At 76.0% G+C, this 54,916-nt stretch carries 61 protein-coding genes and 1 pseudogene (2 of these 62 cut by a window edge); 28 read left to right on the top strand and 34 right to left on the bottom strand.

Features of this window, described 5'->3' with window-relative positions; all coding sequences use genetic code 11:
- Together JOF54_RS16605 and JOF54_RS16600 are read left to right on the top strand one after the other, a co-directional pair.
- Nucleotides 1–1,158 carry the 3' portion of a phytoene desaturase family protein gene (locus JOF54_RS16605; protein ID WP_210057831.1) on the top strand. Its footprint begins 192 nt before the window's first position, so the window shows 1,158 of its 1,350 coding nt (coding positions 193–1,350); its start codon lies beyond the left edge, outside the window; it ends in the stop codon at nucleotides 1,156–1,158.
- Between the two features lie 141 nt (nucleotides 1,159–1,299).
- Nucleotides 1,300–3,462, top strand: a complete 2,163-nt coding sequence (locus tag JOF54_RS16600; protein WP_377455632.1) for a HelD family protein — start codon at nucleotides 1,300–1,302, stop codon at nucleotides 3,460–3,462.
- On the opposite strand, the gene metF is transcribed toward JOF54_RS16600, so the two are convergent.
- On the bottom strand, nucleotides 3,407–4,336 hold the full coding sequence (gene metF / locus JOF54_RS16595) for a methylenetetrahydrofolate reductase [NAD(P)H] (RefSeq protein WP_210057827.1): 930 nt from the start codon (nucleotides 4,334–4,336) through the stop codon (nucleotides 3,407–3,409). The genes JOF54_RS16600 and metF overlap by 56 nt on opposite strands.
- Before the next feature lie 111 nt (nucleotides 4,337–4,447).
- Here metF and JOF54_RS16590 point away from each other — a divergent pair, with 111 nt between their 5' ends.
- Complete coding sequence (locus JOF54_RS16590) at nucleotides 4,448–5,545, top strand: polyprenyl synthetase family protein (RefSeq protein WP_210059646.1); 1,098 nt, start codon at nucleotides 4,448–4,450, stop codon at nucleotides 5,543–5,545.
- A gap of 26 nt (nucleotides 5,546–5,571) precedes the next feature.
- Here JOF54_RS16590 and JOF54_RS21205 read toward each other — a convergent pair whose 3' ends face one another.
- The 4 genes from JOF54_RS21205 to JOF54_RS16570 are packed head-to-tail and all read right to left on the bottom strand — an operon-like array spanning nucleotide 5,572 to nucleotide 8,152.
- Nucleotides 5,572–5,928, bottom strand: a complete 357-nt coding sequence (locus JOF54_RS21205; protein WP_210057825.1) for a barstar family protein — start codon at nucleotides 5,926–5,928, stop codon at nucleotides 5,572–5,574.
- Nucleotides 5,925–6,392 (bottom strand): guanyl-specific ribonuclease, encoded by a 468-nt coding sequence (locus tag JOF54_RS16580; protein ID WP_307804288.1) that lies wholly within the window; start codon nucleotides 6,390–6,392, stop codon nucleotides 5,925–5,927. The genes JOF54_RS21205 and JOF54_RS16580 overlap by 4 nt, the downstream gene beginning before the upstream one ends.
- On the bottom strand, nucleotides 6,389–7,075 hold the full coding sequence (locus JOF54_RS16575) for a thiamine phosphate synthase (protein ID WP_210057823.1): 687 nt from the start codon (nucleotides 7,073–7,075) through the stop codon (nucleotides 6,389–6,391). The genes JOF54_RS16580 and JOF54_RS16575 overlap by 4 nt, the downstream gene beginning before the upstream one ends.
- Nucleotides 7,076–7,126: 51 nt before the next feature.
- A complete protein-coding gene (locus tag JOF54_RS16570) occupies nucleotides 7,127–8,152 on the bottom strand; it encodes an LLM class flavin-dependent oxidoreductase (RefSeq protein WP_210057821.1) in 1,026 nt (341 codons plus the stop codon).
- 104 nt (nucleotides 8,153–8,256) lie between these two features.
- Between JOF54_RS16570 and JOF54_RS16565 the strand changes: the two genes are divergently transcribed.
- The 6 genes and pseudogenes from JOF54_RS16565 (at nucleotide 8,257) to JOF54_RS16545 (ending at nucleotide 14,378) form a co-directional block, all read left to right on the top strand.
- Entirely contained in the window at nucleotides 8,257–9,120 is an 864-nt protein-coding gene (locus JOF54_RS16565) for an NAD(P)-dependent oxidoreductase (RefSeq protein WP_210057819.1), read from the top strand.
- 227 nt (nucleotides 9,121–9,347) lie between these two features.
- Nucleotides 9,348–11,162, top strand: a pseudogene (gene pknB / locus JOF54_RS16560) (Stk1 family PASTA domain-containing Ser/Thr kinase); the annotation flags it as partial.
- Between the two features lie 33 nt (nucleotides 11,163–11,195).
- Nucleotides 11,196–11,384, top strand: coding sequence for a PASTA domain-containing protein (locus JOF54_RS22170; protein ID WP_425560657.1), 189 nt, complete (start codon nucleotides 11,196–11,198; stop codon nucleotides 11,382–11,384).
- 32 nt (nucleotides 11,385–11,416) lie between these two features.
- Complete coding sequence (locus tag JOF54_RS16555) at nucleotides 11,417–12,355, top strand: DMT family transporter (RefSeq protein WP_307804287.1); 939 nt, start codon at nucleotides 11,417–11,419, stop codon at nucleotides 12,353–12,355.
- Entirely contained in the window at nucleotides 12,352–13,650 is a 1,299-nt protein-coding gene (locus JOF54_RS16550) for a hypothetical protein (protein ID WP_210057816.1), read from the top strand. Before JOF54_RS16555 ends, JOF54_RS16550 begins: the two co-directional genes overlap by 4 nt.
- Nucleotides 13,647–14,378, top strand: coding sequence for a VOC family protein (locus JOF54_RS16545; RefSeq protein ID WP_210057813.1), 732 nt, complete (start codon nucleotides 13,647–13,649; stop codon nucleotides 14,376–14,378). The genes JOF54_RS16550 and JOF54_RS16545 overlap by 4 nt, the downstream gene beginning before the upstream one ends.
- Nucleotides 14,379–14,384: 6 nt before the next feature.
- Here JOF54_RS16545 and JOF54_RS16540 read toward each other — a convergent pair whose 3' ends face one another.
- Both JOF54_RS16540 and JOF54_RS16535 read right to left on the bottom strand, forming a co-directional pair.
- The gene (locus JOF54_RS16540; RefSeq protein ID WP_210057811.1) at nucleotides 14,385–15,032 is read right to left on the bottom strand and encodes an SDR family oxidoreductase; all 648 of its coding nucleotides are present in this window, start codon (nucleotides 15,030–15,032) and stop codon (nucleotides 14,385–14,387) included.
- Nucleotides 15,033–15,042: 10 nt separating this feature from the next.
- Entirely contained in the window at nucleotides 15,043–15,699 is a 657-nt protein-coding gene (locus JOF54_RS16535; RefSeq protein WP_210057809.1) for an MBL fold metallo-hydrolase, read from the bottom strand.
- 74 nt (nucleotides 15,700–15,773) lie between these two features.
- Between JOF54_RS16535 and JOF54_RS22010 the strand changes: the two genes are divergently transcribed.
- The gene (locus JOF54_RS22010) at nucleotides 15,774–16,355 is read left to right on the top strand and encodes a DUF2087 domain-containing protein (protein ID WP_210057806.1); all 582 of its coding nucleotides are present in this window, start codon (nucleotides 15,774–15,776) and stop codon (nucleotides 16,353–16,355) included.
- A 10-nt stretch (nucleotides 16,356–16,365) separates the two neighbouring features.
- On the opposite strand, the gene JOF54_RS16525 is transcribed toward JOF54_RS22010, so the two are convergent.
- The 12 genes from JOF54_RS16525 to JOF54_RS16470 form a co-directional block, all read right to left on the bottom strand.
- A complete protein-coding gene (locus tag JOF54_RS16525; protein ID WP_210057803.1) occupies nucleotides 16,366–17,391 on the bottom strand; it encodes a threonine aldolase family protein in 1,026 nt (341 codons plus the stop codon).
- 63 nt (nucleotides 17,392–17,454) lie between these two features.
- Complete coding sequence (locus JOF54_RS16520; RefSeq protein ID WP_210057802.1) at nucleotides 17,455–18,303, bottom strand: hypothetical protein; 849 nt, start codon at nucleotides 18,301–18,303, stop codon at nucleotides 17,455–17,457.
- Nucleotides 18,296–18,751 (bottom strand): hypothetical protein, encoded by a 456-nt coding sequence (locus JOF54_RS16515; protein ID WP_210057800.1) that lies wholly within the window; start codon nucleotides 18,749–18,751, stop codon nucleotides 18,296–18,298. Before JOF54_RS16515 ends, JOF54_RS16520 begins: the two co-directional genes overlap by 8 nt.
- Before the next feature lie 99 nt (nucleotides 18,752–18,850).
- Complete coding sequence (locus JOF54_RS16510; protein ID WP_210057798.1) at nucleotides 18,851–20,245, bottom strand: class II 3-deoxy-7-phosphoheptulonate synthase; 1,395 nt, start codon at nucleotides 20,243–20,245, stop codon at nucleotides 18,851–18,853.
- Between the two features lie 42 nt (nucleotides 20,246–20,287).
- Entirely contained in the window at nucleotides 20,288–20,644 is a 357-nt protein-coding gene (locus JOF54_RS16505) for a hypothetical protein (RefSeq protein WP_210057796.1), read from the bottom strand.
- A complete protein-coding gene (locus JOF54_RS16500) occupies nucleotides 20,637–21,491 on the bottom strand; it encodes a nuclear transport factor 2-like protein (protein WP_210057794.1) in 855 nt (284 codons plus the stop codon). The genes JOF54_RS16505 and JOF54_RS16500 overlap by 8 nt, the downstream gene beginning before the upstream one ends.
- 359 nt (nucleotides 21,492–21,850) lie before the next feature.
- A complete protein-coding gene (locus JOF54_RS16495) occupies nucleotides 21,851–22,141 on the bottom strand; it encodes a phosphatase RsbU N-terminal domain-containing protein (RefSeq protein WP_210057792.1) in 291 nt (96 codons plus the stop codon).
- The gene (locus tag JOF54_RS16490) at nucleotides 22,138–22,551 is read right to left on the bottom strand and encodes an STAS domain-containing protein (RefSeq protein WP_210057789.1); all 414 of its coding nucleotides are present in this window, start codon (nucleotides 22,549–22,551) and stop codon (nucleotides 22,138–22,140) included. Before JOF54_RS16490 ends, JOF54_RS16495 begins: the two co-directional genes overlap by 4 nt.
- On the bottom strand, nucleotides 22,548–23,438 hold the full coding sequence (locus JOF54_RS16485) for an STAS domain-containing protein (RefSeq protein ID WP_210057787.1): 891 nt from the start codon (nucleotides 23,436–23,438) through the stop codon (nucleotides 22,548–22,550). The genes JOF54_RS16490 and JOF54_RS16485 overlap by 4 nt, the downstream gene beginning before the upstream one ends.
- Nucleotides 23,435–24,520 carry a sigma-70 family RNA polymerase sigma factor gene (locus JOF54_RS16480; RefSeq protein WP_210057785.1) on the bottom strand — a complete coding sequence of 362 codons (1,086 nt, stop codon included), beginning with the start codon at nucleotides 24,518–24,520 and terminating at the stop codon, nucleotides 23,435–23,437. The genes JOF54_RS16485 and JOF54_RS16480 overlap by 4 nt, the downstream gene beginning before the upstream one ends.
- Nucleotides 24,521–24,574: 54 nt before the next feature.
- Nucleotides 24,575–25,330, bottom strand: coding sequence for a lysophospholipid acyltransferase family protein (locus tag JOF54_RS16475; RefSeq protein ID WP_372443526.1), 756 nt, complete (start codon nucleotides 25,328–25,330; stop codon nucleotides 24,575–24,577).
- 118 nt (nucleotides 25,331–25,448) lie between these two features.
- A complete protein-coding gene (locus JOF54_RS16470) occupies nucleotides 25,449–26,231 on the bottom strand; it encodes a lysophospholipid acyltransferase family protein (RefSeq protein WP_210057783.1) in 783 nt (260 codons plus the stop codon).
- A gap of 195 nt (nucleotides 26,232–26,426) precedes the next feature.
- On the opposite strand from JOF54_RS16470, the gene JOF54_RS16465 reads away from it, so the two are divergent.
- Complete coding sequence (locus tag JOF54_RS16465; protein WP_307804285.1) at nucleotides 26,427–27,311, top strand: alpha/beta hydrolase; 885 nt, start codon at nucleotides 26,427–26,429, stop codon at nucleotides 27,309–27,311.
- Nucleotides 27,308–27,805: a hypothetical protein gene (locus tag JOF54_RS16460; RefSeq protein WP_210057781.1), complete on the top strand. Its 498-nt coding sequence runs from the start codon at nucleotides 27,308–27,310 to the stop codon at nucleotides 27,803–27,805. The genes JOF54_RS16465 and JOF54_RS16460 overlap by 4 nt, the downstream gene beginning before the upstream one ends.
- A 37-nt stretch (nucleotides 27,806–27,842) precedes the next feature.
- Here the strand turns inward: JOF54_RS16460 and JOF54_RS16455 are convergent, their stop codons facing one another.
- The 6 genes from JOF54_RS16455 to JOF54_RS16430 all read right to left on the bottom strand — a co-directional run bounded on the left by JOF54_RS16455 (nucleotide 27,843) and on the right by JOF54_RS16430 (nucleotide 33,489).
- Nucleotides 27,843–28,889 (bottom strand): ROK family glucokinase, encoded by a 1,047-nt coding sequence (locus JOF54_RS16455; RefSeq protein WP_210057778.1) that lies wholly within the window; start codon nucleotides 28,887–28,889, stop codon nucleotides 27,843–27,845.
- Nucleotides 28,890–28,942: 53 nt separating this feature from the next.
- Entirely contained in the window at nucleotides 28,943–29,368 is a 426-nt protein-coding gene (locus tag JOF54_RS16450; protein ID WP_210057769.1) for an SRPBCC family protein, read from the bottom strand.
- Between the two features lie 121 nt (nucleotides 29,369–29,489).
- Nucleotides 29,490–30,608, bottom strand: coding sequence for a glycosyltransferase family 4 protein (locus JOF54_RS16445; RefSeq protein WP_210057767.1), 1,119 nt, complete (start codon nucleotides 30,606–30,608; stop codon nucleotides 29,490–29,492).
- Nucleotide 30,609: 1 nt separating this feature from the next.
- Nucleotides 30,610–31,920 carry a gluzincin family metallopeptidase gene (locus tag JOF54_RS22005; protein WP_210057764.1) on the bottom strand — a complete coding sequence of 437 codons (1,311 nt, stop codon included), beginning with the start codon at nucleotides 31,918–31,920 and terminating at the stop codon, nucleotides 30,610–30,612.
- Entirely contained in the window at nucleotides 31,893–33,047 is a 1,155-nt protein-coding gene (locus JOF54_RS16435) for a C40 family peptidase (RefSeq protein ID WP_210057762.1), read from the bottom strand. Before JOF54_RS16435 ends, JOF54_RS22005 begins: the two co-directional genes overlap by 28 nt.
- Nucleotides 33,048–33,249: 202 nt before the next feature.
- Complete coding sequence (locus JOF54_RS16430; RefSeq protein WP_344018994.1) at nucleotides 33,250–33,489, bottom strand: hypothetical protein; 240 nt, start codon at nucleotides 33,487–33,489, stop codon at nucleotides 33,250–33,252.
- Between the two features lie 115 nt (nucleotides 33,490–33,604).
- Here JOF54_RS16430 and JOF54_RS16425 point away from each other — a divergent pair, with 115 nt between their 5' ends.
- The 6 genes from JOF54_RS16425 to JOF54_RS16400 all read left to right on the top strand — a co-directional run bounded on the left by JOF54_RS16425 (nucleotide 33,605) and on the right by JOF54_RS16400 (nucleotide 38,406).
- On the top strand, nucleotides 33,605–34,426 hold the full coding sequence (locus JOF54_RS16425) for a methyltransferase domain-containing protein (protein WP_307804281.1): 822 nt from the start codon (nucleotides 33,605–33,607) through the stop codon (nucleotides 34,424–34,426).
- Nucleotides 34,427–34,600: 174 nt separating this feature from the next.
- Complete coding sequence (locus tag JOF54_RS16420) at nucleotides 34,601–35,302, top strand: hypothetical protein (RefSeq protein WP_210057758.1); 702 nt, start codon at nucleotides 34,601–34,603, stop codon at nucleotides 35,300–35,302.
- A gap of 75 nt (nucleotides 35,303–35,377) precedes the next feature.
- The gene (locus JOF54_RS16415) at nucleotides 35,378–37,114 is read left to right on the top strand and encodes a DEDD exonuclease domain-containing protein (protein ID WP_210057756.1); all 1,737 of its coding nucleotides are present in this window, start codon (nucleotides 35,378–35,380) and stop codon (nucleotides 37,112–37,114) included.
- A 4-nt stretch (nucleotides 37,115–37,118) separates the two neighbouring features.
- Nucleotides 37,119–37,910, top strand: coding sequence for a maleylpyruvate isomerase family mycothiol-dependent enzyme (locus tag JOF54_RS16410; protein WP_210057754.1), 792 nt, complete (start codon nucleotides 37,119–37,121; stop codon nucleotides 37,908–37,910).
- 42 nt (nucleotides 37,911–37,952) lie between these two features.
- The gene (locus tag JOF54_RS16405; RefSeq protein ID WP_091410713.1) at nucleotides 37,953–38,228 is read left to right on the top strand and encodes an Lrp/AsnC family transcriptional regulator; all 276 of its coding nucleotides are present in this window, start codon (nucleotides 37,953–37,955) and stop codon (nucleotides 38,226–38,228) included.
- Between the two features lie 7 nt (nucleotides 38,229–38,235).
- A complete protein-coding gene (locus tag JOF54_RS16400) occupies nucleotides 38,236–38,406 on the top strand; it encodes a hypothetical protein (protein WP_210057752.1) in 171 nt (56 codons plus the stop codon).
- A 21-nt stretch (nucleotides 38,407–38,427) separates the two neighbouring features.
- Here the strand turns inward: JOF54_RS16400 and JOF54_RS16395 are convergent, their stop codons facing one another.
- Together JOF54_RS16395 and JOF54_RS16390 are read right to left on the bottom strand one after the other, a co-directional pair.
- Nucleotides 38,428–39,276 (bottom strand): rhomboid family intramembrane serine protease, encoded by an 849-nt coding sequence (locus JOF54_RS16395; protein WP_210057750.1) that lies wholly within the window; start codon nucleotides 39,274–39,276, stop codon nucleotides 38,428–38,430.
- Nucleotides 39,273–39,788, bottom strand: a complete 516-nt coding sequence (locus JOF54_RS16390) for a peptidylprolyl isomerase (RefSeq protein ID WP_210057747.1) — start codon at nucleotides 39,786–39,788, stop codon at nucleotides 39,273–39,275. Before JOF54_RS16390 ends, JOF54_RS16395 begins: the two co-directional genes overlap by 4 nt.
- 172 nt (nucleotides 39,789–39,960) lie before the next feature.
- On the opposite strand from JOF54_RS16390, the gene JOF54_RS16385 reads away from it, so the two are divergent.
- From JOF54_RS16385 to JOF54_RS21195, 3 genes are all read left to right on the top strand, one after another.
- A complete protein-coding gene (locus JOF54_RS16385; protein ID WP_210059763.1) occupies nucleotides 39,961–41,073 on the top strand; it encodes a sunset domain-containing protein in 1,113 nt (370 codons plus the stop codon).
- Between the two features lie 175 nt (nucleotides 41,074–41,248).
- Complete coding sequence (locus JOF54_RS16380; RefSeq protein ID WP_210057745.1) at nucleotides 41,249–41,722, top strand: hypothetical protein; 474 nt, start codon at nucleotides 41,249–41,251, stop codon at nucleotides 41,720–41,722.
- A gap of 55 nt (nucleotides 41,723–41,777) precedes the next feature.
- The gene (locus JOF54_RS21195; protein WP_210057743.1) at nucleotides 41,778–42,440 is read left to right on the top strand and encodes a prepilin peptidase; all 663 of its coding nucleotides are present in this window, start codon (nucleotides 41,778–41,780) and stop codon (nucleotides 42,438–42,440) included.
- Nucleotides 42,441–42,444: 4 nt separating this feature from the next.
- Here the strand turns inward: JOF54_RS21195 and JOF54_RS16370 are convergent, their stop codons facing one another.
- Nucleotides 42,445–42,861 carry a pilus assembly protein CpaE gene (locus JOF54_RS16370; protein ID WP_210057740.1) on the bottom strand — a complete coding sequence of 139 codons (417 nt, stop codon included), beginning with the start codon at nucleotides 42,859–42,861 and terminating at the stop codon, nucleotides 42,445–42,447.
- Nucleotides 42,862–42,939: 78 nt separating this feature from the next.
- Here JOF54_RS16370 and JOF54_RS16365 point away from each other — a divergent pair, with 78 nt between their 5' ends.
- On the top strand, nucleotides 42,940–43,812 hold the full coding sequence (locus tag JOF54_RS16365; RefSeq protein WP_210057738.1) for a DUF2510 domain-containing protein: 873 nt from the start codon (nucleotides 42,940–42,942) through the stop codon (nucleotides 43,810–43,812).
- Here JOF54_RS16365 and trpD read toward each other — a convergent pair.
- Complete coding sequence (gene trpD, locus JOF54_RS16360; RefSeq protein ID WP_307804278.1) at nucleotides 43,805–44,887, bottom strand: anthranilate phosphoribosyltransferase; 1,083 nt, start codon at nucleotides 44,885–44,887, stop codon at nucleotides 43,805–43,807. The genes JOF54_RS16365 and trpD overlap by 8 nt on opposite strands.
- 1 nt (nucleotide 44,888) lies before the next feature.
- Entirely contained in the window at nucleotides 44,889–45,320 is a 432-nt protein-coding gene (locus tag JOF54_RS16355; RefSeq protein ID WP_210057736.1) for a response regulator, read from the bottom strand.
- A gap of 121 nt (nucleotides 45,321–45,441) precedes the next feature.
- Between JOF54_RS16355 and JOF54_RS16350 the strand changes: the two genes are divergently transcribed.
- The 6 genes from JOF54_RS16350 (at nucleotide 45,442) to JOF54_RS16325 (ending at nucleotide 51,558) form a co-directional block, all read left to right on the top strand.
- A complete protein-coding gene (locus JOF54_RS16350; protein WP_210057735.1) occupies nucleotides 45,442–45,969 on the top strand; it encodes a hypothetical protein in 528 nt (175 codons plus the stop codon).
- 86 nt (nucleotides 45,970–46,055) lie between these two features.
- Entirely contained in the window at nucleotides 46,056–46,766 is a 711-nt protein-coding gene (gene ctaE, locus JOF54_RS16345) for an aa3-type cytochrome oxidase subunit III (protein ID WP_443673989.1), read from the top strand.
- Between the two features lie 102 nt (nucleotides 46,767–46,868).
- Complete coding sequence (gene qcrC / locus JOF54_RS16340; protein ID WP_210057733.1) at nucleotides 46,869–47,684, top strand: cytochrome bc1 complex diheme cytochrome c subunit; 816 nt, start codon at nucleotides 46,869–46,871, stop codon at nucleotides 47,682–47,684.
- A gap of 5 nt (nucleotides 47,685–47,689) precedes the next feature.
- Nucleotides 47,690–48,778, top strand: a complete 1,089-nt coding sequence (gene qcrA / locus JOF54_RS16335) for a cytochrome bc1 complex Rieske iron-sulfur subunit (protein WP_210059637.1) — start codon at nucleotides 47,690–47,692, stop codon at nucleotides 48,776–48,778.
- Nucleotides 48,779–48,784: 6 nt separating this feature from the next.
- Nucleotides 48,785–50,539 carry a cytochrome bc1 complex cytochrome b subunit gene (gene qcrB, locus JOF54_RS16330; protein WP_210057731.1) on the top strand — a complete coding sequence of 585 codons (1,755 nt, stop codon included), beginning with the start codon at nucleotides 48,785–48,787 and terminating at the stop codon, nucleotides 50,537–50,539.
- Nucleotides 50,540–50,754: 215 nt separating this feature from the next.
- Nucleotides 50,755–51,558 carry a hypothetical protein gene (locus JOF54_RS16325; protein WP_210057729.1) on the top strand — a complete coding sequence of 268 codons (804 nt, stop codon included), beginning with the start codon at nucleotides 50,755–50,757 and terminating at the stop codon, nucleotides 51,556–51,558.
- On the opposite strand, the gene JOF54_RS16320 is transcribed toward JOF54_RS16325, so the two are convergent.
- The 4 genes in view from JOF54_RS16320 to JOF54_RS16305 are tightly spaced (at most 13 nt apart) and all read right to left on the bottom strand, a layout consistent with a single transcriptional unit that may run on beyond the window.
- The gene (locus tag JOF54_RS16320) at nucleotides 51,555–52,301 is read right to left on the bottom strand and encodes an urease accessory protein UreD (RefSeq protein WP_210057726.1); all 747 of its coding nucleotides are present in this window, start codon (nucleotides 52,299–52,301) and stop codon (nucleotides 51,555–51,557) included. The genes JOF54_RS16325 and JOF54_RS16320 overlap by 4 nt on opposite strands.
- Nucleotides 52,301–53,059 (bottom strand): urease accessory protein UreG, encoded by a 759-nt coding sequence (ureG, locus tag JOF54_RS16315; protein WP_307804277.1) that lies wholly within the window; start codon nucleotides 53,057–53,059, stop codon nucleotides 52,301–52,303. The genes JOF54_RS16320 and ureG overlap by 1 nt, the downstream gene beginning before the upstream one ends.
- Complete coding sequence (locus JOF54_RS16310) at nucleotides 53,052–53,720, bottom strand: urease accessory protein UreF (protein ID WP_210057724.1); 669 nt, start codon at nucleotides 53,718–53,720, stop codon at nucleotides 53,052–53,054. The genes ureG and JOF54_RS16310 overlap by 8 nt, the downstream gene beginning before the upstream one ends.
- Before the next feature lie 13 nt (nucleotides 53,721–53,733).
- A protein-coding gene (locus JOF54_RS16305; RefSeq protein WP_210057722.1) for an urease subunit alpha crosses the window boundary here: on the bottom strand, nucleotides 53,734–54,916 show its 3' portion. The gene runs 521 nt beyond the window's last position; the window shows 1,183 of its 1,704 coding nt (coding positions 522–1,704); its start codon lies off the right edge, out of view; its stop codon occupies nucleotides 53,734–53,736.

The following is a 54,916-nucleotide window of genomic DNA, read 5'->3' as shown; positions in this document are numbered from 1 at the left end:
CCGGCCCCGTGGCGCGACCTGTTCCGCAAGAGCGGTCGGCCCCTGGAGGCCGAGCTGGCCCGGTCCGGGCACGCCCTGGTGCCCGCGCCGCCGGTCCGTTACCGCTTCGCCGACGGGACGGCGCTGAGCCTGCCCACCGAGCGCGGCGCCCAGCAGGCCGCCCTGCGGCCCGTCGTCGGGGCCGCGGCGGCGGCCCGCTGGCAGCACCTGCTCGACGAGCTGGACGAGGTCTGGCTGGCCCTGCGGCCTCTGGGCCTGGAGTACCCGCTGCTGGGCCGCCGGCAGCTCACCCGTCCGGTGCTGGCCCGGCTGCACGCCCGCCGCAGCCTCGCCTGGCTGGCCGCCCGCCTCGACGAGCCGCGGCTGGAGGCCCTGGTCCGCAGCCTGGCCCACCGGCACGGCTCGCACCCGGAGCGGACGCCCGCCTTCGTCGCCGTCGACCTCAGCGTCAGCCGCCGGTTCGGCCACTGGCACCTGGCCGCGGCCGACCCGGCCGCCCGTCCCGCCGACACCGGGCGCTCGTCGGTGCTGGCCGAGGCGCTGGCCGGCCGGCTGGCCACCCGCCGGGTCGCGGTCCACCTCGGCTCGGCCGTCACCGGCCTCGAGGTCGTCGACGGCCGGGTGGTCGGCGTCGTGACGGCGGACGGCCCCCGCCGGGCGGCGGCCGTCGTCGTCACCACCGACCCGTGGCAGCTGGTCGACGCGCTGCTCCCCCGCGACGCGGACCCGGCCCTGCGCCGCCGCACCCACCGGCTCCGGCCCGCGGCGGCGCCCGCCGTCGAGCACACCGCCCTGGACCGGCCCGCCCTCGCCGTCACCGAGACCGTCGAGCTCGCGGCCGACGGCACGCCGGTGGTCAGCTGGGCGCGCCCCGTCGGCGAGCGGACGGTGGTGAGCCGGCACGACCACGGCCGGAGCCGGCCCGACCCGGGGGCGGGAGCGGCCTGGCGCGGCTGGCGCAGCTGGCTGCTGCGCCCGCCGGTGACGCCGGGACCGGCCGGGCTCCACCTGGCCAGCGCCGCGTCCGCCGGCGGGGACGGGCCCTCCCAGGTCGTGCTCTCCGGCGCCCTCGCCTCCTACGCCTGCCACGACGCGCTCGACCGGGCGCCCGACGCCTCCCGCGGAGACGCCTCCGGGGCCGCCCCGGCCCCCGTATAGTGAGTCGTTCGCTTTCTGACCGAGGGACGAGACTCTTTGACTTCCGCGCACCGGGTGACCGCTCCCGACGAGCCCGACGACGACGGCACGCCCGCCGACCAGCCGGGCGGCCCCGCCACCCCGGACCTCGTCGAGCGTGAGATCGCCGTCGAGCAGGCCCACGTCGACCTCGTCTACGGGCGGCTGGCCGAGGCCACCCGCACCGCGCAGGAGGTCGCGACGGCCGGCCGCTCGCTCTTCCAGTCCGACCGCGGCTCCTACGTCCGCGAGGAGGACGGCACCGGGCTCTACGAGCGCGACGTCTTCGCCTTCCAGGCCGCGAAGCGGCTGGCCGTGCTGGACGCCGAGCACGAGGGCCTGGTCTTCGGCCGGCTGGACCGCACCGACGGCGAGGTCCGCTACGTCGGCCGGATCGGCGTCCGCGACGCCGACTACGAGCCGCTGGTGATCGACTGGCGCGCCCGGGCGGCCGAGCCCTTCTACCGGGCCACCCCGCACGACCCCATGCAGGTGGTCCGCCGCCGGGTGCTGCGCTGCCAGGGCCAGCAGGTGATCGGCATCGAGGACGACCTGCTGGACGGCGAGCACGCGCGCGACGACCTGGCCGTCGTCGGCGAGGGCGCGCTGATGGCCGCGCTCACCCGGGCCCGCGGGCACACGATGCGCGACATCGTCGCCACCATCCAGGGCGAGCAGGACGAGGCGATCCGCGCGCCGTACCAGGGCTTCACCCTGATCTCCGGCGGGCCGGGCACCGGCAAGACCGTCGTCGCCCTGCACCGCGCGGCCTACCTGCTCTACTCCAACCGGCGGCGCTTCACCTCCGGCGGCGTCCTCGTCGTCGGCCCCAGCCGGGTGTTCATGAACTACATCGAGCGGGTGCTGCCCTCCCTCGGCGAGGAGTCGGTGACGCTGCGGCCCGTCGGCACGGTCGCCGGCGACGTCGTCCGGCTGGCCGGCGAGCGGGTGGACGACGCCCCGACCGCGGCCGTCAAGGGCAGCCTGCGGATGGTGCGCGTGCTGCGCCGGCTGGTCCAGGAGCCGCCGCAGGCGGTGCCGCTGGAGCTCCGGCTCACCCTGCGCGGCCACGTGCTGGTGCTGCGGGTCGAGGCCCTGGAGCGGATCCGCGCCGAGGTGCTGGCCCACCACAAGCTCAACGCCGGCCGCGAGGCCGCCGAGAAGGCGCTGCTGCAGGCGCTGTGGCGCGGCCGCCCGGCCGCCGAGCTGGACATGGAGCGCGACGAGTTCGACGACGCCGTCACCGACACCGCCGCCTTCACGATGTTCCTGCTGGCCTGGTGGCCCGGCGTCAGCGCCCCGACGGCGCTGGCCCGGCTCGGGGACCGCGGGCTGCTGGCCCGGCTCGCCGGGTCGACGCTGAGCAGCGCCGAGCAGGACCTGCTGGCCGCCTCCTACCCCCGGACCGCCGACCTGCCGCGGACCGCCGACTGGACCGTCGCCGACGGCGCCCTGCTGGACGAGCTGGTCAGCCTGCTGGGACCGGTGCCCGAGAGCGAGGAGCGCGACGAGCCGCTGTTCCTGCCCGACGACGCCGAGTACGCCGAGGTGGTGACCACGGCCGACCGGCTGACCCCCACCCGTGAGGTCGACCCCTTCGCCGAGCCGCACCAGACCTACAGCCACGTGCTGGTCGACGAGGCGCAGGACATCACCCCGATGCAGTGGCGGATGCTCCGCCGGCGCGGCGCGGGGGCGTCCTGGACGATCGTCGGCGACCCGGCGCAGAGCTCCTGGCCCGACGCCGCCGAGACCGACCGCGCGCTCAAGGAGCTCGTCGGCACCGCGCCCGTGCGGCGGTTCCGGATGAGCACCAACTACCGCAGCCCGGCCGAGGTGTTCGACCTGGCCGCCTCCGTCGTCGTCCGGGCCTACCCCGAGGCCGACCTGCCCCGCGCCGTCCGCTCGACCGGCGTCGAGCCGCTGCTGCTCGTCGCCGACGAGCGCGGCGTCGCGGCCGGGGCCGTGGACGCGGTCGTCGACCTGCTGGGCGAGGTCGAGGGCACCGTCGGCGTCATCTGCGCCCCGACCGGCCGGGACGAGGTGCGCGCCGCCCTCGACGCGGCCGCGCTGCCCGGCGCCGAGCGGCTGGCCGTGGTGACCTCGCTGGAGTCCAAGGGCCTGGAGTACGACGGGGTGCTGGTCGTCGACCCCGACCGCATCGTCGCCGAGTCCCCGGGCGGGGTGCGCTCGCTCTACGTGGCGCTGACGCGCCCGACGCAGCGGCTGGTCACCCTCGACGCGGCAGGAGACGGCTCCGCAGGTTGGCGTAGATCTCGCGGGTAGCCCGCGAGCGGTTCTGGGTGTAGAAGTGCAGGCCGGGCGCGCCGCCGTCGAGCAGCGCCTCGGAGAGCTCGGTGCCGATCGCGGTGCCCACCCGGCGGACGGCATCCTCGTCGCCGGCCACCGCCTGCACGCGGTCGACGACGGCGTCGGGCAGGGCGGCGCCGGACAGCTCGGCGAACCGGGTGACCTGGCGGACGTTCGTGATGGGCATGATGCCCGGGATGACCGGGAGGTCGCAGCCCAGCGCGCGGACGCGGGCGACCAGCGCGAAGTAGTCCTCGGGCCGGAAGAACAGCTGGGTGATCGCGTAGCTCGCCCCGGCCCGGGCCTTGGCGACGAGGATGCGCGCGTCGAGGTCGGCGTCGAGGGAGGACGGGTGCGGGTCGGGGAAGGCACCGACGCCGACGCAGAAGTCCCCCAGCTCGCGGACCAGCGCGACCAGCTCGGTGGCGTTGTCGAGGCCGTCCGGGTGGCGGACCCAGGGCTCCCGCGGACCGCCGGGCATGTCGCCGCGGATGGCCAGCACGTGCTTGACGCCGGCGGCCGCGTAGGCGCCGACGACCCGGCGCAGCTGCTCGCGGCTCTGGCTGGCGCAGGTCAGGTGGGCCACGGTGCGCAGCGTGGTGGTGAGGGCGATCTGCTCGGTCGCGCCGATGGTGCGCTCGCGGGTCGAGCCGCTGGCGCCGTAGGTGACCGAGACGAAGTCGGCGCCCAGGGCCTCGAGCTCGCGGACCGTCTGCCACAGCTGCCGCGAGCCCGCCTCGTCGCGCGGGGGGAACAGCTCGAAGGAGAACAGGGGCCGCCCGGCGGTGGCGAGCAGCTCGGGGATGGTGGGGGTCCGCGGACGCGGCGGTGACGCAGTCCGGCCCGGCATGCGAACACTGTATGTGGGGCCCCCGCAGCCCCTCCGTAGGCTCAGCATGTGGTCACCCGTCCCCTGCCCCGGTCCGCCGTCCCCGCGCCCGAGCGATCGGGCCCGGCGCCGGTGCTGGACCCCGACGCCCCGCTCGGCCCCGGCTTCCGGGACGCCGTCGGCGCCACGGTGACCGCGTTCCTCGACTCCCAGCAGCCCGTGCTGGCCGCGCTGGGGCCTGAGCTCGAGCCGCTCAGCGTCCTGGCGGCCGAGCTGCTGGACGGCGGCAAGCGGCTGCGCCCGGCCTTCTGCGTCTGGGGCTACGTGGCCGCCGCCGGGATGCCGGACGCCGCCGCCCTGGCGCCGCTGCTGCGCGCCGCGGCCAGCCTGGACCTGCTGCACGTCTCGGCGCTCGTGCACGACGACGTCATGGACTCCTCCGACCTGCGCCGCGGCCGGCCCGCGGCGCACCGCCAGCTCGAGGCCCAGCACGTCGTCGCCGGCCGGCTGGGCGACGCGGCGGCCTTCGGCCGTGCGGGGGCCATCCTGCTGGGCGACCTGCTGCTCATGTGGTCGGCCGAGCTGCTGCTGCGCTCGGGGATGGAGCCCGCGGCGCTGGCCCGGGCGACGCCGGTGGCCGAGACGATGCGCACCGAGGTCACCGGCGGGCAGTTCCTCGACATCGTGGCCCAGGCCCGGCCGCTGGGCGGCGACGCCGGCGTCGCGCTGGCCGAGGCCGGCCGCGTCGTGGAGTTCAAGAGCGCGCGGTACACGGTCCAGCGGCCCTGCCAGCTGGGGGCGGCCCTCGGCGGCGACGACCCGGACCTGCAGACGGCGCTGGCCGCCTTCGGCTCCCCGGCCGGGCGGGCCTTCCAGTTCCGCGACGACGTCCTCGGCGTGTTCGGCGACAGCGCCGTGACCGGCAAGCCGGCCGGGGACGACCTCCGCGAGGGCAAGCGGACGGTGCTGGTGGCCCACGCGCACGCGGGGACCGACGACGCGGGCCGGGCGCTGCTGGAGGCCCGGCTGGGCGACCCCGACCTGGACGCCGACGGCGTGGCGGCCCTGCAGGACGTCATCGTCAGCTCGGGCGCGGTCGACGCCGTCGAGGCGATGATCGCGGAGGGGCACGCGCAGGCGCTCGCCGCGCTGGACGCCGCGCCGGTCACCGACGAGGGCCGGCGCGGGCTCACCGCGCTGGCCGAGGCCGCCGTCCGCCGGCAGTTCTGAGCCCGCCCGCGCGGTCCTCCCGCAGGTCAGCCGCGGACGAGGACGGCGACGAGGGGCGGGTCCTCGCGGGCCCGCTCGGCGAGCAGGTCCGCGACCCGGCGCGCGTCGACGGGCTCGGCCCGGGCGAAGGCGTCCCAGCCCGCCAGCACCAGCGCCGTCGGCGCCCGGAGCTCGGCGAGGCAGTCCCAGAGGGCGTCGAGGTTGGCGCCGAACCAGTCCGGCAGGTCCAGCGCGGCGGCGAGCGCGGCGTAGAGGTCCGGCGTCGAGCGGGCCGGGGCGACCACCCGCGCGTCCCAGCCGGACCCGCGCAGGGCGGCCGCCGTCGGGCCGGCGCCGCCGGCGCGGTAGACGCCCGGGGTGAGCGGCGGGCGGCCCGCGCTCACCGCTGGACCCGGGCGAACGAGGCGTAGTGGTCGTCGGTCCAGAACAGCTCGCGGTCGTCGTCGCCGGTGACGATGCGCCGCGCGCCGCGGTCGTCCTCGCCCGGCGTGCGGACGGTGTACTCGCGGTAGTAGCCGCCGGGCCGGGCGGGCAGCAGCCGCTCGCGGTTGCCGAAGGTGACGCCGTCGCGGTCGTAGGGGAAGGGACCGCCACGCTCGATCAGCCGCACGGTCTGCTGCGCCTCGCGCGGCAGCGAGGCCAGGGCGACCAGCGGCAGCCCCGACTCCGGGTCGGTGCCGCCGTCGGCGGTGGTGCTGCGACCGCCCGCGCCCGCGGGGGCGCTCGTGGACGCCCCGGGGGCCGCGGGCGGCGCGGCGGTGTCGGTGCCCGTCCCGCCCCACAGGGCGAGCAGCCCGAGGACCAGCAGCGCGGCGACCGCCGCGACGGCCTTGAGCCGCGCGCTCACCGGGCCCGGCCGGGGGTGGCCGCGGCGGCGAAGCGGTAGCGCTCGGCGCCGGGGTCGGCGCGCCAGGCGTCGGCCAGGGAGCGGGTGAGCCGGGCGGCCGCGTCCTGCGGGTCGTCGGCGTCGGCCAGCGCGCTGCCGACCAGCACCCGGCGCGCGCCGGCCGCCAGCAGGTCGTCGAGGGTGGCAGCGCCGACCCCGCCGCCGACGAACCAGGGGGTGCTGGCCACGGCGAACACGGGGGCGGTGCGGGCGGCGCGCGCGACCAGGCCCGGGCCGACGGCGACGAAGTCGAGCGCCTCGTCGGCCAGGGCGGCGTCGAGCTGGTCGCCGTCGTGGGCCGAGCGGCCGAGCAGGGCGTCGGGGTGCAGCGCCGCACGGGCCGCGGACGCGTCGTCGCCCGGGCGCAGGTGCAGCAGGTCGGCCCCGACGGCGCCGGCCCAGGCCGGGTCACCCGCGACGCCGACGACGGCCCCGGAGGTCGCGGCGACGGCGCGGACCTCCTCGAGCACCGCGCGTCCGGTGGCGGCGTCGAGGTCGTCCTGGCGCACCTGCACCACGTCGACACCGCCGGCCAGGGCCGCGGTGAGGAAGGCGGCCAGGTCGCCCTGCCGACGGCGGGCGTCGGTGCGCAGGACCAGCCGGGCCAGCCGCAGGCGGGCCGCCAGGCCCATGAGTGCCGTCACGCGCTCACCCTAGCGACCGGTGGGCCGGCGGGCGGCCCGTCGCGGGACCGCTCAGACGGTCGCGGGCTCCGCGGCCAGCCGCTCGCGGACCAGCGGGGCGACCTCGGTGGCGAAGAGCTCGATCGAGTGCATCGTCCGGGCGTGGTCGACGTGGCTGACGTGCATCTCGAACCGGTCGACGCCCAGCAGCCCGTGCAGGGCGACGATCTTGTCCGCGACCCGCTCGGGGTGGCCGAAGAACAGCGCGCCCTCGGCGCCGATCAGGCCCTCGATCTGCGCCCGCGACATCGGCGCCCAGCCCCGCTCGCGGCCGAGCTTGTCGAAGGTGGCCTTGTAGCGGGGCAGGAAGTCCGCGCGGGCAGCCCCCTCGTCGGTGGCGACGTAGCCGTGCGCGTGCACCGCCAGCGGGGTGCTGACCGGGTGCCCGCCGTGCTCCAGCGCCCGGCGGTAGAGGTCGGCGTGCGGCGCGAACGCGGCCGGCTGCCCGCCGATGACCGCCAGGGCCAGCGGCAGCCCGAGGGTGCCGGCGCGGACGATCGAGCTCGGGGTCCCGCCGACGGCGACCCAGACCGGCAGCGGCCGGCCCTCGGGCCGGGGGTGGACGACGACGCCGTCCAGCGGCGCGCGGAACCGGCCGGACCAGGTGGTCGGGCCCTCCTCGCGCAGGGCCAGCAGCAGGTCGAGCTTCTCGGCGAACAGCTCGTCGTAGTCGCCCAGGGAGTAGCCGAAGAGCGGGAAGGACTCGGTGAACGAGCCCCGGCCGGCCATCAGCTCCGCGCGGCCGCTGGAGAGCAGGTCGAGGGTGGCGAAGTTCTGGAAGGCACGCACCGGGTCCGCCGAGCTCAGCACGGTGACGGCGCTGCTCAGGTGGATGTCCTGGGTGCGGCCGGCGATGGTGGCCAGCACGACCTCGGGGGCTGACACCGCCATGTCGGGGCGGTGGTGCTCGCCGATGCCGTAGACGTCCAGGCCCAGCTGGTCGGCCAGCACGGCCTCCTCGACGACCTGCCGCAGCCGCTCGCCGGGGCTGACCGCCGGGTCGTCGATCTCGGCGAAGGTGGTGAGTCCGAACTCCATGTCTGTCTCCTCGGGGTTGGTCGCCCCAACGACGATTGAGGATTCAATTATTCCGGCACCGGCCCCGTGCCGGGCACCGCTGCGGGCCGGGTAGAACAGACACCATGACAGACGTGGCCGTGCTGGGGACCGGGACGATGGGCGGCCCGATGGCCGCGAACCTGCTGGCGGCGGGGCACGCCGTCCGGGTCTGGAACCGTTCGCCGGGCCGGACCGGAGCGCTCGTCGAGGCCGGCGCGGTGGACGCCTCCTCCCCCGCCGAGGCGGTCGCGGGGGCCGACGTCGTCCTGACCATGCTCTTCGACCTCGACGCCGCCCGGGAGGTGGCCACGGCCGCGCTCGGCAGCGCGGGGCCCGGCGCCGTCTGGCTGCAGACCGGCACCGTCGGGCCGGTCGGCACGGCCGAGCTCGCCGCCCTGGCCGCGGAGCACGGCACGGGGTTCCTCGACGCCCCGGTGCTGGGCACCCGCAAGCCGGCCGAGGACGGCACCCTGGTGGCCCTGCTCAGCGGTGACCCCGCCCTGCGGCCGCGCGTGCAGCCGGTGCTGGACGCGGTGGCCGCCCGGGTGGTCTGGGCCGGGGACACCGCCGGCGCCGCCTCCGCGCTGAAGCTGGCGGCCAACAGCTGGGTGCTGAGCCTGACGGCCGCGACGGCGCAGGCCCTCGTGCTCGCCCAGGCCCAGGGCGTCGACCCCACCCTCTTCCTGGAGGCCATCGCGGGCACCGCCACCGACAGCGCCTACGCCCAGACGAAGGGTCCGGCGATGCTGCAGGGCGCGTTCGCCCCCGCCTTCGGCCTGGACGGCGGGCTCAAGGACCTCGAGCTGATCCTGGCGGCGGTCCGGACGCAGGGCCTGCCCGACCGGCTGCTGACCGCGGTCCGCGACTGCTACGCCACGGCGTCGGCCGGCGGTCACGGCGGGGAGGACATCGCCGCCGTCGTCACCGCGCTGCGCGGGGAGGGCTGAGCGGGGACGTCGGAGCGGGCCCGGCCTCCGGGAGGACCCGGGTGCGCCCCCGGCCGGTCCCCGGGATCCCGGGCGCGCACAGGCGCGTCGGGCATCCTCGACCGGTGGACGGCGACGGGTGGAGGACGGACGGCGTGCCCTCCCCGGTCGAGCCCCCGGACCGGCCTAGGGTGGCCGCCGAGGCCCACACGGCCATCGTCCCCACCGTGTCTGGAGCAGGCGTGACCATGACGAGCGTCGGCGACCCCCTGGTCGGCCAGGTCCTCGACGGTCGCTACCAGATCACCTCCCGCCTCGCCCGCGGCGGGATGGCCACCGTCTACGAGGCCGTCGACACCCGGCTCACCCGCACCGTCGCCGTCAAGGTGATGCACGTCGGGCTGGGCGACGACGCCGAGTTCGCCCGCAAGTTCGACCGCGAGGCGCGGGCGGCGGCCCGGCTCTCCCACCCCTGCGTGGTCTCGGTCTTCGACCAGGGCCAGGCCGTCCTCGACGGCCACACGGTCCGGCCCTACATCGTCATGGAGCACGTCGGCGGCCCGACCCTGCGCGACGTCATCCTGCGCGAGGCGCCGATGGCCCCGGCCCGGGCGCTGGAGATCTTCGAGCCGGTGCTCTCCGCGCTGGCCGCCGCGCACGACGCCGGGCTGGTGCACCGCGACGTCAAGCCCGAGAACGTCCTGTTCAGCGACCGCGGCCAGGTCAAGGTCGCCGACTTCGGGCTGGCCAAGGCGGTGTCGTCGCAGACGTCGACGGCGACGCAGGGCCTGCTGATCGGGACCGTCTCCTACCTGCCCCCCGAGCTCGTCCTCTCGGGCCGCGCCGACGCCCGCTCCGACGTCTACAGCGCGGGCGTGGTGCTCTTCGAGCTGCTCACCGGCCGCAAGCCGCACACCGGCGAGACGCCCATCCAGGTCGCCTACGCCCACGTCCACAACGACGTGCCGGCGCCCTCGACGGTGAACCGCTCCGGCCGCATCCCGCCCTACCTCGACGCCCTGGTCACCGGGGCCACCGCCCGCGACGCCGACCACCGGCCGCACGACGCCCGGGTGCTGCTGACCCAGGTGCGCCGGGTCCGCGCCGCGCTGCGGGACGGCGTCGTCGACGACCCGGAGCTCACCCAGGACCTCAGCGTGCTGCGGACGCAGCCCGTGGACGCCGACGCCGAGCCGACCCAGCTCGTCAGCGCCCCGGCGCTCCCGCGCCCGGACGAGACGCTCCCCCGGGCCGACGCGCCGGCCACGGCCGGTCCGGGACCGGCCCATGCCGAGCCGGTCCGCCCCACCGCCGCCTTCGCCCCGCCGCCGGTCGTGCCGGTCGCCCCCCGCCCCTCGGCCGCCGAGCGCGCGGCGGTGCAGCGGGAGCGGCAGGCCCGCAAGCGGCGGCGCGGCTGGCTTGCCGTCCTGCTGGTGCTGCTGCTGACGACGCTGGCGCTGCTGGCCGGCTGGTACCTCACCGAGGGCCGGTTCACCACGGCGCCCGCGCTGACCCGGATGAGCCGCGCCGACGCCGAGCGGGTGGCGTCCCAGGCGGGGCTGGACCTGCGCGTCGACGAGGCCTACAGCGAGTCGGTGCCCTCGGGCGCCGTCATCTCCACCCAGCCCGGGCCCGGGGCCAAGGTCGTCGACGGCGGGCAGATCGACGCCGTCGTCTCCCGCGGTCCCGAGCGCTACCCGGTGCCCACGCTGGTCGGGCTGTCCCGCGCCGCCGCCGTGGCCGCGCTGACGAACGCCCGGCTCAGCCCCGGCGAGGTCACCGAGGAGTGGAGCGCGTCCGTCCCGGTGGGCACGGTGACCGCGGCGTCGAGCGAGCCCGGCGCCCGGGTGAAGGCCGAGACCGTCGTGGCGCTCACCGTCTCCAAGGGCCCGAAGCCGGTGAAGATCGCCGACTGGACCGGCAAGCCGGCCGACGACGCCGTGGCCGCGCTGCGCAAGGCCGGCTTCGCCGTGGCGGTCAGCACGGCGAACTCCGACGAGGTCCCCGCGGACCGGGTGCTCAGCCAGTCCCCGGCGAAGGGCAGCGGGCAGAAGGGGGACGAGGTCGAGGTCGTCCGCTCGCTCGGGCCCGTCCTGGTGACCGTGCCCAACGTCCGGGCGATGGGGGTCCGGGCGGCCGAGAAGGTCATGCGGGAGGCCGGGTTCCGGACCCGCGTGCAGGCGGCGGCCGTCAACTACATCGGCGTCGGCTTCGTCGTCTCCACCGGGCCGAAGATCCGCTCGCAGGCCCCCAAGGGCTCGACGATCACCCTCTACGTCGTCTGAGCCGACGGCGCCGCCGGGCCTAGGCTGAGCCGGTGCCGCCCCCGTCCCGGACCCGCTCCGACCTCGCCCCGCTGCTGGCCCTGCTGGCGATGACGGCGGCCTGGGGGTCCACCTTCTTCCTCATCAAGGACCTGCTGGTCCGGCTGCCCGTGGCGGACATGCTGGCGCTGCGCTTCGGGATCGGCAGCCTCGCGCTCGTGCTGCTCGCGGGCCGGCGGCTGCGGATGAGCCGCTCGACGCTGCGCTCGGGCGTCCTGCTGGGCCTGCTCTACGGCGTCGCCCAGATCCTGCAGACGGCGGGGCTGGCCCACACCTCGGCCAGCGTGTCCGGCTTCATCACCGGCCTCTACGTGGTGGCGACCCCGCTGCTGGCCGCCCTGCTGCTGCGCACCCGGGTCAGCGGCACCACCTGGGCCGCCGCGTCGCTCGCCACCGTCGGGCTCGGGGTGCTGAGCCTGAACGGCTTCGCCCTCGGCGCCGGCGAGCTGCTCACGCTGGCCTCCGCCCTGGTCTACGCGGGCCACATCATCGCCATGGGGCGGCTCTCCACCCCCGGCGAGGCGCTCCCGCTGAGCCTGGTCCAGATGGTCGTCATCACCGTGGTCTGCACGGTGGCCGCCGTCTGGCCCGGTGCCGGCGGCGCCGGCCTGCAGCTGCCGGCCACGAGCGGGGACTGGCTGGCCGTGCTCTACCTCGCCGTCGTCGCCGGGGCGCTCACGATGGTCCTGCAGACCTGGGCGCAGGCCCGGGTCGAGGCGGCCCGCGCCGCGGTGGTGATGGCCATGGAGCCGGTGTGGGCCGCGGCCTTCGCCGTCGCCCTCGGCGGGGAGCGGCTGACGCTCCGGATGGTGGCCGGGGGGATCGCTATCCTCGCCGCCATGTACCTCGTGGAGCTCGCCCCGCGGCGCCGCCGCCGGGTCCCGGTGGCCGGGCCGGCCGCCCCCGTCGACGCCGTCCGGGACCAGCCGTGAACGGGCAGGTGCTGGGCTGGGTCGTCCTCGCGGTCGTGCTCGTCGGCGTCGCCGTCGGCGTGGCGCTCCTGGTCCGCCGGCACCGCTACGTGACGAGCCTGCGCGAGCGCGGCTGGAGCTTCGAGTCGGCGCCCCGGCTCGAGTGGGTGCTCGACCACCACGCGCCGCCGTTCGGCCTCGGCCTCGAGCGCGCCGTCGACGAGGGGATCGCCGGCACCACCGCCGGCGGTGTGCCCTTCCGGGTGTTCGAGTACGCGGTGAAGGGCGGCGGACCCCGGTCCGACGCCCGGCTGGCCAGCCTGCGGCTGCCCCTGACCCTGCCCGACCTCTTCGTCAGCGCGGGGCCGGTGCGGCCCGGGGTCCGGCTGCCGGCCCTGCCCCTCGAGCCGGCGCTGCAGGTGCACGCGGCCGACCCCGGCTACGCCCGTGCGCTGCTGAGCCCCGCGGTGCTGGCCGCGCTGGCGGCGTTCGGCCAGGCCGGGTACCCGGTCGACGTCAGCGTCGACGGGGCCCAGCTGGTCGCCGTCGGCGCGCCGAAGGACCCCGACCAGCTCGCCGGCTACCTGGAGGCGCTCGCCGCCGTCGTGCTGGCCGTCGACGCGACGGCCCTCGCCCCGTGGTCCCAGCCGCCCGTGGCGCCCGGCTTCACGTTCCACGGCCGGCCCTCATGGGTGCTCGTGGGCTCCGACGACTCCGCGATCGCCCGGTTCGGGCTGACGACGGCCGGCTTCGGGCACAGCACCGAGCAGGTCGTCCGCGGCGAGGACCACGGGCTGGTGGTCGAGGGGCTGGTGCACCGCTGGAAGACCACGCGCACGGAGACCACGACCGACGGCGAGGGCCGGACCCGGACGCGGACGGTCACCGACCACCACGACGAGGTCGTCGCCGGGGTCTGGCTGCCCTTCGTCCTCCCGCAGCTGAGCATCGACGGCGGCTGGGGCGGCGAGCGGGTCAGGTTCGAGAGCGAGGAGTTCAACGACCGGTTCAAGGTCCGCTCCGCGAGTCCCAAGCTGGCCTACGACGTGATCCACCCGCGCACGATGGAGTTCCTGATGGCGGTCCGGCCGCCGGGGATCCAGTTCGAGGGCGACCTCGTGCGGTTCCTCGTCTCCTCCCACGACACCGAGACGCTCGGCTTCTGCGCCGACTTCGCCCAGGACTTCCTGGCCCGGGTGCCCTCGTTCGTGTGGGCTGACCTGGGGGTGACGCCGCCGGCCTTCCGCGCGGGGGCGTTGTCCGCCCCGGTCGCGCCGCCGCTGCCGGCCGGCCAGCCGGTGCAGGAGCTGCGGTGAGCGCCGGCTGGCTGCACGTCGTGCTGGACACGCCGGCGGTGGAGCCGACCGGCGCCTTCTGGTCGGCGGTGCTGGGCTGGCCGCTGGGTGCGCCGTGGCCCGACCACCCGGAGCTGCGCAGCTTCGTGCCGCCGGACGGCGACGCCTACGTGCACCTGCAGCAGGTGGACGGCCCGGTCGGCGCCCACCTCGACCTGGAGGTCGACGACGTCGACGCCGAGGCCGACCGGCTGGTGGGCCTGGGCGCGGCACGGGTGCGCCGGACCGCGGACTGGCTGACCCTGCGCTCCCCCGGCGGGCTGCCGCTCTGCCTGCTCACCGCCCGGCCGCGCACCCGTCCCGGGCCGGTGACCGGGCCGACCGGGACCGCGCGCCGGCTCGAGCAGGTGTGCCTGGACCTGCCGCCGCGGCTCGTCGACGCCGAGGCCGCCTTCTGGCGCGCGGTGCTGCCCTGGGACGAGGTCGTCATCGACGACCCCGAGTTCCTCGGCCGCCGGGTCCCCCCGGCCGGTCATCCGCTCCAGGTCCTGCTGCAGCGCCTCGGCGACGACGGCGACGGACCCGCGCGGGTGCACCTCGACCTCGGCGCCGACGCGCTGGCCGACGGCGTCGCGCTGGTGCAGGACCTCGGCGCCGTCCCCGTGCACGAGGGCGGCGGCTTCGTCGCCCACCGCGACCCGGCGGGTCGCCTCTTCTGCGTCACCGCCAACCGGGCCGACGTCCCCTGACCCGGCTCAGAGGCCGGCGACGGCCTCCGCGACCGGGGTGTCGCCGCTGACCAGCTCGAACTGCGCGCCGACCCCGGCGCCGGTGACCAGCAGCTCGGCGAGGACGGCGGCCACGTCCGCGCGCGGCACGGTGCCGCGGCCGGTCTCGGTCGCCACCCGCACCCGGCCGCTCGGCGGGTCGTCGGTCAGCCCGCCCGGGCGGACGACGGTCCAGTCGAGGTCGCGGCGGCGCAGGTCGGCGTCGGCCTCGCTCTTGGCGCGCTGGTAGACCTGGAAGACGTCCTCGGAGCCGGCGTCGAACTGGTCGGCGCCCATCGAGGAGACCATCACGTAGCGCCGCACCCCGGCCCGCTCGGCGGCGTCGGCCAGCAGGACGGCGCCGTCGCGGTCGACGGTGAGCTTGCGGGCGGCGCCGCTGCCCGGGCCGGAGCCGGCCGCGAAGACGACGGCGTCGGCCCCCGCCAGGGCGGCCGCGACGGCCTCGACGTCGCTGTGCTCGAGGTCGAGGACGGCCGGCTCCGCCCCCGCCGCCGTCAGGTCGCCGGCCTGGGCCGGGTCGCGGATCAGCCCGACGGGGTGGTGGCCGGCGTCGGCCAGCAGCCGGGCGGCGAGCAGGGCGATCTGGCCGTGACCACCGGCGATGACGACGCGCATCTGCTGCTCCTCAGAACTCGTGGACGTGGCCGCCGCGCAGGTCGACGACCCGCGTGCCGGTCATGGCGTCGACCCGGCCGGAGATCAGCCCGCGGCCCCGGTCGTTGAGCAGCTCGTCGTGGATGGGGAAGCCCTCGAGGGCGCCGACGGCGCGCACCCAGTCGACGGTCTCCTTGAGCGCGCCCCACGGCCCGTAGGCGGGCACGGCGACGATGTCGACCCCGCCCGGGGCGGTCTCGTAGGAGTCGCCGGGGTGGAAGAACGTCGGCTCGCCCTCCGACCGGAGCACGAACCCGACGTTGCCGATCCGCGGGATGTCGCGGTGGATGACGGCGTGCTGGCCGCCGACGGCGGTGATCAGCAGGTCGCCGACGGCCGTCTGCTCCTCCGGCGCCAGCGCGGCCGCCTCGCCGAGCGGCGGCAGGTCGCCGGACTGCACCTGCTGCAGGACCGACGGCTCCAGCAGCACCCGGGCGGAGGGGTTGGCGCCCAGCAGGGCGGGCAGCCGCTCGGGGTCCAGGTGGTCCGGGTGGCCGTGGGTGACCAGGACGGCGTCCAGGTCGGTCAGGCCGTGCCAGTCGGACGAGAGGTTGCCGGGGTCGATCAGGACACGGGCGCCGGCGGTCTCGACGAGGACGGCGGCGTGGCCGAGGTGGGCGATGCGCATGGCGCCAACCTAGTGCAGCGCCCCGCGCCGGAACCCGGTGGCGTCGTCGGCCTCAGGCCCGGCACACTGCGGCGGTGAGCGACCACCTCCCCGCCCCGTCCGCCGCGCTCCTGTGCCGGGCCGCCCAGCAGCTGTCGACCCTGGCCGACCTCCAGCGCACCGCGCTGCTCGGCGCGGTGCTGCGGCTGGCCGGGGCCGGGCCGGGCTGCGCCGTGACAGCGCTGGCGGACGACCTGGGCACCGACCTGCGGACGACGACGCGGCACCTCGCGGCCCTGGAGGCGGCCGGGCTGGTGGCGGTGCAGGAGCACCGCGTGCGGCCCCGGCTGGAGGCGCTCGAGGAGACCGCGGCCGCCCTGCTGGCCGCGCTGCCCGTGACCGCCCTGCTGGCGCAGGAGCCCTCCCTGGACCGGCTGTTCCGGCACGGCCGGCTGACCGGGCTGCCGGTGCTGGCGCGGGTGGAGGAACGGGCCCGGCTGGCCGACCTGCTCGTCCGGCTGCTGCCCGCCGGCCGGCCGCTGGCCGAGACCGAGGTCAACGGCGTGCTGGCCACGGTGGCCGACGACGTGGCCGCCGTCCGCCGCTTCCTCGTCGAGGAGTGCCGGCTGACGCGCGGCGCCGGCCGGGACTACCGCCGCGTCGACAGCGGCGCCTAGCGGACCCCCGTCAGCCCGCGAGCAGCGCGCCGAGCACCTTCCCGGCGGCGGCGCACTCCTCGGCGCTGACGTCGAGGTGGGTGACGACGCGCACCATCCGCGGTCCGAGCGCCGAGACGAGCACGCCCTGCTCGGCGGCCGCGGCGGCGACCAGGGCGGCGGGACGGTCGCCCGTCGAGAGCACGACGATGTTGGTCTCCAGGGCGTCGACGTCGACCGCGGCGGGGGCGTGCTCGGCGACGGCCTCGGCCAGCGTGCGCGCGGCCGCGTGGTCCTCGGCCAGCCGCTCGACGTGGTGGTCGAGGGCGTGCAGGGCGCCGGCCGCGAGCATCCCGGCCTGGCGCCAGCCGCCGCCCAGCCGCTTGCGCTGGACCCGGGCGCGGGCGATGTTCTCGGCGCTGCCGACCAGCACCGAGCCGACCGGGGCGCCGAGGCCCTTGGAGAAGCAGACGCTGACGGTGTCGAAGAGCCGCCCGTAGACCTCCAGCGGGACGCCGGTGGCCACGTGCGCGTTCCAGAGCCGGGCGCCGTCGAGGTGGTAGCCGAGCCGGTGCTCGCGGCACAGGGCGCCGACGGCCTCCAGCTGCTCCAGCGGCTGGACGGTGCCGCCGCCGAAGTTGTGCGTGTTCTCGACGGCGACGGCCGCGGTGGAGACGAGGTACGGGCCGGCGGACGGGGAGATGACCTCGGCCACCCGCTCGACCTCCAGCCGGCCGTGGTCGGAGGGCCAGGTCCGCATGGTCAGGCCGTGGACGGCGGCGTGCGCGCCCATCTCGGCGCGGGCCACGTGCGCGCCGACGTCGCAGAGCACCTCCTGGCCCGGCTCGACGAGCATCCGGACGCCCAGCAGGTTCGCCAGCGAGCCGGTCGCGCAGTAGAGCCCGGCCTCCTGCCCCAGCAGGGTCGCCGTCCGCCGCTCCAGCTCGAGGACCGTCGGGTCCTCCCCGTACACGTCGTCGCCGACGGGGGCGTCCGCCATCGCGGCGCGCATGGCGGGGGTCGGGCGGGTGACGGTGTCGGAGCGGAGGTCGATCACCGTGCCTTTCTACCCGGCCGCGCCCGGCCCGGCCGGCCCCGCCCGCCAGGTGGGCGGCGGCGCTCAGAGGGCGAGGGTCACGGTGTTGCTCCAGAGCGGCTGGCCGGACGGCGTGCTGGCCGGGTCGGTGCGGGAGTCGGCGGCCGAGACGGCCACCAGCGCCTGCCCGAGGGAGTTGCGCAGCAGCGTGTCCACGACCACGGGCCCGACGAGCGCGTCGACGGAGCCGTCCGGTCGCGACCCCGTGAAGAACCGGCGGCTGTCCTGCAGCCGGACCGCGTCGACGAGCCGGACCGCGACCCCGGCGGCGTCGGCCGGCAGGCGCGGCAGGAACCCCGTCCCGGTGACGCGCACCATCAGCCCCTCGGCCGTCGGCTCCGCCCGCGCGGTGATCGTCGGCGGCACCGGGCGTGGTGCGGGCGGCGGGGGCGGCGGCGCGGGCGCGGGCGGTGCCGTCACCCGGAGCGCGAACGACCGCTCCCGGCGGACGAACCCGCCGGGCCCCACGCCGTCGCGCCGGACCACCAGCTGCCAGTCCCCCGGTCCCAGCTGCGACAGACCGGGGAGGTCACCGCCCGCGCCGAGGGCGTTCGGGCTGGGCCCGAAGCCGCGTCCGCCCTGCACGGGGAACAGCCGGGTGGACAGGACGAGTCCGTCCTGCGCCGACACCCGGACGCGGAGCTGCAGGGGCGCCTCGCCCGGACCGCTGAGCAGCTCCGCCTCGAGCCGGATCTCCGGCAGCAGGCGGGCCCTGGCCAGCATCGCCGCCAACGACGGCCGCTGCTCCGGCAGCAGGACCGGGGCCATGATCCGGCCGGCCCGGGCCAACCGGACGGCCGGCGGTCCGCCGAGGCCGTCGGAGTCGACGGGGATGCCCAGCTGCTCGCCGAGGCTGCGCAGGCCCTCAGGCATCGCCCCTCACCGGCGCTCCTGTGGTGATCGGGACCCAGGTCGCGCTCCCCGCGCCGACGACGCGCGCGGCCCCGACGCCGAGGCAGAGCCACAGCGTCACCTCGCCGTCGACGCGCTCGGTGATGCGGCCGTGGCCGCCGGTCACGTGGGTCACGAACAGCTCGCCCGCGACGCCGTCGCGGGGCAGGTGCACCTCGGCCTCGCTGGTCTGCACGTGCACCTCGACGTGCGCGTCGTGCAGCCGGACGCCGCCGGGGTAGTCGCCGCCGAAGTTCACCGTCAGCCCGTCGCCCCCGTCGTGGACGAGCGCGCGGCGGAAGCCCGTCGGGTCGGTGCGCCGGTCGCGGGAGTCGAGGATCAGGTCGTGGCCGGTCACGGCCAGCACGGGGGCGTCGACCGCCACCCAGCTGCCGTCCGAGCCCTGGTCGAGCAGGACGTCCGTCGCCATGGGAGTGCCTTCCGTCGTGGGGTGTCGACGGAGAGGACCCGCGAGCGGGCCTGCTGATACCCGGTGGGGCCGGGGCCCGGGCGGCGCCCGGCCCGCGGCTCAGACCGGGACGGCGGGGAAGGCCTGGACGGCCTTGGCCCGGCGGATCCGGCCGGTGGTGAGCCGCTCGGCCACCAGGAACGCGAGCTCCAGGGACTGGTTGCGGTTGAGCCGGGGGTCGCAGAGCGTCTCGTACCGGTTCACCAGGTCGGCCTCGACGAGGTCGTCGCTTCCGCCGACGCACTCGGTGACGTCGTCACCGGTGAGCTCGACGTGCACGCCGCCCGGCCAGGTGCCCAGCTCCTCGTGGACGTCGAAGAAGCCGTTGAGCTCCTCGACGACGTCGGAGAACGCCCGGGTCTTGTAGCCGTTGCGGGCCTCGAAGGTGTTGCCGTGCATCGGGTCGCAGACCCAGGCCACCTGGCGACCGCTGGCCGTCACCTTGGCGACGACCTCGGGCAGCACCTCCCGCACCTTGCCCGCACCCATCCGGGTGATGAAGGTGATCCGGCCGGGCTCGTGGTCGGGGTCGAGCCGGTCGGCCAGCTCCAGCGCGGTGTCGGCCGTCGTCGTCGGGCCGAGCTTGACCCCCAGCGGGTTGCGGATGTGCCGCATCAGCTCGACGTGGGCGCCGTCCAGCTGGCGGGTGCGCTCCCCGATCCACAGGAAGTGGCCGGAGGTGCCGTAGGGCTGCCGGGTGCGGGAGTCGATCCGGGTCAGCGCGTGCTCGTACTCCATGACCAGCGCCTCGTGGCTGGAGTAGAAGTCGACGGTGCGGAAGGCGTCGTCGTCGATGCCGCAGGCCACCATGAAGGCCAGCGCGCGGTCGATCTCGTCGGCCAGGTTCTGGTACTGGACTCCCGCGCCGGAGCTGAGGACGAAGTTGGCGTTCCAGCTGTGCACCCGGCGCAGGTGGGCGAAGCCGCCGGTGACGAAGGCGCGGGTGAGGTTCAGCGTCGCCGAGGAGGCGTTGTAGACCCCGAGCAGCCGCTGCGGGTCCGGCTCGCGCGACTCGGGGCTGAAGGCGAAGCCGTTGACGGCGTCACCGCGGTAGGCCGGCAGGCTGACGCCGTCGCGGGTCTCGGTGCCGGAGCTGCGCGGCTTGGCGTACTGGCCGGCCATCCGGCCGACCTTGACGATCGGCACCTGCGCGGCGTAGGTCAGCACGACGGCCATGGAGAGCAGCGTGCGCAGCTTGTTCTGGATGTTGTCGGCCGTCACGCCCTCGAAGGTCTCGGCGCAGTCGCCGCCCTGCAGCAGGAAGGCCTCCCCCGCCGCGACGCTGGCCATCTTGGTGCGCAGGTCGTCGCACTCGCCGGCGAAGACCAGCGGGGGCAGCGTGCGCAGCTTGGCGATGACGTCGGCGAGCGCGCCCTCGTCGGCATAGGTCGGCTGCTGGAGCGGGTTCAGAGCATGCAGCTCGTCCAGCGAGGGGACCGGGGACGCATCGAGCATCCGCACACTCTAGACGCCGGGGGCGGGACCGGCTCGCCTTTGTCAGGGGGTGGGCGCCCAGGCGGCCGGGCGCTGGTCACGGCCGGCACCGGCCCCTTCCGGGGCCGACCACAGCGCGCGGTCGAACCAGCCCCAGAACTCGGCGACGTCCTCCACCCCGAGGCCGCGGCGGAGCGCCGGCTCGCTGAGGAAGACCTCGCGCGCCGTCCGGGCCAGCCAGACCCGCAGCCCGGCCGCGTCGGCCACCAGCCGCGTCTGCACGGCCGCGCGGCAGCGGACCCGGAGCGCGGGCAGGTCCTGCGGCGGGGTCGTCCCCGGCGCCGGGACGAGCGGGCACCGGACGCCCTCGTCCGCGGCGTAGAGGCGGACGAGGTCGGTCCGCAGGTCGTCGTCATCCACCGCTCGGCCCTCCGCCGGCCGCGGTGCCGAGCGGACCGGCGAGCGGGGCCGACATGACGTATCGGCGCTCGTGGGCGATCCGGCCGTGCCGACCCCGCTCGTAGACGACCACCCGGGCCCGGGTCGGCGGGCCGGCCCCGTCGGGGGCGAGCCGGTCCTCCACCGCGCAGCTGTGGCCGTCGTCGGTGACGGTGCAGATCCGGGGCCGGGCCGGTGCCCCGGGCAGCGCCGGCGCGGCGTGCAGCCGGCGGAGCTCCTCGCGCCCCGTCAGCACCTCCACGCCGCGGTCGAGGACGACGACCACCGCGTCGTCCTCGTAGGTGTCGAGGACGTCGTCCACCTCGCCGCCCTCGAGCGCCCAGCGGTGCTCCCGCAGGAAGAGCGGCAGGTCCGGCTCCTGCGCCGGCGGCTCGGGCAGCTGCGGGAGGTGCGGCTCGGCCGGCGGCCGCAGGGGCCCGCCGTGGTAGATCCGCACGCCGGTGAGCCGGTGCTGCTCGTCCCACTCGGCGACGACCGCCGCGCCGAGCTCCTGCCGCCCGCCGTCGGCCGCCGGGTCGAGCATCACCTCCTCCACCGAGCGGAGCGCCGTCGCCGTGGTGGCCAGCGGGCGGGTGGCGGCGTCGACGAGGGCGAGCCAGTCCCGGGTCCGGCGGACGTACTCCTGGAAGGCCTCGGGACCCTGCACCGCGCCGGCGCGCGGGTCGTCCAGCCGGGGCGGCACCGCCCAGGACGCGAGCAGCACGTCGGGCGGCAGGTCGACGAGGCCCTGGTAGAAGGGCACCATCTGCCAGGCGTCGTCGTAGCGGTCGAGCCCCGCGGGCAGCAGGGCGTCCGGGAACCAGGACATCGGCGTCTCTCTCTCGGGTCGCGGCGACGCGGCTGCGCCGGCTCGCTGGCTGCGGCCACGGGGCGCCGGTCAGGGGGTCGCGCGGCGCCCCGCAGCCGCAGGGTCGACGGGTCCGGACCGCAGCCGGGCGGGTCGACGGGGACGCTCCCCACGCCCCGGACCACGCCCTGCGGTGGAGCCGTCACCCTGGAGACGCCCCGGACGGTCCGGCATGACGCGGGCCGGGTGCAGCAGTCCGGCGAGCGCGCCGCGGGCCGGGCCCGGGAGCCGCTCGTGCGGGGCGTCCTGCCCGCGTCATCCGCCGGGTGCGGAGGCGTCCGGCCCCCCGAGCACGCCCGGACGACGGGCGGACGGCGCTCTCAGGGGCCGGGGCGCAGCCCCCGCTGGGCCATGTCGTAGGTGGCCAGCACCTCGACGAGGAACTCCGAGGCCGCCGACGCGACGTCGCCGAGCTCCTCGCGCCGGGTGGTGCTGATGACCTCGAGCAGCACCTCGTGGTGGACCTGCGCGAGGTCGAGGATGCTCAGCCCGTCCACCACCGCCGCCCGGCCGATCTCGTAGCCGGCGCGCAGCGGAGCCTCCTCGCGGCGGGGCAGGTAGCGCAGGAAGGCCGCGCGGTAGTCGCGCCGGAGGTCGTCGAGACCCGTCATCGACGCTGCGCGGAGCGCGCCCGCGCCGCGGTGGAGGGCTGGCCGCCCGCGCCGCCCAGGTAGGCCAGGCCCTCCTCCAGGTCGAGCGCGGTGTGCACGCTCCCGGTGTCCATCCCGAGCGTCACCATCGTGAAGGCCACCTCCGGCTGGATCCCGACGATCACCGTCGCCGCCCCCCGCAGCCGGGCCATCTCCGCGATGTCGCGGAGGGTCCGGGAGCCGAAGGAGTCCAGCACGTCCAGGGCCGCGACGTCGATGACGACCCCGCGGGCCCGGTGCTCCCCGATCTGGTGGACGAGGTCCTGCTGGAACCGCACCATCTGGGTGTCGTCCAGGGCGGTGTGGATGGAGGCGATCAGCTGGGAGCCCTGGCGCAGGATCGAGACCAGGGCCGGCCCGGTGTCGGTCACGGCGAGCCGTCCGCGCGGGTCACGGTGAAGCCGAGCAGCCGCTCCGCCTCCTCGAGCCCGCCCTGCAGGTCCCCGATCGTGTTCATCTTGCTGAGGTCGACGCCGATGGTGACCAGGGTCTGCGCGATCTCGGGCGACAGGCCGGTGATGATGACGCTGGCGCCCATCAGCCGGGAGGCGTCCACGGTGCGCACCAGGTGGTTGGCGACCGCCTCGTCCACGTCCGGGGCGCCGGTGATGTCGATGACGACGACCTTCGCCCGGTGGGTGCGGATGCCCCGCAGCAGCTGCTCGGTCAGCTGGCGGGCGCGCTCGGTGTCGAGCACCCCGATGATCGGCAGGATCAGCAGCCGCTCGCGGACCGGCAGCACCGGCGTCGAGAGCTCCCGGATCGAGTCCTGCTGCTGGCGGATCACCCGCTCGCGCTCGTCGACGAAGCTCACCGCCACGGTGTTGGCGATCCGGTTGGCGGCGGGCTCGTAGGCGTCCAGGACGCGGTTGAGCAGGTCGAAGTCGTCCTGGTACTTCTCGAACAGCGAGCGGGCCAGCACGTCGCGCAGCAGGAGCACGATGCCGACGACCTCGTGGGTCTCGACGCCGCGCGGGATGATCCGCTCCGAGAGGTCGCGCGCGTAGTGCTGCAGGGCCTCGACGCTGCCGGTCTCGAGCACCTCGACGTAGTTGTCGTAGACCGAGGTGGTCTCCGCCCCGACCTCCTGCGGCGTCATCGAGCTCAGCAGGTGGGAGTCCTGGATGCGGCCCGACCACTCCTGCCGGAGCCGGCTGCGGTGCTCGCGCAGGTGCGCGACCAGCTGGGGCAGCAGCTGCTCCTCGTCCTCCCGGTCGAGGGCCGCGAACTCCACCGCTCCGGTGTCCGACTCGTTCATGCGGTCCCTTCCTTCTTCCACTTGGTCATGGTCACCGTGGTGCCGCGGTCGACCTCGGAGACGACGGCGAACTCGTCCATCAGCCGGCGGGCGCCGGGCAGTCCGAGGCCGAGCCCGTGGTAGGTGCTGTAGCCGTCGGCGAGCGCCCGCTCGACGTCGGCGATGCCGGGCCCGACGTCACGGGCCGTCACCCGCACCCCCGGCCGCGGCTGCTCCAGGAGCTCTACCACGACCTCGCCCCGGCCGGCGAAGCGCACGATGTTGCGGGCGATCTCCGAGACCGCGGTCGCGACGAGGGTGAGGTCGGTGCGGGAGAACCCGATGCGGGCGGCCAGCTCGCGCGCCGCCCGGCGGGCCGCGACGATGTCCGGGTCGGCCTCGATGCGGACGGTCACGACCGTCCCGGCGTCCGGCGAGCGCTCCAGCAGCGGCTCGCTCAGACCGGCGCAGAAGACGCACTCCAGCAGGTGGCGCGCGGCATCCAGCTCGCGCTGGCGCCGCCGGTCGCCGAGGGAGAGCGCGAACAGCACCGGGCGGCAGCGCCCGGTCGGCGGCTCCTCGTCCTGCAGCTGCAGCAGGTACTCCACCCGCAGCCTCGCGCGGCTGCGGTTCAGCTGGGCCGCGACGGCCCCGGCCGAGAGCCCCAGCTCGGAGCCGAGGGAACGGGTGTCCTGGCCGGCCACCTCGTGGGCCAGCAGGGTGCGCCGCTCGCGCTCGCTCAGCCGGTCCAGGGCGGCGGCGACGGCGCCCCGCTCCTCCTCGCGCAGCAGGTCGGCGTCGGGGGCCTCCACCGGCACCAGGTCGACGACCCGGTGCACGTTGCGGCGGTGCCGGTCCCGCTCCTTCCACATCGAGGCGACGACGTTGCGGGCCGTGACGATGGCGTACGGCTCGAGCATCCCGGGCTCCACGCGGTCGGCGGCGGCGAGCACCCGGACCAGGGTCTCCTGGACGAGGTCCTCGGCCGCGGCCTTGTCCTGCACCCGGGCGTGGACGATCCGTCGGACCAGCGGGAGCAGCGCCGCGACGCCCGGACCCTCGTCGGGGCCGGGCAGCGCCTCGAGCACCTCCGTCGCCCCCATGGCCGCACCCTACGGCCAGCGTCGCCGTCCCGGGGGCCCGGCCGGGGCGAACGCTCAGGCCTGCGGGGAGATCTCGTCCCGCTCCGCCGCCGCCGCCTCGCGGGCCGCGGCCTCCTTCGCCGCCGGGGCGTAGAGGTCGACGTACTCCTGGCCGGAGAGCTCCATGATCGCGTACATGATCTCGTCGGTGACCGAGCGCAGGATGAAGCGGTCGCCCTCCATGCCCTCGTAGCGCGAGAAGTCCAGCGGCGTGCCGAACCGGACGGTCGGGCTGACGATCTTGGTGATGATCTTGCCCGGGGGCGCGATGACGTCGGTGCCGATCACCGCGGTGGGGATCACCGGCACCTTGGCCAGCAGGGCCATCCGGGCGACGCCGGTCCGGCCCTTGTAGAGCCGGCCGTCGTGGCTGCGGGTGCCCTCGGGGTAGATGCCGAAGAGCTCGCCGCGCTCCAGCACCTTGAGCCCGGCCCGCAGGGCGCCCTCGCTGGCGCGACCGCCGGTGCGGTCGATCGGCACCTGGCCGGTGCCGGCGAAGAAGCGGCGCTGCGCCCAGCCCTTGACCCCGACGCCGGTGAAGTAGTCGGACTTGGCCACGAAGGTCACCCGGCGGTCGAGGACCAGCGGCATGAACAGCCAGTCGGCGAAGGACAGGTGGTTGCTGGCCAGGATGGCCGGGCCCGTGCTGGGGACGTTCTCCACGCCCTCGGCCACCGGCCGGAAGATCTTGTCGATGGCGGGGCCGAGCAGGACGTTCTTCAGCACCCAGTAGATGCCGCGACCGCCGCCGCGACCGCGCTCCAGGCTCACCCGGCCGTCGGCCGAGACCGAGACCAGGTCCGTGGGCGGCGGCGCGGCCGGGTCGTCCCCGCCGGGCTCGCCGGCGGCGGGGCCGTCCGCGCGGGCGCTGCGGCTCACGGCGTCCTGCTCACGGGTGGACCTGCTCGTCCACCGGAGGCAGCGGGGCCGGGACCGGCGGCACGGGACGGCCGGCGCCGGGCCGCTCCAGCACGGTGGTCTCGAAGACCCGGCCCTCGGCGGCCGCGCTCTTCACCGAGGAGGCGTAGGCGTCGACGTAGGTCTGGCCCGAGAGCTCCTGGACCGCCGCCATGATCTCGTCCGTCACGTACCGCAGCACGTCGCGGTCGTTGCCCGCGCCGGCGTAGCGGTCGAAGTCCAGCGGCTCGCCGATGCGGACACCGGGCCGGCGCATCACCGGAATGCCGAGCAGCGGCAGGCGGACGAACTGCGTGTCCACCACGCCGATCGGGAGCACCGGCACGCGCGCCTGCAGCACCAGCCGGGCGACGCCCGTCTTGCCCTTGTGCAGCCGGCCGTCGGGCGAGCGGGTGCCCTCGGGGAAGATGCCCAGCAGGTCGCCGCGCTCCAGCACGCCCAGCACGCCGGTCATGCTCGTGGCGCTGGCCCGGCCGCCGGAGCGGTCGAGGGGCAGCATGCCGACGCCCTCCAGGAACCACTTGAGCACGCGCCCCCGCAGGCCGGTGCCCGCGAAGGCCTCGGCCTTGGCCGGGAAGGTGAGCCGCCGCGGGATCAGCGCGGGGATCAGGTAGGTGTCGCCCGCCGAGATGTGGTTGGCCACCAGGATCGCCGGACCCGACGACGGGACGTTCTCCTTCCCCTCGATCCAGGGCCGGAAGGCCACCTTGATCACGGGGACGAAGAGGAACCACTTCAGCACCCAGTAGAGCAACCCGACCTCCGCTTTCCCAGCGCTCCGTGGCCGGGGAGAGGCCCTCCGCCGGTCGAGGAGACGGGCTGAGCCTAGTGGTCCGCACCCGGCGGTGCCGACCTGGTGCGCGCCACGGACGCGCGCCGACCTGGTGCGCGCCGCGGGCGCGGGGCCGGGGCGTCGCGCCACCGGCCCCTTCCGTGGCAGCATGCCCGCGTGAGCCCAGACGCCCCGGTGCGCCCGAGCGGCCCGGGACCCGCCGCCACCCCGTCGGCGTCGTCCCCGGCGCGCGGCCTGCTCGCCCGGCTGACCGGCTACGGGCGGCCGGGCGGCCCGCCCCCGACGTCGGCCCCCGTCAAGCCGCAGGCCGCGCCCTACGTCGGCGGCTCGGGCGCCGTCGGCGTCCTGCTCCTGCACGGGTTCACGGGGGCGCCCTACTCCGTGCGGCCCTGGGCCGCGCACCTGGAGGCGGAGGGGTTCGCCGTCGCCGTGCCCCGGCTGCCCGGTCACGGCACCAGCTGGCAGGAGCTGAACCGGACGGCGTGGACCGACTGGTACGCCGCGGCCGAGCGGGCCTTCGTCGACCTCGGCCGGCGGTGCGAGCGGGTCGCCGTCGCCGGGCTGTCGATGGGCGGCGCGCTGGCCCTGCGGCTGGCCGAGCAGCACGGGGACGCGGTGGCGGCGCTGTCGCTGGTGAACCCCTGCATCAACATCACCGACCCGCGGATCCGCTTCTCCCGGCTGCTCAGCGTGGTCCCGTCGTTTCCGGGCATCGCCGACGACATCGCGAAGCCCGGCGAGGGCGAGTTCGGCTACACCCGCAACCCGCTCCGCGCGCTGCACTCCCAGACCGCCCTGTGGGCCGACGTCCGCGACCACCTGGACCGGGTGACCGCGCCGACCCAGGTGCACTGGTCGCGCCAGGACCACGTCGTCGACCCCTCCTCGCTGGCGCTGCTGCGGGCCGGCCTGCGGACCGCCGGGCTGGAGGTCGTCGTGCTGGAGCGCAGCTACCATGTAGCCACGCTGGACTACGACGCGGAGGACATCTTCCGCGGCTCCGCGGACTTCTTCCGCCGACACGTGGGGGACCGAGCATGACCAGGCCGAGCGAGGACGACCGCGCCGAGATCGACCGCGCCTTCGCGGAGATGATGGCCGGCTACCACCTCACCGCCGAGCGGCCCTCCGACGTCACCAGCGGCGACGGCACGGGTGGCGGGACCACCGTCGCCGAGCCGCCCGCCGACGCCCCGGCCGGCGACGAGCCCGACCGCCGATGGGAGCAGGTCCCGCTCTTCCAGTTCCCCGTCGAGGACGAGCCCCGGCCCGAGCCGGAGCCGGTCGAGGAGGAGCCCGAGCCCTACGTGCCCGAGCCGATGCCGCCGCTCGACCCGCCGGCGCTGCCGGCGCTGCTCGGCTGGCTGGGCATCGGCTGGGCCGCGCTCGTGGTCCTCGCCGCCGCCTTCGGCGCCCGCTTCCCCGGCTGGGTCGGCTGGGTCGCCGTGCTCGGCTTCCTCGGCGGCTTCGCCGTCCTGGTCACCCGGCTCCCGCGGAACCGTCCGCCCGGGTCCGGCGACGGCGCGGTCCTCTAGCGCACCCGCACTCCGGGCCCCGGCCGGCGGGCACGCGTCAGATCCGGGCGGCCCAGCGCTCCCGGCGGGCGCGACGACGTCGGGTCTTGAGCTTGCGGCGGCGCGGCCAGAAGCCGAAGCGGGCCGAGTCGGGCGGCTCCACCATGGCGTGCCGGGCGAGGTCCGCGGCGCCGATGAGGCCGGCGTCGTTGCGGAAGTGCGCCAGCTCCAGCCGGGCCTCCTCCCGGAAGCCGCGGCCGGTCAGCGTCCGGCTGAACGCCTGCCGGGCGGGCAGCAGCAGCAGGTCCCCGGCCGCGCTCACCCCGCCGCCGATGACGACGACCTCGGGGTCGAGGGCGGCGGCGAGGTTGGCGATCCCGCGGCCCAGCCAGGTGCCGACGTCGGCCAGCAGCTCGATCGAGTTGGGCTCGCCCGCGATGGCCGCGGCGGTGACGTCGGGTCCGGTGATCTTGTCCGGGTCACCGCCCACCATCTCCAGCAGCCGGTAGGCCGTCGGGGAGTTGGTCCGGGCCAGCGCCCGCGCCTCGCGGACCAGGGAGTTGCCGGACGCGTACTGCTCCCAGCAGCCGCGGTTGCCGCACTCGCACCAGTGGCCGTCGGGGACGGCGATCATGTGCCCCCACTCCCCCGCCATCCCGTAGGTGCCGCGGAAGAGCTGGCGGTTGATGACCAGGCCGCCGCCGATGCCGGTGCCCAGGGTGATGCAGACCATCACCGACGAGCCGCGGCCGGCGCCGAACCGGTACTCCGACCAGGCGGCGGCGTTGGCGTCGTTGTCGACGATGAGAGGCAGGTCGACGCGCTCGGCCAGCCGCGCCTTCAGCGGCTCCGAGCGCCAGGCCAGGTGCGGGGAGAAGCGGACGACCGCCTGCTCGTTGTCGACCCAGCCGGCGGCGCCGATGCCCACCGACTCGACGCGGTGCCGCGACCGCAGCTGGCCGACGAGCCGGACGATGGCGTCCTCGACGGCGACCGGGCTGTGCGAGGGGGTGGGCTCCTGCAGCCGCTCGAGGATCCCGCCCTGCTCGTCCACGACGCCGGCCGCGACCTTGGTGCCGCCGATGTCGATGCCGATGCTCAGCACCGGGGGCGCGGGCCGGGGAGCCGGGCGGCGCAGGCCGGCTCCCGGCGGGGTGGTCAGCCCTCCACCCGGCGCTTGAGGCCCCGCAGGGCGCCGTCGATGATCGTCTTCTCGGCCTTGCGGCGGAACATCCCGATCATCGGCAGGTTGGCGTCGACGGTCAGCCGGTAGGTCACCGTGCTGCCGGCGCCCCGGGGCTCGACGGCGTAGGAGCCGTCCATCGTCTTGAGCAGGTGGCCCTCGACGAGCCGCCAGCTGACGAGCGCCGGGGCCCACGTGTAGCGGAGCACGTAGTCGTCCTTGACCACCGGGTGGTCGAGCACCATCCGGACCGTCTCGGGCCGGCCGTCCTCGCTGGTCAGCACCTCGGCGCTGCTCATCGAGTCGACCCAGGCGGGGTACTGCTCGACGTCGGAGATGACGGCCATCACCGCCTCGGGCGGTGCGGCGATGTCGATGGACCCGCTCGTCTGGTCGGCCACGTCCAGCCTCTCCCCGGGTCCGTCGGCCGCCCCGATGGGCGGCACCGCTCCTGCTGAGGGACCACGATGCGCTGCTGAGGATACCGGCTGGGGTCCTCGCCGGCGCACGGCCGGACCGGCGTCAGCCCAGGGCCAGCGCGGCGCGCAGGGTGGCCCGGGCGGCGTCGGCGCCGAAGCGGGCGGCGACGTGCTCCCGGCCCGCCGCGCCCAGGGCGGCGGCGCGGTCCGGGTCCTGGAGCAGCGGCAGCAGCACCGCGGCGAGGGCACCCGGGTCGTCGGGGTCGACGACGGCGCCGGTCCGGCCCTCGACCACCGTCTCCGGGGCGCCGCCGGACCGCCCGACGACGACAGCCAGGCCGCAGGCCGCCGCCTCCACGGCGGCGAGCCCGAGCCCCTCGGCGTAGAGCCCGCCCCACCGGCTCCGCACGGGCAGCGCGAACACCCGGGCCGCCCGGAGCTCGGCGAGGACCTGCTCCCGCGGCACCGCGCCGGTCAGCCGGACGGTGCCCGCCAGCCCGAGCCCGCTCACCAGCGCTTCGAGGGCCGGCCGCTGCGGCCCGTCGCCCACGAGGACGAGCTCGGGCCGGGCCTGGCCCCCCGGCCAGCCGGCCAGCACGTCGCGCCACGCCCGGAGCAGGGTGTCGAAGCCCTTCTGCCGGACGAAGCGCCCGACGGCGACGCAGCGGAGCGCCTCGGGCCGCAGGGCCGGCCCCGGCGCTGGCCCGAAGCGGGCGAGGTCGACCGGGGGCGGCAGCCGCAGCAGCCGCGCGCGGGCGGCCGGGCTCAGGGCGGCGCCGACCGCGGCCGTCGTGAAGTCGGAGATCGTCGTCAGGTGGTCGCACGCGTCGCCGACCCGCCGGAGCGCCGCTCGGGCGCCCGGGACCAGCGACCACCACACCTCGTGGCCGTGCGTGAGCGCGACGACGTGCCGGGCGCCGGCCCGCCGCAGCGCCGGCGCGAGCAGCCCGAGCGGGGCGGCCGCCCCGAACAGCACCCGGTCGGCGCCGGAGCGCCGCAGCAGCTCGGCGGCCTCGCGAGCGACGGCGGGGGTGGGCAGCAGCAGCCCGCCCCGGCGGACCACCGGGTAGGGCCGCCCGGCATCGGTCGCGGCCGCGCCGGGCGGCCCGGACGTGAGCACGACGACGTCGTCGTCCAGCAGGGTGCAGAGGTCGGCGACGAAGGACTCGATGCCCCCGATGCGCGGCGGGAAGTCGTTCGTGACGACGAGGGTGCGCGGCACCTCAGCCCCCTGCCTGCCGCACCAGGGCGGCGCGCCAGCCGGCGGTGAACCGCGGCTCGTCGGTGCCGAGCACGTCCTGCAGCGCCGCGTCCAGGCCCTGCCCGCCGTCGACGGCGGTGTAGAGCCGCTGCAGGTCCTCCGCCGACCAGGTGTCGACGACGTGCCGGCACGCCGTCCAGGCCTCGGCGTAGCTGACGGCGAGGTCGTCGGCCCCGGCGAGGAACGCCTCGTCGCCGGGCAGGGCGTCCGGGGCTCCCCCGGCCCGGACCCGGGCCAGCAGCGGTCCGGCCACCCCGGCAGCGGCGTCGGGGTGCGCGGCCAGCGCGACCTCGTCGGCGAGGCCCTCGACGAGCCAGGTGGGGGCCGGTGAGTCGACCGACCGGGTGGCGACGTGCACCGTCTCGTGGGTGAGCACGACGGCGACGCCCAGCGGGGCCAGCGCGCGGCTGACCTCGGGGTTGACGACCACCCGCAGCGCCGCGTCGGCCGGTCCCTCCGCGAGCGCGACGGCGGCGATGCCGGCGTAGCTGCCCGGCTCGGCCCCCAGCACCGCCTCGAAGGCGGCCCGGCTGGCCGGCACCTCGACGACGAGAGCGCCGTCCCAGTCCGCGGCCGCACCGGCGCCCACCCGCTCCCGCACCACGGCGGCGGCGGCGACCGCGCGGTCCAGCCAGGCCGGAGCGGGCTGGCCGGACCCGACGACGACGGTCACGCCGGAGCGGGCGGCCGCGGTCACCGGACCCGTCCACCAGACCGGCTGCGGGCGGTGCGCGTCGTCGGGGTCGTCGGGGTCCGCCGGCGCGGCGGTGCCGGCGAGCCGGGGACGACCGCCGTCGGGGGCGAAGGTGAGCCAGACGGTGTGCTCGGCGGTCGCGGTCTCGCCGGTGAGCCGCCAGCGGACAGCGGCCCGCTGCTGCCAGGCGTCGGCGCCCAGCACCGCCGCGACCCGGCTGGTCACCGGCTCGCGACGGGGGTCGAGCCGGATCTCGAGGAGGTCCCAGGGCAGGGCCGACAGGTTGCCGTAGAGCGCCCGGGCCCGGTCGGCGAAGGAGGGGTCTGCCGTGCTGACGCCGGCGTCGAAGCCGGCCCGGTCACCGGCCCGGCCGGCGCGCAGCAGGCCGTCGACCAGGGACTGCGCGGCGGAGTCGGCGGCGACCGACGCGGTCGGGACCGCGGGGGGTGGCGCAGGGGCGGGTCCGGTGCCGCAGCCGGCCAGCAGCAACGCGAACGCGCCGGCCAGCGCCCCGAGGGGACGCGACCGGCGCGGGGCGGTGCGGGGGACGGTCAGCCCGGGCGACGAGCCCCGGCCCACGGCATCGAGTCGACGTCGGCGTACTTGACGCTGCTGCGGGAGTTCGGGGCGTGGATGATCTGGCCGCCGCCGACGTACAGGGCCACGTGGGTGATGCCGCTGTAGTAGAAGACGAGGTCGCCGGGCTGCAGCGCGTCGCGGCTGACGGACCGGCCGACGCCGATCTGGGTCTGCGAAGTGCGCGGCAGCGTGACGCCGACGGCCTTCCACGCCGCCCCGGTGAGCCCGGAGCAGTCGTAGGCGGCCGGGCCGGTGGCGCCGAAGCGGTAGGGCTTGCCCAGCTGGGACTTCGCGAAGGCGACCGCCTTGGCCCCGCGGCTGCTGCCGCTGACGGCGGCGGTGCCAGACGTCGTGTCGGTGGTGGTGCTGGTGGTCCCCGTGCCCGTGGTGCCCGAGCCCGTGCTCGACGCCTTCTCGGCCGCCTCGGCCTTGGCCCTGGCCTCGTCGGCCGCCTTCTTCTCGGCGGCGGCGATGGCGGCCCGCTCGGCCTCGGTGAGCCGGGCCAGCACCTTCTTGGACTCGGCGACCTTGGCGTCGGACTCGGCCCGCAGGGCGGCGAGCTGCTTCTCCTGCTCGGCCAGCGTCGCGAGGTCGGTCTCGCTGGAGTGCTGGAGCTCGGCCAGCGCGGCCTGCTGCTCCTGGAAGTCCTGGAGGACGGTGTTCTGGTTCTCGCTGACTTTCTCGACCGTCGAGATCTGGCTCATGAAGTTGTCGGAGTCGGAGTTGAAGAAGATCTGCGCGGCGGTGTCGACGTTCCGGTTCTGGAACTGCGCCAGCGCGACCTGGCCGACCTGGCGCTTGACCTGCGCGACCTTGGCCGTCTGCACCTTCACGTCGACCTGCTTGGCGGCCAGCTTGGCGCGACCGGCGTCGAGCTCCTGCTTGACCCCGACCCACTCCTGGTCGATGGCGGAGGCCTCGACCTCCAGCTGCTCGATCTGGGCCTTCGCCTCGGCGATCGTCACGGCCGTCGGCGCGGCCGACGCGCTCGTGGTCGCGGGGATGAAGCTCGCGACCGTCAGCGCCAGCGTGGACAGCCCGATGACGGACTTCCGCACGGTCCGGGAGCTCCGGACGGCGCGGGAGCGCAGGTCGTCGTGGTCAGCCTCGCGGCGGCGTGAGGTCAAGCGTGCTCTCCCTTGTGTCGTCACCAGCCGGTGTCCCGACGGCTCGTCCCTCGGGCGTCGGCCCCGGACCCCAGTCGGTCAGAGCTTCAAGTGTACGTCACGGTGCACCTGCCGGGTCGGCTTCCACCGGACCCGTCGACTCGTCCCGGAGTCGGGTGACACCTTAGGTCACGGTCAGGTCACAGGCAAACGGCTCGGCGGCTCAGGCGTAGTCCTGCCAGCGGAGCGGGCTCTGGCTGGCCTGGCCGCGACGGGCGCCGGGCACCAGCCGCAGCGGGGGCACCAGCCCCTGGTCGGCGAGCGCGGAGAGCGCGGCCTGCTCGTCGTCGTCCAGGTCGACGCCCTGGGGCGGCGACCCCAGCAGCACGCTGATCACGCAGTCGCCGCAGGCCGCCGGGCCCCGGGCCACGCAGCTCGCGCAGTCCACATGCAGCACGTCCATCTCGTTCTCCTCCGCCTCGGGTCCCCGCGCCGGTCCGGCGGCTGCCGTCCCGTCGTGGGGGCTCATGTCCACCCCCGCGTCGAGAACTGTGCGGGAGGGGTCTGACACTTTTCCCGTGGACACCACCCCGGACCCGCCGGCCGCGACCTACTCCCACGGCCACCACGCCTCGGTGCTGCGCTCCCACCGCTGGCGGACCGCGGAGAACTCGGCCGCCCACCTGCTCCCCCACCTGCGACCCGGGCTGCGGCTCCTCGACGTCGGCTCGGGCGCCGGGACCATCACCGCCGACCTGGCCGCCCTGCTGGCTCCCGGCGAGGTCGTCGGGCTGGACAGCGCCGCCGCGGCCGTCGAGGCGACCACGGCGCTGGCCGCCGAGCGCGGGCTCCCGAACCTCCGCGCCGTGCAGGGCAGCGCCTACGACCTGGCCGCCGCGGGCGGGGGCTTCGACGTCGTCCACGCCCACCAGGTGCTCCAGCACCTGGCCGACCCGGTGGTCGCGCTGCGGGCGATGGCCGCCGCCTGCGGGCCCGACGGCCTGGTCGCCGTCCGCGACGCCGACTACGCCGCCATGACCTGGTACCCCGAGGACGCCGGCCTGAGCCGCTGGCTCGAGCTCTACCGCGCCGTCGCCCGCGCCAACGGCGGCGAGCCCGACGCCGGCCGCCGGCTGGCCGGCTGGGCCCGGGACGCCGGCCTGCGCACCGTGTCCGCGTCCGCCTCCGTCTGGTGCTTCGCCACCCCCGAGGACCTGGGCTGGTGGAGCACCACCTGGGCCGAGCGGCTGACGGCGTCGGCCTTCGGCCGCCAGGGCGTCGAGCTGGGCCTCACCGACGCCGGCGAGCTCGACCGGCTGGCCGCGGCCTGGCGGGCCTGGGGGCAGCGCGACGGCGCCTGGTTCGCCGTGCTGCACGGCGACCTGCTGGCCCGCCCCTGATCCCGCGCCGCCCGCTCCCCGGGCCCGACCCGGAACCAGCCCGCTCCCGGCGCCGCCGGTGCTGGTCCCCGGCGGGTAGGGTCGCGCCGCGGTCGTCCGGTCACCGGCGCGCCCGCGGTCCGCGTCGCCCCGGGGAGGGCACCGCGGCCAGGCAGAGCCGATCTCGGGGGAGACATGGCCAAGGCACGTCGCGCGAAGGCCCGGCCCAGCCGGGTGGTGGTCCCGGTGCTGGCCGTGGCGGTGGTCGCCGCGGGGGTGGTCGGCTGGCAGCTCCGCCCCGACCCGCAGCCGGCCCGGCCCACCGCCGCCAGCACCCCCGTCGTCGCCGGTCCGACCCCGTCCCGCAGCGCGACGCCGACCGCCGACCCCGCCGCCGCCGCGGCGCTGGAGGGCTGCCGCGCGCTCGTCGCGGCCGGCGACGCCGTGGTGGCGGCCGCCCGGACCGGCGTCGGGCACTGGGCCGAGCACGTGCAGGCGCAGACCGACGCGGACGAGCAGCGCGTCTCCGTCGCCGAGATGGACGGCATCTTCGCCCGCACCCGGCTGGCCGGCCCGGCCGACCTGGAGCGCTGGGACGACGCCCGCGAGGCGCACGACGACGCCGACGGCGCCTGCGCGGCGGTCGACGGGGCGGCACCGGCGCAGACGAGCGCTCTGCAGCGCTGCGCGGACCGCGACGACGCCCAGCGCGAGCTGGTGCGGGCGGCCGGGCCGGCGATGGGCGCCTGGCGCGACCACCTGCAGGACATGATGCGCTCGCGGATGGAGGACGTCCCCGACGCCGAGCAGGTCTGGCTGGACGCCTGGCGGGCCGCTCCCCCGGCCATCGAGGCCTTCGAGGAGGCCGAGCGGGCCTACGACCCGCCCCGCTGCTGACCCCGCCGCGCCGGGCGCCGGTGCCGCCGGGTCGTCGACGGAGAACTGTCAGCGGCCGTCCCTAGGGTTCCCGTCGTGGCACCCGGACTCCCCCTGCAGGCCTCCTTCGAGGACCTCGGCACCCCCCTGGCCGACGTGACCTTCTGCGTCGTGGACCTGGAGACCACCGGCGGCGCCGAGACCGACCGGATCACCGAGATCGGCGCCGTCAAGGTGCGCGGCGGGGTGGTGCTGGGCGAGTTCCAGACGCTGGTGAACCCGCGGGCGCACATCCCGCCGCTGATCGCCGTGCTCACCGGCATCACCAACGCGATGGTCGCCGCGGCCCCCGGGCTCCCCGAGGTGCTGCCCGCCTTCCTGGCCTTCGCCGAGGGCTGCGTGGTCGTCGCCCACAACGCCCCGTTCGACACCGGCTTCCTGCGCCGGGCCTGCGCCTCCCTGGACTACCCGGCGCCCCGCTGGGCGGTCGTCGACACCGCCACCCTCGCGCGGCAGATCCTGCTGCGCGACGAGGTGCGCAACTGCAAGCTCGGCACGCTCGCGGCCCACTTCCGGGCCGCCGTCACCCCCGACCACCGGGCGCTGACCGACGCCCGGGCCACCGTCGACGTGCTGCACGGGCTGATGGAGCGCGTCGGCAACCTGGGCGTGCACACCCTGGAGGACCTCCACGAGTTCCAGCGGAAGGTCTCCCCGCAGCGCCGCGCCAAGCGCACCTGGGCGACCGACCTGCCGGAGGAGCCCGGCGTCTACCTCTTCGTCTCCGAGCACGAGGGCGAGCGGCAGGTGCTCTACGTCGGCAAGTCGAAGAACATCCGCACCCGGGTGCGCACCTACTTCACCGCGGCCGAGAAGCGGCCCCGGATGGAGGAGATGGTGCGGGTGGCCACCGGCGTGGAGCCGGTGCCGTGCGCCACGCCGCTGCAGGCCGAGGTGGTCGAGCTGCGGCTGATCGCCGCCCACGCCCCCCGCTACAACCGGCGCTCCAAGTTCCCCGAGCGCGTGCAGTGGGTGAAGGTCACCGACGAGGCGTTCCCCCGGCTCTCGGTCGTGCGGGCCGTCAAGGACGACGGCGCCACCTACTTCGGCCCCTTCTCCCGGCGGCAGGCGGCCGAGGACGTGCTGCTCGCCGTCTACGACAGCTTCCCGCTGCGCCAGTGCACGCCGCGGCTCAGCCTCGCCGGCACCGGCACGGCGTGCGCGCTGGCCGGGATGGGCCGGTGCTGCGCGCCCTGCGACGGCAGCATCTCGCGCGAGGCGTACGGCGCGGTGGTCGAGCAGGTGCGCGACGTGCTGGCCCGGGACGCCCGGCCGGCCGTGGCCGGGGTGTCCCACCGGCTCGTCCGGCTCGTCGACCAGGAGCGCTTCGAGGAGGCCGCCACCATCCGCCGGCGGCTGGAGACCCTGACCCGGACCGGGGCCCGCTACCACCGGGTGCGCGCCCTGGCCGGCTGCCCCGAGATCGTCGCCGCCCGCCGCGAGGGGGCCGGCTGGGAGATCCACGTCATCCGGTACGGCCGGCTGGCTGCCGCGGGGGTCGCCCGGCCGCACGACGTGCCCCAGGCCGTCGCCCGCGCCCTGCGCGCCACCGCCGAGACGGTGACCCCGGCGCCGGCGCCGCTGCCGGCGGCGACGATCGAGGAGACCGAGCGGATCGCCGACTGGCTGGAGCGGCCCGGCGTCCGGCTGATGGAGGTGACCGGGGACTGGATGTGGCCGCTGCACGCGGTGGTCGACCACACGAGCCTCGTCGAGCACGCGCTCGGCGCGCGGCGCACCCCGGCGCCGCCGGCCGCGCTCGCCCTAGGGTGAGCCCGTGCCCGATTCGCTCGACCACCTCCGCCACGTCACCGCCGAGACCACCCGGTTCCGCGCGGTGCTCGCCGGCGTCGACCCGGCCGCTCCCGTCCCCACCTGCCCGGGCTGGGACGCCGACGACCTGCTGTGGCACCTCACCGAGGTCCAGTCCTTCTGGGGCCGGGTGGTCCAGCAGCGCTGCACCGACCCCGACCAGCTCACGGGTCCCGACCCGGCCCGACCCGCCGACCGGGACGCCCTGCTGGCCCTGTCCCGGGACAGCACCGACGCGCTGGCCCGGACCTTGCGCCGCACCCCCGCCGGCACGCCGGTCTGGACCTGGGCCGACGACCAGAGCGCCGGGTTCGTCCTCCGCCGGCAGGCGCACGAGGCCCTCGTGCACCGCGTCGACGCCGAGTGCACGGCCGGCGACCGCACCCCGCTGGACCCGGCCCTGGCCGCCGACGGGGTCGACGAGGCGCTGCGCGTGATGTTCGGCGGTGCGCCGGCCGGCGCGGAGCTCGCGGTCGACGCGGCGGCGACGGTCCGGCTGCGCTGCACCGACACCGGCGACAGCTGGCTGGTCCGGCTGGCCCGGGTCAGCGACGCCGACGACCCCGCGGCCGACGGCCCGACGCTCGACGTCGCGGCGGAGGACCACGGGCTCCCGACGGCGGCCACCGTGTCGGCGGGCGCCGGCGACCTGGACTGCTGGCTGTGGGGGCGCCCGCCGCTCGGCGACGTGGAGCTGGCGGGCGACGTCGCGGTCCTCGCCGGGCTGCGGGAGGTCGTCGCGACGGGCATCAGCTGAGCGGCCCCGGCCGGTGGCGGGGCGGCCCCTAGGATGAGCGCCATGGTCACCGCCATCGTGTTCGTCAAGGCCGAGGTCGCCCGCATCCCCGAGGTGGCCGAGGCCATCGCCGCCCTCAGCGGCGTCAGCGAGGTGTACTCGGTGACGGGGGCGATCGACCTCATCGCGCTGATCCGCGTGGCGCAGCACGACCAGGTGGCCGACGTCGTGGCCGACAGCCTCAACAAGGTGCCCGGGGTGCTGAGCACCGAGACCCACATCGCCTTCCGGGCCTACTCCGCGCACGACCTCGAGGCGGCGTTCTCCCTTGGCGGCTGAGCAGCCGGTGCCGGGCCCTCGACGCGCGAGGACCCGGCCGAGGCTGTCCGACCGGGCCCTCACGGCGCTGGTCGCCGTCCTGCTGGTGGTGCTGCTGGCCACCCTCGTGGGGGGCTGGCTGACGCTGCGCTCCCCCGGGCTGGACCCGGTCCCGCTGCCCTCGGTCAGCCAGGCCTGAGAGCCCGGCCCGCAGCCCGCCTCAGAGGAGGCTGAGCCGCAGGGCCACGGCCACCGCGCACAGCACGACCACGCCCGCCAGGCCGGCGACCTGCAGCAGCGACCGGCGCCGGCGCGGGGCGTGGGCCAGGACCCACCCGGTCAGGGCGCCGACGAGGATGCCGCCGACGAGGGTCAGCCAGCCGAGGCCGTTGAAGCCGACCAGCACGGCGTAGAGCACGAGCAGCAGGAGCAGCCCGAGGTCGCCGCGGACGTCCTCGCCCGCCTTGCGCTTGCCGATCGCGTTCGCGGCCAGCAGGCCCACCACGGCGGCCGAGGCCGCGTAGGCGCCGCCGTAGGGCGGCCCCAGGACGAAGTAGAGCGTCGTCCCGCCCAGCCCGGCGGTGAGGTAGAGCGCCGCGAAGCGCCAGGAGCCCAGCTCGGACTCCAGCGCCCGACCGGCCAGCCACAGCACGGCGAGGTTCATCAGCACGCCGAAGAAGCTGCCGGACGTCAGCGACGCGGTCACCAGGCGCCAGACCTGGCCGCCGGCGACCGCGCTGCTGTCCAGGACGAGCAGCCGCGTGGCCAGGCTGCCGGACACGAAGTCGAGCAGCCAGACCACGACCAGGGCGCCCATCAGCACCTTGGTGACGACGGAGCCGCCCGCGCCGGCGGCAGCGCCGAAGCGCGTCCGCGCCGGCCGGGTGGAGGCCCGGCCCCGGTCGATGCACCTCGGGCACTGGAACCCCACCGAGGCCGGCTCCATGCACTCGCCGCAGATCGGCTTGCCGCAGCGCTGGCAGCTGATGCCGGTCATCCGCTCGGGATGGCGGTAGCAGCCGACGAAGCCGGGCGGCGAGAAGTCGGGCCCGGTGGGGTTCGCGCTCACCCGGTGATGTCGACGGACTCGATCACGACGTCGTCGACGGGGCGGTCGTTGCGCCCGGTGCGGACGGCGCCGATGGCGTCGACGACGTCCCGGCTGGCCTGGTCGGCCACCTCGCCGAAGATCGTGTGGCGGCGGTTCAGGTGCGGCGTCGGGCCGAGGGTGATGAAGAACTGCGAGCCGTTGGTGCCGGGGCCGGCGTTCGCCATGGCCAGCAGGTAGGGCTTGGAGAAGGCGAGCTCGGGGTGGAACTCGTCGGCGAAGGTGTAGCCCGGGCCGCCGGTGCCGGTGCCGAGCGGGTCGCCGCCCTGGATCATGAAGCCCTCGATGATCCGGTGGAAGATGACGCCGTCGTAGAACTTGCCGGTCGTCGAGGCGCCGGTGCGGGCGTCGGTGTACTCCTGGGTGCCGGTCGCGAGGCCCACGAAGTTGGCGACGGTCTTCGGGGCGTGGTCGCCGAAGAGGTTGATCGTGATGTCGCCGCGGTTGGTGTGGAGGATGGCGGTCTGTGCCACGTCAGCACCTTTCCTGTGTCGTCGTTCCTGGTCGTTTCCGCCGGCCATCCTCCCAGACGCCGCCAACCGGGGCCGCGTCGACGCCGCCCCGCCCGGCCGGCCGCACCCGCAGCGGCGGTACGCTGCCCGTCACGGCGAACCGGTAGTCGCCCGTGCACACAACGGAGGAAACGTGAAGCGAAAGAACCGCGTCGACGCCGCTCGGAGCAAGGTCCCGGCCGTCGCCGACAGCATCGCCACCACCACGACGGAGAAGATCGTCCCGCTGGCCCAGTCCGCCGCCGAGCGGGTGGCCCCGCTCGCCCAGGGCGTGGCCGCCAAGGCCGTGCCGCTGGCCCAGCAGGCGTACGAGAAGGCGGCCCCGCTCGCCGCCGGCGCCGCGGCCGCCGCCGTCCCGCTGGCCCACCAGGCCTACGAGAAGGCCGCCCCGCTCGCCGCCGGCGCCGCAGCCGCCGCCGTCCCGCTGGCCCACCAGGCCTACGAGAAGGCCGCCCCCCTGGCCGGCCAGGCCGTCGGGGCCGTCGCCCCCTACGCGCACGCCGCCGCCGACAAGGTGGCGCCGTTCACCGAGGCCGCCTCGCACCGCATCGCCCCCGTCGTCGCCGGTGGCGCCGCCCTGGCGCACGAGGCCGCCGAGCGGGTCGGCCCGGCCCTCGGGTCGGCGCGCGACCACATCTCCGACGACCTGCTGCCGAAGGTGGGTACCGCGCTGAGCGCTGCTGCCGCCTCGCCGCTGGCCGTCGAGGTCGCCAAGCGCGGCCGGGCCACCGCCGCCGCCGCCCGCGGCGAGCTGAGCCTGCCGGAGGACAAGAAGGGCGGCAGCTGGGTCAAGCGGATCGCCGTCGTCGCCGCCCTCGCCGGGGTCGCGGTCGTGGTCGTCCGCAAGCTCCTCGGCACCAGCCAGGACTCGGGCTGGCAGGCGGCCCGGCCGTCGACGCCGGCCCCCGCCCCCACGACCCCCGCCCCCGCGACCCCCGCCGCGCCGGCCCCGGTGAGCACCGAGACCGACACCGCCACCACGGTGGAGCCGGGCGTGGCCGCCGCCGACCTGCCCGTGGTCGACGACGAGCCCACGACCACCGGGACCACCCCGGCGGACAGCCAGTACGGCGAGGGCTCCTACGTCGGCGACGAGCCGCCGGAGGGCTTCGTCATCAAGGGCAACGAGAACTCGATGAAGTACCACCTCCCCGACGGCGGCGGCTACGGCCCGACCGTCGCGGAGGTCTGGTTCAACAGCGAGGAGGCCGCGGAGCGCGCCGGCTTCACCCGCGCCCAGGGCTGAGCACCCCCACCGAGCGCCTGCACCACCGGAGGGCCGGTCCCGCACCCGCGGGGCCGGCCCTCCGCCGCGTCCGGAGCCGTCCGCACGCTCCGGCCGCACGTCGTCCGCCGCTGCCGTTAACAACGCCACCCCGTCGCGGGCCCTCCCGGGTGAGGACCACGACCAGGAGGACGAGATGGTGGCAGGAGCAGCGCCCTGGGTGGAGGCCGGACCGTTCCGGGCCCACCTGCGGCACCTGATGGACGTCGGCGGCCTGAGCACGACGGAGGTGGCCGTGCTGGCCGGTGTCCCGCCGCGGATGGCGACGTCGCTGCTCGGCGGCCGGGCCGGCCGGCCCGTCCGCCGGATCAGCGCCGAGAACGCGCGGGCCCTGATCCGGGTGGGGGCGGCCGACGTGCGGTCGCTGCGGACCCGGCAGGTGCCGGCGACGGAGTCCCGGGCCCGGCTCCGACGGCTGCTCGCCCGGCACGGCGGCCCGGCGGCGCTGGCCGAGGAGCTCGGGGTGGCGGCGTCGGCCCTCGCCGAGCTGGCCCGGCCGGGGACGGCCTGGTGCAGCGCGCTGCTCGCCCTCCGGCTGCTGACGGCGTCGCGGACGACGCTGGCCGGTGCGGTCGAGGCCCCGCCCGAGCTGCTCCGGACGGCGGCGTGAGCGTTCGACGGGCCGACGGACGACCCCCTCCCCACCGCCTCCGTAGGATCGGCGGGTGACCCCGGCGCAGCTGCTCGTCTGCACCGTCGTGCTCGTCACCGGGCTGGGGACCGCGCTGGCCACCGGACCGCTGCTGCGCTGGCTGCCCGAGCCGGCCGACCCGGACCCGCCCGGCTACGCCCGGCTGCCGACCCCGCGCTTCGTGCTGGGGGTGGGGCTCACCTCCGGGCTCGCCGCCGCCGTGGCCTGGACGGCGCTGCCGCTGCCCGTGCAGCCGCTGTGGACCGTGCTCGCCACCGGCGGCGTCCTGCTGGCGGCGGTCGACCTCGCGACCACCTGGCTGCCGCTGCGGCTGGTGCACATCACCTGGGCCGCGATGGCCGTCGCCGCCCTGGCCGGTGCCTCCCTGGGCGGCAGCTGGGAGCAGCTGGGCCGCAGCGCCGTCGGGGCGGCCGTCGCGGGCGGGCTGTACCTGGGGGTGTGGACGGTCTCCCGCGGGGGTTTCGGCTTCGGGGACGTCCGGTACGCCCCGCTGCTCGGGGCCGCCGCGGCGGCGGTCGGCTGGCCGCTGCTGCTGCTCGCCCTGCTGGCGGGCACGCTCGTCGGCGGGGTGGTCGGGGTGGTCCGGCTGGTGCGACGGCGGGGCGGCAGCTTCGCCTACGCGCCCTCGATGCTGGTGGGGGCCTACCTGGCAGCGCTGAGCCGGTGGCCGGGCTGAGGCGTCAGGCGGGCACCGGGGCCGCGGCCGTCAGCACGTAGAGCAGGGCACGGCCGTAGGCGTCCGCCGCCACCGGCTCCGCGTCGGTGTGGTGGGCCCGGCCCGGACCGCTGACGGTGACGACGTAGCCCTCCGGCGTGGCGTCCAGGGAGAGGAACCACGAGCCGACGAGCTCGCGGAGCTGCTCCTCGCGCGGCAGCCAGACCACCGCGTCCGCCTCCACCGAGTCGAGCGCCCACTCCGTCGTGCCGTTGAAGTGGAAGCGCGTCTCGCCCTGCTGGTGCACCCGCTCCACGACCATGTCGCTCACGGTGAACACGGACTCGGCGATCTCCTCCCGCGGGATGTAGAACTGGTCGCCGTTCTGCGGGGTCCAGGACAGCAGCGGGGCGAGGGCGGCAGCCAGGTCGCGCGAGATCACCCGTGCAGTATGGCGCGGGCCCCCCAGCCGCCGGTCAGGACCGGGGCCGGGGGCGGGCGGCCCGGCTAGGCTCGCCCGGTGAGCGCTGCCCCGCGGCCCGGCTGGTACCCCGACCCCGCCGGCACGCCCGACCTGTACCGGTGGTGGGACGGCGGCGACTGGACCGAGGCCATCAGCGAGTCGCCCCGCGCCCCCAGCCCGCGGCTGCACTCCCCCGCCCGCCCGCAGGACGACCTCGTCCGCCGCCGGGCCTCGCCCTTCCGGACCGTGGTGGCCCTGCTCGTCTGCCTCGCCCTGTTCCTCAGCGCCACCGTGGGGCTCGGCCTGGCCATCTGGGGGGACGGCCCCGGGGTCCAGCGCGGTGCCCGCTCGCCCGGCGTCGCCGCACCGGCGGACAGCACCGGCGGCAGCGCCGCCGTCGGCCGGCTCGACCAGGCCACCGGGCTGGCGAGCGTCGGGCCGGTCTCGATGACGCTGCCCGGTGCCCCCTACCGGACCCGTCCCGACCCCGCCCGGCTGCCCGGGGTGCTCGACGCCTGCTTCCTGGCCTGGGCCCCGGTGCACACCCGGTCCACCGGGTCGGCCCCCTGGACCGCCGCGGTGCTGCTCGGCCGGCTGCACCCCGACGTCGGGGCCGGCCGCGACCTCGAGGAGCGGGCGCGCGCGGCGACCGCCGAGCTCGGTCGCCGGCTCTTCTCCACCACCACCACCCGCGTCGCCGACGTCCGGGTCGCCGAGCACGCGGTCGACGGGCGCACCGGGGTGCGGGTGACCGCGCAGGTGCACTACCGGGTGGCCGGGCTGCCCAGCCGCTACGACGACCTGACGGCGGTCCTCGTCGGCCTGGACGACGGCTCGGTGGTGCTGGCGGCGACGGCGGTGCCCGACGACGCCGACCCGCAGCTGGCCGGGCTGGCCGCGGCCGCGCTGGCCTCGCTCGCCGTCAGCTGAGGGCGAGCGCGCGGGTCACGTCGACCCACCGGTCCAGCGTCTCGGCGGCCCGGCCCGAGGCGATCGCGTCCTCCGCCACCGCCAGCTGCTCGGCGAGCTGCTCGGTGAGCCGTTCCGGCTCCGGGCCCGCGAAGGCGACCAGCGTCGCGGCCGCGTTCAGCACCACGACGTCGTGCACCGGCCCGGGACGCCCGGCCAGCACGTCGCGCACCACCTGCGCGTTGTGGGCGGGGTCTCCGCCGGTGAGGTCGTCCGGGTCGGCCCGGGGCAGGCCCAGGTCGCGGGGGTCCAGCGCCGTCTCCGTGACGGCACCGCCGGTGTGCACCCACACCCGCGAGCTCGTCGTGGTCGTCAGCTCGTCGAGGCCGTCGCCGCCGTGCACCACCAGGCCCTGGTGGCCGCGCGCGGCGAAGACACCGGCGACCAGCGCCGCCATCCGCCCGTCGGCGACGCCGACGGCCTGCGCGCCGGGCTGGGCCGGGTTGGTCAGCGGGCCCAGGTAGTTGAACGTCGTGGGGATGCCGAGCTCGCGGCGCACGGGCCCGGCGTGCCGCAGCGCCGGGTGGTAGTGCGGGGCGAAGAGGAAGACGATGCCGGCGCGGTCGGCCACCTCCTGCTGGGCCTCGGGCGGCAGGTCGAGGGCGACCCCGAGCGCCTCGAGGACGTCGGCGGAGCCGCACGCGGACGATGCGGCGCGGTTGCCGTGCTTGACCACCCGGGCGCCCGCGCCGGCGGCGACGAGCGCGGCCATCGTCGAGATGTTGACGGTGTTGGAGCGGTCCCCGCCCGAGCCGACGACGTCGACGGCCGCGCCGCCGATCTCGACGGGCGTCGCGAAGTCCAGCATGGTGTCGGCCAGCCCGGCGATCTCCTCCACCGTCTCGCCCTTGGCCCGCAGGGCCACGACGAAGGCGGCGATCTGCGCGGGCGTCGCCGCGCCGCCGAGGATCTGCTCCATCGCCCAGGCCGTGGACGCCCGGCTCTGGTCGCGGCCCTGGACGAGAGCGCCGAGCAGGTCGGGCCAGCCCGTCACCCGGGGCGCGCCGGGGCCGGCGTCCCCTCCTGCCGCCGCCACGTCAGACCGCGGCCGGGGCGTCCGAGGACGCCGCGGCGGAGCGCAGCAGGCCGGCCACGACGGCCGGCAGCCGCACGGGGTCGACCGGGTGGCCCAGGACGCCGTCGGCCCGCGACCAGGTCGCGAGCCAGGCGTCGTCGCGCCGCCCGGTGAGCACCAGCACGGGCGGGCAGCGGAAGACCTCGTCCTTGAGCTGACGGCACAGGCCCATCCCGCCGGGCACGGCCTCGCCGTCGAGGATCGCGAGGTCGATGCCGCCCTTGTCCATGGCCGTGATGACCGCGGGCTGGGTGGCGACCTCGAGCACCTGCACCGGCAGGTCGCGGGCGACCTTGCGGCCCAGCGCCAGCCGGATGTTCTCGCGGGTCAGCCGGTCGGAGGCGTAGAGCAGGATGGTGGCCACCTCGGCGGACGGCTGCGGGGTGCTGCTCATGGCGTCGATCGTCTCCACTCTCCTCGGACGGCGGGCACGAGCCTAGCGCCCCGGGGCCCCGGGGCCGGCTCGCACCACGGGCGTCGGCCCGGCCCGTCCGGCCCGCCGCGATACTGGTCCCGTGCAGCTGCGAGGCGTGACCCCGAGCCGCGACCGCGTCGTCCCCGCCGCGGCCGCGGTGGTGCTCGTCGTCGTCGGGGCCCTGCTCCCCTACCTGCGGATGCAGTACCTCAACTTCACCGTGCAGACCGTCGACGCCCGGCTCACCCTCTTCCCGGCCGCCACCCTGGTCCGCGGCATCGACCCGCTCTGGCTGCCGGCGGCCCAGGTGGACCGGCTGCCGCTGGCGCTCAACGTGTTCAACCTCGGCGCCTCGATGCACCAGGTCGCCGCCGTGGTCGCCGTGCTGGTCTGCTGGGCCCTGCTGCCCGACGAGGTCAACAAGTTCTTCTGGTGGCCGCTGCACCTCGCGGGCTGGGCGCTCGCGCTGGGCGTCGTCCCCCTGCTGGTGGGCCTCGGCATGCTCCGCTCGGCCGGTGCGGTCGTCGGCGTCGGACCCGGCTGGGCGCCGCTGACGCTCGCCGGCGTGGTGATCCTCGTCTCCACCTTCCGCGCGCGTCCACGCCTGGACACCTACGGCGGCATCTGACCTGACGGGGCCCGCGGGCCCCGCACAGTCCGGACCGGGCCGCGCCCCAGGGTGACGGGTGCGGGTCGTGAGGCAATAATGTGCCCGTGGCCATTCACACGCACGCCGTCTCCGGCTCGATGACCAAGCCGGAAGGTGCCCTGCACCGGATCCCCCAGTCACGTCTGCGGGGTCGTCCCGGCCGCCCGGACATGGTCGCCGTCGGCACCATCGTCTGGCTCGCCTCGGAGCTGATGTTCTTCGCGGCGCTGTTCGCGGCGTACTTCACGATCCGCAACGTGACGAACTCCCAGGCGGCGGGTGGCGGCTTCGAGAGCCTGTGGGACCAGAGCACCGAGATGCTCAACGTCCCCTTCGCCATCATCAACACGAGCGTGCTGGTGGCCAGCTCCTTCACCTGCCAGATGGGCGTCTTCGCCGCCGAGCGCGGCCAGGTGTCGCGCGCGGGCGGGCTGCTGGCGCTGGGCAAGTGGGGCCTGCGCGAGTGGTACATCCTCACCTTCGTCATGGGCGCCTTCTTCATCGGCGGCCAGACCTTCGAGTACGCGGAGCTGATCTCGGAGGGCCTGACCCTGTCCTCCGACGTCTACGGCTCGGTGTTCTACCTGGCCACGGGCTTCCACGGGCTGCACGTCACGGGCGGCCTGATCGCCTTCGTGCTCCTGCTGGGCCGCACCTACCTGGCCCGGACGTTCACCCACGAGCAGGCCGTCAGCGCTGTCGTGGTGTCCTACTACTGGCACTTCGTCGACGTCGTCTGGATCGCTCTCTTCGGCGTGATCTACCTGCTGCGCTGACCCGGATCCGCGGACCCCGCGCCGCATCCGCCACGCATCCCACAACCGAATACCTGACAAGCCCCGCAGAGCAAGAGCGATCATCCTGAGAGGGACCTTCACGTGCGATTCCTGTCCTCCCGACGACGGCACCCGGCAGCCAAGGCGCTGCTGCTGGTGCTGGGGCTCTTCGTCATGGGCGCCCTCTACACGGTGATGGCTCCCGCCGGCCAGTCCTCAGCCGACACCGGCACCAGCCAGCAGGTGGAGGAGGGCCGCGCGCTCTTCGCCGTCGGCTGCTCCTCCTGCCACGGCCTGAACGGCGAGGGCCAGGCCAGCGGGGAGATCCAGGGCCCGCCGCTGGCCGGCGTCGGCGCCGCGTCCGTGGAGTTCCAGGTCGGGACCGGCCGCATGCCGATGGCCCGCCCCGAGGCTCAGGCCCCCGTGAAGCAGAACCGGTACACCCCCGAGGAGGTGGCCGCGCTCGCCGCCTTCGTCGCGACGCTGGGCCCCGGCCCCGAGATCCCGGACCCGTCGCAGTACGACCCGGCCGGCGTCAGCGAGGAGGACATCGCCCGCGGCGGTGAGCTCTTCCGCACCAACTGCTCGGCCTGCCACAACTTCGAGGGCGCCGGCGGCGCGCTGCCGGGCGGCAAGTACGCCCCCTCGCTCTACGGCGTCAGCAACCAGCACATCTACGAGGCGCTAATCACCGGACCGCAGCAGATGCCGGTGTTCTCCGACGGCGTGCTCAAGCCCGAGGACAAGCGGGCGATCATCGCCTACCTCAACACGCTGCACGAGGAGCCCAGCCAGGGCGGTCTGACCCTCGGCGGGCTCGGCCCGGTGAGCGAGGGCCTCTGGTCCTGGATCATCGGCATCGGCGGGCTGTCGGCCATCGCCGTCTGGATCGCAGCGAAGGGAACGAAGGCGAAGTGAGCGACCTGATTCCCCGTGAGGGCGGCCACGAGGTCGACTCGGAGGCGCAGCAGCGCGCCGAGCTCGAGACCGTCCGCGACGCGGAGCGCTACCCCGTCCCCGACCCCGGCCTCCCGGAGCACCTGCCCCGGCTGACCGACGTCGACGAGAAGGCCTTCGACCGCGCCACCCGGCAGGTGGCCACCATGTTCGGCCTCGTGCCGGTGCTGGCGATCGCGTTCGTCGTCATCTACTTCGCGGTCCCCCGCGAGGCCGCCTTCCTGGGCACCAACGCCAAGAACCTCGGCCTCGGCCTCACCGCCGGCATGGCCCTGATGCTCATCGGCGTCGGGGCGGTCCAGTGGGGCCGCCAGATCATGGACGACCACGAGATGGTCGACCACCGCCACGGCGCGGCCTCCACGAAGGAGGACGTCGAGTACGTCCTGCGCGAGCTGGACGCCGGCACCGACGAGTCGCGGATCCGCCGCCGCAAGGTGCTGGGCTACAGCCTCGGCGGCGCGCTCGCCGCTCTGGGCCTGCCGCTGATCGTCAGCTTCGCCGACCTGGGCCCCTGGCCCACCAAGCGGGTGCGGGCGGCCACGATCGAGTCGACGATCTGGAAGCAGGGCATCCGGCTGGTCCACGACGTCACCTACGAGCCGATCAAGGCCAGCGAGATGGTCATCGGCCAGCTGGTGAACGCGCAGCCGGAGAACCTGCAGGAGCTGCACGGCACCGAGTTCCTGACCGAAAAGGCCAAGGCCTCGATCATCATCGTCCGGATGGACCCGAACGACATCAAGATCCCCGACGAGCGCCGTGACTGGCAGGTCGGCGGGATCCTCTGCTACTCCAAGATCTGCACGCACGTGGGCTGCCCCATCAGCCTGTGGGAGCAGCAGACCCACCACCTCCTGTGCCCCTGCCACCAGTCGACCTTCGACCTCGGTGACTCCGGCCTGGTCGTCTTCGGCCCGGCGGCGCGCGCGCTGCCGCAGCTGCCCATCACCACCGACGCCGAGGGCTACCTCGTCGCGCGTCAAGGATTCACCGTGCCGGTCGGCCCGAGCTACTTCGAGCGCGACTCCCGCGGGGACTACAAGGGAGAATGACCACTGATGGCTAAGCCAGCCGCGACCGTCGACGACCAGAAGGCCGTCGAGGCGCACGTCCCGCAGAAGGAGCTGGGTCCCGTCTTCAAGGCGGCCTCGGGTCCGGCGAAGTGGGCGGACGAACGTCTGGGTCTGGCGACCCTGAGCCGCCCGTTCATCCGCAAGGTCTTCCCCGACCACTGGTCGTTCCTGCTCGGGGAGATCGCGCTCTACTCCTTCATCATCCTGCTCATCACCGGCACGTTCCTCTCGTTCTGGTACAAGCCGTCGATGGCCGAGATCGAGTACGAGGGCACCTACCAGCTGCTCCGCGGCGTGCAGATGTCGGAGTCGTTCGCCTCCACCCTGGCGATCTCCTTCGACATCCGCGGCGGTCTGCTGGTCCGCCAGATGCACCACTGGGCGGCCGCGCTGTTCCTCGCCGCGATGCTGGCGCACAGCCTCCGCGTCTTCTTCACGGGTGCGTTCCGCAAGCCCCGCGAGATCAACTGGGTCATCGGCGTCGCCATGCTGATGATGGGCCTCATCGAGGGCTTCGCCGGCTACTCCCTGCCGGACGACCTGCTCTCGGGCACCGGCCTCCGGTTCGTCGACGGGCTGGTCCGCTCCATCCCGCTCATCGGCACCTGGGCCGAGTTCTTCATCTTCGGCGGGGAGTTCCCGGGCAGCCTGATCGTCTCGCGGCTCTACATCGTCCACGTGCTGCTGCTGCCCGCGATCATCCTCGGTCTGATCGCCGCGCACCTGGCGCTGGTCGTCTACCACAAGCACACCCAGTTCCCCGGCCCGGGCCGCAACGAGGGCAACGTCGTCGGCTACCCGGTCTTCCCGGTGTACGCCGCCAAGGCCGGTGGCTTCTTCTTCATCGTCTTCGGCGTCCTGACCCTGATGGGCGGGCTGATGCAGATCAACCCGCTGTGGACCTATGGGCCCTACAACCCCGCCGAGGTCACGGCCGGCTCGCAGCCCGACTGGTACATGGGCTTCGTCGAGGGCGGCATCCGGATCATGCCGAACTGGGAGTGGCACATCGGCGGGACCACCTGGTCCTGGAACGTGGCCATCCCGGGCCTGGGCCTGATGGGCCTGTTCTTCGGCCTGATGGCGGTCTACCCCTTCATCGAGCAGTGGGTCACCAAGGACAAGTCGGAGCACCACATCGCCGACCGCCCCCGCAACGCCCCGACGCGCACGGCCTTCGGCGTCGCCGCGATGACCTGCTACGGGATGCTCTGGATCGGCGGTGGCAACGACCTGGTCGCCACCCAGTTCCGGGTCTCGCTCAACGCGGTGACCTACTTCCTGCGGGTCGCGGTCTTCGTCGCCCCGGTGCTCGCCTTCCTCATCACCAAGCGGATCTGCATCGGCCTCCAGCGGGCCGACCAGGACCGGCTGCTGCACGGTGCCGAGACCGGCATCATCGAGCGGGACCCGTCCGGCTCCTACTCCGAGCGGCACGCGCCGATCTCGGAGGGCGAGGCCTACACCCTCACCCAGCACAAGCAGCTCCCCGCGCTGCTCCCGGCCCAGGACGGCGACGTCAAGGCGAAGGAGATGCGGATCGAGCAGCTCCGTCGCCGGGCCACCCGGTTCTACTTCATCGACGACCTGCGCAAGCCGACGCGGGCCGAGCTGGAGGAGGCGGCGCACCACGGCCACGACGACGACCACGCGCTGACCGACGGCCACGACGGCAACGGGAACGACAACGGCCACCACTCGATCACCTCGGGGACGCAGCAGAACGTCACCCACCAGTAGCACCAGACGCAGCGCCCCCGGTCCCACGGACCGGGGGCGCTGTCGTGCTCAGGGGCTCCCCCGCCTCAGCGCGCACCGTGATCCGGACCGCTGTGGGTTTGCTCACTTCTGGCCGGGGACGACAACGATCGGCCGACGTGCCGCGTTGGGCAGGGATGGACGCGAGCCGCCCGAGGCGGCCGCACGCCACCGCGCCCGAGACGAGCTGAGGACAGTTGAGCACCGACACCCGACCCCCGCAGGACCCCGCACCCCGTGACGCCGCCGAGGAGCCGGCGAAGCCGAAGATCGAGCTGTCGGCGACGCAGGTGCTGGCCGGGGCCCTGGCCGCCATGACCGCCGCCTACCTCGGCTCCCGGCTCAGCGTGGCCGGCACCGTCGTGGGCGCCGCGGTGGCAAGCGTCGTCGCCGCCGTGGCCAGCAGCGTCTACTCCGCCTCCCTGCGGACCACCCAGCACCACGTGCGGACGGTCTTCCAGGGCCGGGTCGGCGGGTCCGCGGTGCCGGCGGCCGTCGAGACGGTCGAGGACCGCGAGCCGACGACGCCGGCCGCGGCGCCGGCGCAGCCCAGCGCGCCGGTGCAGGAGGCCGGCGCGCCGGTCGGCCGCCGCCCGCGGCTGTCCTGGACGAACGTCCTGGTCGCCGCGGTGGCGGCCTTCGCGCTGGCGGGGGCGGTCCTCACCGGGGTCGAGCTCGCCACCGGGAACGCGCTCTCGGGCGGGGAGGGCACCACCATCAGCCAGGTCGCCGAGCCGCAGCGCCGCGACCCGCAGCCCGCCGCGAGCCCGTCCGCGTCGCCCTCGGACGAGGCGCCGTCCCCGACGCCGAGCGCCAGCGCCGAGCCGTCGGAGCAGCCGACGCCCGCCCCGAGCAGCACGCCCGCGGCCACCCCGGCCCCGACGACGCCCGCGCCGTCCTCGGCGGCGCCGACCCCCGAGTCCCCGGCGCCCAGCGCGAGCAGCACCCCCGAGCCCGCGCCGACGGCGTCGGCCGCCGAGACGCCCGCCGACCAGGGCTAGGCGGTCGCCGCGGCCCACCAGCGGTGCAGCGGCGAGGACGCGAGGTCGGGCAGCAGGGCACGGCCCAGCCAGCAGCCCGGCTCGACGAGGGCGAACCGGCTGGGCCGGTGGCCCGTCGGACCCGCGGGCGCGTCCGGCAGCTCCTCGCCCACCGCCAGCAGGCTGTCCAGCACCCGCAGGTCGCCGAGCATGCCCGGCAGCCGCCGGTGCGTGGCCGGGTCGAGCACGGTGTCCTCCACGAGCACCGGACGGCCACCGCGGCGGGCCGTGGTCGCGCTGCGCAGCCGCCCGCCGAGCTGGCCGGTCCGGCCCAGCACAAGGGTCTCCCGGAGCAGGGCCCGGCCGCCGTCGGCGACGTCCAGCAGCAGGGCCCGGCTGACGTCGGCGCCGTCCGCGACGACGAAGGGCTCCCCCGCCCACCGCAGCCGACCGCCGTCGGCCACCCGGACCTCGACCCGCCAGCCCGCCGGCTCGCCGCGGCCGTCGTAGGCCACCGTGCCGGCGACGTCGACCAGGTCCAGGGTCACGCCCGGGCCGACGTCGACCTCGAGCTCGACGACGTCGCCGCCGAGCAGCAGCGCCGTCGAGGCCAGCAGCCCCACCCGGCAGCGGTCGGGCGGCCCGTGCAGCCGCTGCGGCCGCAGCAGGCCGCCCCGCAGCACCGTCCGCAGCCGGCCGCGCTCGCGCCTCACCTGCACCACCGTCGGGGCGGCGCGGGCGACCGGCGCGGACGGCAGCAGCATCAGTGGGTGTGGACCGGGCCGTCGGCGTGGCTGTGCGGGCCCTGCTCCTCGGCGTGGACGTGCGGCGCCATCGGCCCCGGGTCGCTGGGCACCAGGGTGCCCGCGCGGAAGCGCTCGAGGGTCTCCAGCACCCAGCCCCGCAGCCGCGCCACCGACGCGGCGTCGGCCCGGGAGAGGGCGATCACCGTGCGGCCGTCGCGGGCGTGCTCGGCGTCGTGCACCATCTGCTCGACGTCCACCCCGACGTAGGGGGCCAGGTCGGTCTTGTTGACCACCAGGACGTCGGCCCGCGCGATGCCCGGGCCGCCCTTGCGCGCCACGTCGCCGCCGCCGGCCACGTCGAGGACGAAGAACTGGGCGTCGACCAGCGCCGGGCTGAACGTGGCGGTGAGGTTGTCGCCGCCCGACTCGACGAGGACGACGTCGACGGGCGCGAAGTCCCGCTCGAGGTCCTCGACGGCCAGCAGGTTCTGGCTGACGTCGTCGCGGATGGCCGTGTGCGGGCAGGCGCCGGTCTCGACGGCGCGGATCCGCTCCGGGTCGAGCACGCCGGCCGAGCGCAGGAAGCGGGCGTCCTCGTCGGTGTAGATGTCGTTGGTGACCACGGCCAGGCTGAGCTCGCGGCCCAGCTCGCGGCAGACCATGGCGATGAGCGAGCTCTTGCCGGTGCCGACCGGCCCGGCGACGCCCAGCCGGAGGGCGCGGGGGCCGGGGCCGTGCAGGGCGCCGGGGACGGAGGAGGGTCGGGGGTCAGGCACGGAAGAGCCGCCTTTCGCTGTCGCGGTGCTGCTGTCCCCACTGCTCGAGCAGCGGGGCGGTCGGGGCCGGGAGGTCGGCGGGTGAGAGGAGGTCGGCGACCCGCTCGACGAGCCGCTCCACCTCGGGCTGGGCGCGGACGGCCCAGGCCACCCCGTGGGCGGGGTCGAAGGGCGCGAGCTTGAGCGCGGCCGCCAGCACCGTCTGGACGTCGTCGAAGGCCACCAGGCGGGCGGTCTCGGCGGCGGACAGGCCGGCCGCGGCCGCGGTCACCCCGACGACGACGGCCCGGCACCAGAGCCGCCGGGCCTCGACCAGCGGCGCCAGGTCCCAGACGGCGGCGGCCAGCCGCAGGTGGCTGCGGCCCAGCAGGTCCGCGGCGTCACGGAGCACGTCGGACGGCGTCCGCGCCCGCCAGGCCACGTCGAGGGCGACGAGCGCGGCCACCCGGTCGGGACCGCCGTCGGCCCAGGTGCGGCGGGCCAGCACCGCCGTCGCCGCCTCCACCTCCGTCACGGTGCGCAGCCGGACGGTGAGGTAGTCGGGCACCGCGGCCAGCGGCATGCCGGCCTGGAAAGCGGGCTCGACCCCGCCGGACTGGGTGTGGGCACCCGTCGGCAGCCGGCCGTCGGCCAGCAGCAGGCTGAGGTAGGGAGCCGTCACGGGCGCGCGCCCATCAGAACATCGCGTACAGCTGGGCGAGCGGCAGCGTGGTCGCCGGGGCGGGCCGGATCTCGTCGCCGTCGACCTCGATGCGGTGCGTCTCCGGGTCGATGACGATCGAGGGCAGCGCGTCGTTGAGGACCATGGCGGCCTTGCCGACGTCGCGGGTGGACCGGACCGCGACCAGCTCGTGCTGCAGCCCGAGCCGGTCGGCCAGCCCGTCCTCCAGCGCGGCGGGGGCGACGTAGGTCTGCGACCGGGAGGCGCCGCTCGCGTGGTACAGCGCCGGGCGCATGAGCACCGGCTGCGGGGTGGGGATGGAGGCGTTGGGGTCGCCGAGGGCCGCGACGACGATGCCGCCCCCCTTGATGACCAGGCTCGGCCGGTGGCCGAAGAACCGCGGGTCCCACAGCACGAGGTCGGCCAGCTTGCCCACCTCGACCGACCCGATCTCGTGGTCGACGCCGTGCGCGACGGCCGGGTTGATCGTGTACTTGGCCACGTAGCGCCGGGCCCGGAAGTTGTCCGCCGGCAGACCGCCGGACAGCGCGCCGCGCACGTGCTTCATGACGTGCGCCACCTGCCAGGTGCGGGTGATGACCTCGCCGATCCGGCCCATGGCCTGGGCGTCGGAGGAGGTGATCGAGATGGCGCCGAGGTCGTGCAGGTGGTCCTCGGCGGCGATGGTGGTGGCCCTGATCCGCGACTCGGCGAAGGCCAGGTCCTCGGGGACCGCCGGGTTCAGGTGGTGGCAGACCATGAGCATGTCGAGGTGCTCGGCCACCGTGTTGACGGTGTGCGGGAGCGTCGGGTTGGTGGAGCCGGGCAGCACGTGCGGCAGGCCGGCGATGGTGAGGATGTCGGGCGCGTGCCCGCCGCCCGCGCCCTCGACGTGGAAGGCGGCGATGCTGCGGCCGTCGATGGCCGCGACGGTGTCGGCGACGAAGCCGGACTCGTTGAGGGAGTCGGCGTGCAGCGCCACCTGCAGCCCCCACTCTTGCGCCCCGCGCAGCGCCGCGTCGATGGCGGCCGGGGTGGAGCCCCAGTCCTCGTGCACCTTGTAGCCCGCCGCGCCCGCCAGGGCCTGCTCCGCGAACGCCCCGGGGGCGACGGTGTTGCCCTTGCCCAGCAGCAGCAGGTTGACCGGGAAGCCGTCGAGCGCCCGGTGGGCCTGCCGCAGGTGCCAGGCCCCGGGG

This window comes from Microlunatus capsulatus (genome assembly GCF_017876495.1).
In the GTDB taxonomy this organism is placed as follows: Bacteria; Actinomycetota; Actinomycetes; order Propionibacteriales; family Propionibacteriaceae; genus Microlunatus; species Microlunatus capsulatus.
The sequence above is the reverse complement of the archived record's forward strand: the minus strand, read 5'-3'. Positions and strand labels throughout refer to the sequence as shown.

Bases quoted from the DNA above. Each gene is read 5' to 3' on its own strand.
- JOF54_RS16380 (WP_210057745.1), top strand. From the start codon at position 41,249: ATGGTGGCAGGAGCAGCGCCCTGGGTGGAGGCCGGACCGTTCCGGGCC.
- JOF54_RS16460 (WP_210057781.1), top strand. From the start codon at position 27,308: ATGACCAGGCCGAGCGAGGACGACCGCGCCGAGATCGACCGCGCCTTC.
- JOF54_RS16500 (WP_210057794.1), bottom strand. From the start codon at position 21,491: ATGTCCTGGTTCCCGGACGCCCTGCTGCCCGCGGGGCTCGACCGCTAC.
- metF (WP_210057827.1), bottom strand. From the start codon at position 4,336: ATGCCGGGCCGGACTGCGTCACCGCCGCGTCCGCGGACCCCCACCATC.
- JOF54_RS16420 (WP_210057758.1), top strand. From the start codon at position 34,601: ATGGCCAAGGCACGTCGCGCGAAGGCCCGGCCCAGCCGGGTGGTGGTC.
- JOF54_RS16485 (WP_210057787.1), bottom strand. From the start codon at position 23,438: ATGAACGAGTCGGACACCGGAGCGGTGGAGTTCGCGGCCCTCGACCGG.
- JOF54_RS16565 (WP_210057819.1), top strand. From the start codon at position 8,257: ATGACAGACGTGGCCGTGCTGGGGACCGGGACGATGGGCGGCCCGATG.
- JOF54_RS16510 (WP_210057798.1), bottom strand. From the start codon at position 20,245: ATGCTCGATGCGTCCCCGGTCCCCTCGCTGGACGAGCTGCATGCTCTG.
- JOF54_RS16520 (WP_210057802.1), bottom strand. From the start codon at position 18,303: ATGCCTGAGGGCCTGCGCAGCCTCGGCGAGCAGCTGGGCATCCCCGTC.
- JOF54_RS16570 (WP_210057821.1), bottom strand. From the start codon at position 8,152: ATGGAGTTCGGACTCACCACCTTCGCCGAGATCGACGACCCGGCGGTC.
- JOF54_RS16355 (WP_210057736.1), bottom strand. From the start codon at position 45,320: ATGAGCAGCACCCCGCAGCCGTCCGCCGAGGTGGCCACCATCCTGCTC.
- JOF54_RS16430 (WP_344018994.1), bottom strand. From the start codon at position 33,489: ATGGACGTGCTGCATGTGGACTGCGCGAGCTGCGTGGCCCGGGGCCCG.
- qcrB (WP_210057731.1), top strand. From the start codon at position 48,785: ATGGCTAAGCCAGCCGCGACCGTCGACGACCAGAAGGCCGTCGAGGCG.
- JOF54_RS16535 (WP_210057809.1), bottom strand. From the start codon at position 15,699: ATGCGCATCGCCCACCTCGGCCACGCCGCCGTCCTCGTCGAGACCGCC.
- JOF54_RS16515 (WP_210057800.1), bottom strand. From the start codon at position 18,751: ATGGCGACGGACGTCCTGCTCGACCAGGGCTCGGACGGCAGCTGGGTG.
- JOF54_RS16320 (WP_210057726.1), bottom strand. From the start codon at position 52,301: ATGCTGCTGCCGTCCGCGCCGGTCGCCCGCGCCGCCCCGACGGTGGTG.
- JOF54_RS16495 (WP_210057792.1), bottom strand. From the start codon at position 22,141: ATGACGGGTCTCGACGACCTCCGGCGCGACTACCGCGCGGCCTTCCTG.
- JOF54_RS16480 (WP_210057785.1), bottom strand. From the start codon at position 24,520: ATGGGGGCGACGGAGGTGCTCGAGGCGCTGCCCGGCCCCGACGAGGGT.
- JOF54_RS16540 (WP_210057811.1), bottom strand. From the start codon at position 15,032: ATGCGCGTCGTCATCGCCGGTGGTCACGGCCAGATCGCCCTGCTCGCC.
- JOF54_RS16405 (WP_091410713.1), top strand. From the start codon at position 37,953: ATGGTCACCGCCATCGTGTTCGTCAAGGCCGAGGTCGCCCGCATCCCC.